50 protein-coding genes (2 of these 50 running past the window's edge) are annotated in these 57,671 nt (G+C 62.2%); 21 read left to right on the top strand and 29 right to left on the bottom strand.

Annotated features, from left to right (window positions below; translation table 11 throughout):
- The 7 genes from YH62_RS15005 to YH62_RS15035 all read right to left on the bottom strand — a co-directional run.
- Positions 1-554: the 5' portion of a decarboxylase gene (locus YH62_RS15005; protein ID WP_046794995.1), read on the bottom strand. It extends 667 nt beyond the left edge of the window; only the first 554 of its 1,221 coding nucleotides appear in the window; the start codon lies at positions 552-554; the stop codon falls past the left edge of the window.
- Complete coding sequence (locus tag YH62_RS15010) at positions 554-790, bottom strand: phosphopantetheine-binding protein (RefSeq protein ID WP_245282095.1); 237 nt, start codon at positions 788-790, stop codon at positions 554-556. The genes YH62_RS15005 and YH62_RS15010 overlap by 1 nt, the downstream gene beginning before the upstream one ends.
- Entirely contained in the window at positions 787-2,418 is a 1,632-nt protein-coding gene (locus YH62_RS15015) for an AMP-binding protein (protein ID WP_046794997.1), read from the bottom strand. Before YH62_RS15015 ends, YH62_RS15010 begins: the two co-directional genes overlap by 4 nt.
- A 29-nt stretch (positions 2,419-2,447) precedes the next feature.
- Positions 2,448-3,053, bottom strand: a complete 606-nt coding sequence (locus tag YH62_RS15020) for a serine acetyltransferase (protein ID WP_082118353.1) — start codon at positions 3,051-3,053, stop codon at positions 2,448-2,450.
- Positions 3,050-4,045 (bottom strand): glycosyltransferase family 61 protein, encoded by a 996-nt coding sequence (locus tag YH62_RS15025; RefSeq protein ID WP_052760417.1) that lies wholly within the window; start codon positions 4,043-4,045, stop codon positions 3,050-3,052. Before YH62_RS15025 ends, YH62_RS15020 begins: the two co-directional genes overlap by 4 nt.
- A gap of 189 nt (positions 4,046-4,234) precedes the next feature.
- On the bottom strand, positions 4,235-5,476 hold the full coding sequence (gene epsE, locus YH62_RS15030; protein ID WP_046794999.1) for an exopolysaccharide biosynthesis GT4 family glycosyltransferase EpsE: 1,242 nt from the start codon (positions 5,474-5,476) through the stop codon (positions 4,235-4,237).
- Positions 5,477-5,482: 6 nt separating this feature from the next.
- Positions 5,483-6,532, bottom strand: coding sequence for a hypothetical protein (locus YH62_RS15035; RefSeq protein ID WP_137326532.1), 1,050 nt, complete (start codon positions 6,530-6,532; stop codon positions 5,483-5,485).
- Between the two features lie 282 nt (positions 6,533-6,814).
- Here YH62_RS15035 and YH62_RS15040 point away from each other — a divergent pair, with 282 nt between their 5' ends.
- From YH62_RS15040 to YH62_RS15055, 4 genes are read left to right on the top strand one after another with little or no spacing between them, the layout of a single operon-like run.
- Positions 6,815-8,068, top strand: coding sequence for a polysaccharide biosynthesis/export family protein (locus YH62_RS15040; RefSeq protein ID WP_046795001.1), 1,254 nt, complete (start codon positions 6,815-6,817; stop codon positions 8,066-8,068).
- Between the two features lie 52 nt (positions 8,069-8,120).
- A complete protein-coding gene (locus YH62_RS15045; protein ID WP_046795002.1) occupies positions 8,121-9,602 on the top strand; it encodes a hypothetical protein in 1,482 nt (493 codons plus the stop codon).
- 53 nt (positions 9,603-9,655) lie between these two features.
- The gene (locus tag YH62_RS29110) at positions 9,656-10,453 is read left to right on the top strand and encodes a hypothetical protein (RefSeq protein WP_052760418.1); all 798 of its coding nucleotides are present in this window, start codon (positions 9,656-9,658) and stop codon (positions 10,451-10,453) included.
- Positions 10,453-11,442, top strand: coding sequence for a glycosyltransferase family 2 protein (locus YH62_RS15055; RefSeq protein ID WP_046795003.1), 990 nt, complete (start codon positions 10,453-10,455; stop codon positions 11,440-11,442). The genes YH62_RS29110 and YH62_RS15055 overlap by 1 nt, the downstream gene beginning before the upstream one ends.
- 6 nt (positions 11,443-11,448) lie before the next feature.
- Here YH62_RS15055 and YH62_RS15060 read toward each other — a convergent pair whose 3' ends face one another.
- The gene (locus YH62_RS15060) at positions 11,449-12,654 is read right to left on the bottom strand and encodes a glycosyltransferase (RefSeq protein ID WP_046795004.1); all 1,206 of its coding nucleotides are present in this window, start codon (positions 12,652-12,654) and stop codon (positions 11,449-11,451) included.
- A 207-nt stretch (positions 12,655-12,861) separates the two neighbouring features.
- Here YH62_RS15060 and YH62_RS15065 point away from each other — a divergent pair, with 207 nt between their 5' ends.
- Entirely contained in the window at positions 12,862-13,872 is a 1,011-nt protein-coding gene (locus YH62_RS15065) for a glycosyltransferase (RefSeq protein WP_046795005.1), read from the top strand.
- Between the two features lie 4 nt (positions 13,873-13,876).
- Here YH62_RS15065 and YH62_RS15070 read toward each other — a convergent pair whose 3' ends face one another.
- Genes YH62_RS15070 through YH62_RS15080 form a run of 3 tightly spaced genes read right to left on the bottom strand, consistent with a single transcriptional unit; the run spans position 13,877 to position 16,991 of the window.
- Positions 13,877-14,977, bottom strand: coding sequence for a hypothetical protein (locus YH62_RS15070; RefSeq protein WP_197082524.1), 1,101 nt, complete (start codon positions 14,975-14,977; stop codon positions 13,877-13,879).
- Between the two features lie 5 nt (positions 14,978-14,982).
- The gene (locus tag YH62_RS15075) at positions 14,983-15,423 is read right to left on the bottom strand and encodes a GtrA family protein (RefSeq protein ID WP_046795006.1); all 441 of its coding nucleotides are present in this window, start codon (positions 15,421-15,423) and stop codon (positions 14,983-14,985) included.
- Positions 15,420-16,991, bottom strand: coding sequence for an O-antigen ligase family protein (locus YH62_RS15080; RefSeq protein WP_170986274.1), 1,572 nt, complete (start codon positions 16,989-16,991; stop codon positions 15,420-15,422). The genes YH62_RS15075 and YH62_RS15080 overlap by 4 nt, the downstream gene beginning before the upstream one ends.
- Before the next feature lie 288 nt (positions 16,992-17,279).
- On the opposite strand from YH62_RS15080, the gene YH62_RS15085 reads away from it, so the two are divergent.
- Together YH62_RS15085 and YH62_RS15090 are read left to right on the top strand one after the other, a co-directional pair.
- On the top strand, positions 17,280-18,836 hold the full coding sequence (locus YH62_RS15085; RefSeq protein WP_082118355.1) for a hypothetical protein: 1,557 nt from the start codon (positions 17,280-17,282) through the stop codon (positions 18,834-18,836).
- A 135-nt stretch (positions 18,837-18,971) separates the two neighbouring features.
- Positions 18,972-20,003: a glycosyltransferase family 2 protein gene (locus tag YH62_RS15090; RefSeq protein ID WP_046795008.1), complete on the top strand. Its 1,032-nt coding sequence runs from the start codon at positions 18,972-18,974 to the stop codon at positions 20,001-20,003.
- A 3-nt stretch (positions 20,004-20,006) separates the two neighbouring features.
- Here the strand turns inward: YH62_RS15090 and YH62_RS15095 are convergent, their stop codons facing one another.
- Complete coding sequence (locus YH62_RS15095) at positions 20,007-21,203, bottom strand: glycosyltransferase family 87 protein (RefSeq protein ID WP_046795009.1); 1,197 nt, start codon at positions 21,201-21,203, stop codon at positions 20,007-20,009.
- A 271-nt stretch (positions 21,204-21,474) separates the two neighbouring features.
- Here YH62_RS15095 and YH62_RS15100 point away from each other — a divergent pair, with 271 nt between their 5' ends.
- Positions 21,475-22,713, top strand: a complete 1,239-nt coding sequence (locus tag YH62_RS15100) for a glycosyltransferase family 4 protein (protein ID WP_046795010.1) — start codon at positions 21,475-21,477, stop codon at positions 22,711-22,713.
- A 522-nt stretch (positions 22,714-23,235) separates the two neighbouring features.
- Positions 23,236-23,412: a hypothetical protein gene (locus YH62_RS15105; protein WP_156176949.1), complete on the top strand. Its 177-nt coding sequence runs from the start codon at positions 23,236-23,238 to the stop codon at positions 23,410-23,412.
- Between the two features lie 136 nt (positions 23,413-23,548).
- On the opposite strand, the gene YH62_RS15110 is transcribed toward YH62_RS15105, so the two are convergent.
- The 4 genes from YH62_RS15110 to YH62_RS15125 form a co-directional block, all read right to left on the bottom strand.
- A complete protein-coding gene (locus tag YH62_RS15110; protein WP_046795012.1) occupies positions 23,549-24,892 on the bottom strand; it encodes an HlyD family type I secretion periplasmic adaptor subunit in 1,344 nt (447 codons plus the stop codon).
- 16 nt (positions 24,893-24,908) lie between these two features.
- Positions 24,909-27,077, bottom strand: a complete 2,169-nt coding sequence (locus YH62_RS15115) for a type I secretion system permease/ATPase (RefSeq protein WP_046795013.1) — start codon at positions 27,075-27,077, stop codon at positions 24,909-24,911.
- Positions 27,078-27,088: 11 nt separating this feature from the next.
- Positions 27,089-29,086: a hypothetical protein gene (locus YH62_RS15120; protein ID WP_046795014.1), complete on the bottom strand. Its 1,998-nt coding sequence runs from the start codon at positions 29,084-29,086 to the stop codon at positions 27,089-27,091.
- 116 nt (positions 29,087-29,202) lie between these two features.
- The gene (locus tag YH62_RS15125) at positions 29,203-30,870 is read right to left on the bottom strand and encodes a hypothetical protein (RefSeq protein WP_046795015.1); all 1,668 of its coding nucleotides are present in this window, start codon (positions 30,868-30,870) and stop codon (positions 29,203-29,205) included.
- A gap of 628 nt (positions 30,871-31,498) precedes the next feature.
- Between YH62_RS15125 and YH62_RS15130 the strand changes: the two genes are divergently transcribed.
- From YH62_RS15130 to gabD, 3 genes are all read left to right on the top strand, one after another.
- On the top strand, positions 31,499-32,320 hold the full coding sequence (locus YH62_RS15130; protein ID WP_046795016.1) for a response regulator transcription factor: 822 nt from the start codon (positions 31,499-31,501) through the stop codon (positions 32,318-32,320).
- Complete coding sequence (locus YH62_RS15135; protein WP_046795017.1) at positions 32,262-32,795, top strand: hypothetical protein; 534 nt, start codon at positions 32,262-32,264, stop codon at positions 32,793-32,795. The genes YH62_RS15130 and YH62_RS15135 overlap by 59 nt, the downstream gene beginning before the upstream one ends.
- A gap of 164 nt (positions 32,796-32,959) precedes the next feature.
- Entirely contained in the window at positions 32,960-34,414 is a 1,455-nt protein-coding gene (gabD, locus tag YH62_RS15140) for an NADP-dependent succinate-semialdehyde dehydrogenase (RefSeq protein WP_046795125.1), read from the top strand.
- Here the strand turns inward: gabD and YH62_RS15145 are convergent.
- The 10 genes from YH62_RS15145 to YH62_RS15190 form a co-directional block, all read right to left on the bottom strand.
- Positions 34,411-35,739, bottom strand: a complete 1,329-nt coding sequence (locus tag YH62_RS15145; protein ID WP_046795126.1) for an MATE family efflux transporter — start codon at positions 35,737-35,739, stop codon at positions 34,411-34,413. The two genes, gabD and YH62_RS15145, sit on opposite strands and share 4 nt — an antisense overlap.
- A 24-nt stretch (positions 35,740-35,763) precedes the next feature.
- The gene (locus YH62_RS15150; protein ID WP_046795018.1) at positions 35,764-36,342 is read right to left on the bottom strand and encodes a peroxidase-related enzyme; all 579 of its coding nucleotides are present in this window, start codon (positions 36,340-36,342) and stop codon (positions 35,764-35,766) included.
- 1 nt (position 36,343) lies between these two features.
- A complete protein-coding gene (locus YH62_RS15155; protein ID WP_046795019.1) occupies positions 36,344-36,850 on the bottom strand; it encodes a CMD domain protein in 507 nt (168 codons plus the stop codon).
- Positions 36,851-36,863: 13 nt separating this feature from the next.
- Positions 36,864-37,454, bottom strand: a complete 591-nt coding sequence (locus tag YH62_RS15160) for a 2-hydroxychromene-2-carboxylate isomerase (protein WP_046795020.1) — start codon at positions 37,452-37,454, stop codon at positions 36,864-36,866.
- An 8-nt stretch (positions 37,455-37,462) separates the two neighbouring features.
- On the bottom strand, positions 37,463-38,938 hold the full coding sequence (locus YH62_RS15165; protein WP_046795127.1) for an NAD(P)/FAD-dependent oxidoreductase: 1,476 nt from the start codon (positions 38,936-38,938) through the stop codon (positions 37,463-37,465).
- A 69-nt stretch (positions 38,939-39,007) separates the two neighbouring features.
- The gene (locus YH62_RS15170; protein WP_046795021.1) at positions 39,008-40,078 is read right to left on the bottom strand and encodes an ABC transporter ATP-binding protein; all 1,071 of its coding nucleotides are present in this window, start codon (positions 40,076-40,078) and stop codon (positions 39,008-39,010) included.
- A 3-nt stretch (positions 40,079-40,081) separates the two neighbouring features.
- The gene (locus YH62_RS15175) at positions 40,082-40,873 is read right to left on the bottom strand and encodes an ABC transporter permease (protein WP_046795022.1); all 792 of its coding nucleotides are present in this window, start codon (positions 40,871-40,873) and stop codon (positions 40,082-40,084) included.
- A gap of 10 nt (positions 40,874-40,883) precedes the next feature.
- Entirely contained in the window at positions 40,884-41,864 is a 981-nt protein-coding gene (locus tag YH62_RS15180; RefSeq protein ID WP_046795023.1) for an ABC transporter permease, read from the bottom strand.
- Positions 41,865-41,947: 83 nt separating this feature from the next.
- On the bottom strand, positions 41,948-43,048 hold the full coding sequence (locus YH62_RS15185) for an extracellular solute-binding protein (RefSeq protein ID WP_052760419.1): 1,101 nt from the start codon (positions 43,046-43,048) through the stop codon (positions 41,948-41,950).
- Between the two features lie 60 nt (positions 43,049-43,108).
- A complete protein-coding gene (locus YH62_RS15190; RefSeq protein ID WP_046795024.1) occupies positions 43,109-43,849 on the bottom strand; it encodes an aspartate/glutamate racemase family protein in 741 nt (246 codons plus the stop codon).
- Positions 43,850-44,198: 349 nt separating this feature from the next.
- Here YH62_RS15190 and YH62_RS15195 point away from each other — a divergent pair, with 349 nt between their 5' ends.
- Together YH62_RS15195 and YH62_RS15200 are read left to right on the top strand one after the other, a co-directional pair.
- Complete coding sequence (locus tag YH62_RS15195; protein WP_046795025.1) at positions 44,199-44,660, top strand: Lrp/AsnC family transcriptional regulator; 462 nt, start codon at positions 44,199-44,201, stop codon at positions 44,658-44,660.
- Between the two features lie 43 nt (positions 44,661-44,703).
- Positions 44,704-45,777 (top strand): NAD/NADP-dependent octopine/nopaline dehydrogenase family protein, encoded by a 1,074-nt coding sequence (locus YH62_RS15200; RefSeq protein WP_046795026.1) that lies wholly within the window; start codon positions 44,704-44,706, stop codon positions 45,775-45,777.
- Positions 45,778-45,796: 19 nt separating this feature from the next.
- Here YH62_RS15200 and YH62_RS15205 read toward each other — a convergent pair whose 3' ends face one another.
- From YH62_RS15205 to YH62_RS15215, 3 genes are read right to left on the bottom strand one after another with little or no spacing between them, the layout of a single operon-like run.
- Positions 45,797-47,023: an amidohydrolase family protein gene (locus YH62_RS15205; protein WP_046795027.1), complete on the bottom strand. Its 1,227-nt coding sequence runs from the start codon at positions 47,021-47,023 to the stop codon at positions 45,797-45,799.
- A gap of 8 nt (positions 47,024-47,031) precedes the next feature.
- The gene (locus tag YH62_RS15210) at positions 47,032-48,615 is read right to left on the bottom strand and encodes a gamma-glutamyltransferase family protein (protein ID WP_245282096.1); all 1,584 of its coding nucleotides are present in this window, start codon (positions 48,613-48,615) and stop codon (positions 47,032-47,034) included.
- Between the two features lie 48 nt (positions 48,616-48,663).
- Complete coding sequence (locus tag YH62_RS15215) at positions 48,664-49,353, bottom strand: GntR family transcriptional regulator (protein WP_052760420.1); 690 nt, start codon at positions 49,351-49,353, stop codon at positions 48,664-48,666.
- 250 nt (positions 49,354-49,603) lie between these two features.
- Here YH62_RS15215 and YH62_RS15220 point away from each other — a divergent pair, with 250 nt between their 5' ends.
- The 7 genes from YH62_RS15220 to YH62_RS15250 form a co-directional block, all read left to right on the top strand.
- Positions 49,604-51,163 carry an ABC transporter substrate-binding protein gene (locus YH62_RS15220; RefSeq protein WP_046795029.1) on the top strand — a complete coding sequence of 520 codons (1,560 nt, stop codon included), beginning with the start codon at positions 49,604-49,606 and terminating at the stop codon, positions 51,161-51,163.
- 76 nt (positions 51,164-51,239) lie between these two features.
- Positions 51,240-52,205, top strand: a complete 966-nt coding sequence (locus YH62_RS15225; RefSeq protein ID WP_046795030.1) for an ABC transporter permease — start codon at positions 51,240-51,242, stop codon at positions 52,203-52,205.
- Between the two features lie 13 nt (positions 52,206-52,218).
- Complete coding sequence (locus YH62_RS15230) at positions 52,219-53,166, top strand: ABC transporter permease (RefSeq protein WP_046795031.1); 948 nt, start codon at positions 52,219-52,221, stop codon at positions 53,164-53,166.
- A gap of 9 nt (positions 53,167-53,175) precedes the next feature.
- A complete protein-coding gene (locus YH62_RS15235; RefSeq protein WP_046795032.1) occupies positions 53,176-54,369 on the top strand; it encodes an amidohydrolase family protein in 1,194 nt (397 codons plus the stop codon).
- On the top strand, positions 54,366-55,859 hold the full coding sequence (locus tag YH62_RS15240) for an amidohydrolase family protein (protein ID WP_046795033.1): 1,494 nt from the start codon (positions 54,366-54,368) through the stop codon (positions 55,857-55,859). Before YH62_RS15235 ends, YH62_RS15240 begins: the two co-directional genes overlap by 4 nt.
- Positions 55,856-56,836: an ABC transporter ATP-binding protein gene (locus tag YH62_RS15245; RefSeq protein WP_046795034.1), complete on the top strand. Its 981-nt coding sequence runs from the start codon at positions 55,856-55,858 to the stop codon at positions 56,834-56,836. The genes YH62_RS15240 and YH62_RS15245 overlap by 4 nt, the downstream gene beginning before the upstream one ends.
- Positions 56,833-57,671 carry the 5' portion of an ABC transporter ATP-binding protein gene (locus YH62_RS15250; protein ID WP_046795035.1) on the top strand. The gene runs 136 nt beyond the window's last position, so 839 of the gene's 975 nt are visible here — the first part of the coding sequence; its start codon is at positions 56,833-56,835; its stop codon lies off the right edge, out of view. The genes YH62_RS15245 and YH62_RS15250 overlap by 4 nt, the downstream gene beginning before the upstream one ends.

Raw genomic sequence — 57,671 nt, forward strand, 5'->3', positions numbered from 1 at the left:
GCAATCCGCAGGTTGGGAAGGGCGGCGATCCGAGGCATCTCCCTGGATACGTCCTCCCAATCTATGCCGAAGGGCGAGGGCCTGCCGGCCATCTGGTCGCCAAATCCCTTCGGAACCACTGGAGGTGCGATCCGGACAAGCACATCCTGCACATGCCCTGCGCTGCGCGCCGCCCCGTCGGCCAGATATGCCTCCCGAACCGATTCCAGAATCATTTCACCGATCCCGCCCTCGATCGCTTCATGGATTTCGAAATCGCGCTTCCCAGGTCCTGTAAAGCTGATCTGGCCCGGCTCCCAGCCGGCGGCGATCGCCGTCCTGAACTCGCCGATCGAGGATACATCAAGAAATTCGGCCTGACTTTTCATGAAAGCCAGCAGCGCCGGATTGGGATTGCTCTTTGCGGCAAAGCTCAGCGCGAACCGCCCCTCGAATGCCTCCCGCAGCAGCCTGGAGCGGCTTTCGATCGCTGAGGTGAAGTAGACATATGCGGGTGTCCCAAAGGACGCCGCCGCACTCTGGAGCCAGACATCGAGCGCAGAGGTGTGGTTCATCAGGCGACGGCTTCGGCAAAGCGAAGGATTCGGGCCGGCGTGTCGAAATTCTCGAGCGTCACGTCCTCCGCGTGGATTGCCGTGCCTGTGGTCTCCTCGATGAAGGCAAGCAGGTTCACCATCGAAACCGAATCGAGAAGGCCGGAGGAAAAAAGCTCGCTCTCGCTATCCGCATCGCCGATGCTGAGCGTATCCTTCAGGTACGCGATCAGCTTTCCATGGGTAAGCGCCATCATACATTCTCCCTGATTTCGCTATTTGCAGAACTGATCGATGCGCCGATGCCGAGCGGCCCGCCGCCGGATCGCATCCATTCGCGGCAGAGGCGAACCACGTCCGGCCGCGCGAGTTTTCCGCTCGATGTGCGCGGCATGCTTTCCCGCCAGACATGGAACCGGTGAGGCACCATGTAGGAAGGCATGGCGCGGCGGCAGTAGCGCAGCAGGGCCTCCTCGTCGAAGCTGCCGATGGGCATGGCGGCCACGTGGACGGCCTGCCCGAGGTCCTCGTGATCGACGCCGAACGCCACCGCCTCGGCGACCACGCCGCTGCGGCAGATGAGGTCCTCGATTTCGTCGGGGCTCACGCGGAAACCGCTCGTCTTGATCATCGCGTCGTTGCGGCCGACGAACCAGAGATCTCCATCGGCGTCGATCCTGACGATATCGCCGCTATAGACGACCGGCTCGTCTCCAATCAGGTTCCAGAGTTCCGGACAGGGCCTGATCTTCTGCTCCGTCACCTCCGGCCTGCCCCAGTAGCCGAGGCTCACCAGCGGTCCGCGATGCACGAGTTCACCCTGCTCGCCGGGATGGGCGATGCCCTCGCCAGGCTTGATCACATAGACTTCCGCACCGGGGATCGCCTGACCGATCGCTCCCATCTTGCGCCGGAACTTCTCTGGCGCGAGATAGGTCGATCGGAAGGCCTCGGTCAGCCCGTACATCAGATAGACGTCGACCTCCGGAAAGACGCGCGGAATCTGCTGCAGGATATTGAGCGATATCTTGCCGCCGGAATTGGTGATCCGCCTGAGATCGGGAAAATCCGTCGGTCTTTCCGCAAGCAAGCGCACGATCTGGCTCCAGAGCGGCGGCACTGCCGCAACGCCGGTGATCCGATGCCTCTGCATCGTCTGGATGATTTCGGCCGCCATGGAAACGGCCTGGTGAACCACGGTGCCGCCGACCAGCATCATGGTGGTGAGCTGGTTGAGGCCATAGTCGAAACTGTAGGGCAGCACGCTCAACAGCCGCTCGTCCTCGCGTAGCCCGAGATAGCGCGCCACCGAGCGGGCGCCCGCAACGATGTTGCGATGGGTGAGCATGACCCCCTTCGGCATTCCGGTGGAACCGGACGTGTAGATGATCATCGCAAGCTCGGTATCGAGCCGCGATATCTCGTCGCCGGCCAGTTCATGGGGCAGGTGATCCCAGGCGTCGAACATCGCTTCTGCCGGCAGATTGCCCTTGACGAGCACGCTCTCCACCGTGCCGGGAAGCCTTCGCACGACCAGCGCCTCGGCAGTCCGGGATTCGACGATCATCAGCCGCGCGCCGCAATCGTCGGCAACGTATTCGAGCTGCTCGATCGTCCACTGGGTGTTCACATTGACGATCACCGCGCCGACCTTGGCCACCGCGAACATGGCGGCGACTTCCGCGACGCTTTTGCGCAGATGCACGATCACCCGGTCGCCCGGCCGGATGTCGCGGCCCTGCAGGTAGCCCGCCAGCCGATCCACCTCCGACGCCAGCGCCGCATAGCTCACCGCGCGATGGCCATCGATAACCGCCGGCTTGCCGGGCCGCACGTCGATATTGTCGGCCAGAAGCTGATAGAAGCTTGTCGTCAGTGCGTTCATGAGCGGCTCCTCATCTGCATCGGCGGCTCTCAGGTATCCGTATCTGTCTTTCCGTCCCGGCTCAGGAATGGTCCGAGGCGGGGATAGATCTTCGCGGGCGACCCCACCACGACCGAATCCGAGGGAATGTCGGTGGTGACCGCCGTATTGGCGGCGATGCGGACCCGATCGCCGATCTGGATTTCGCCGAGAATGGTCGAGTTCACGCCGATGAAGACGTCGTCACCGATCGTCGGCGCACCCGCGGTCATGTTCGTCCCGATCGTGACATTGTGCATGATGCCGCATCGCTTTCCGATCACCGCGCCGGGATGGATGGATATCGACCCCTCCGCATGGATGATGTGGAACCCCTCGCCCAATGTCGCCTGTGCAGGAATCCAGACCCGCGTGATCGTCGAGACGATGGCGCTGACCGCGCCGTAGATTTTCCTGCAGACCTTGCGGACAAAGGAATTCCGGCGTTCCTCCCCCCAGCGGCCGAAGCGATAGACGAGAAGCGTAATGAAGCCCGCATTGAAAACCGTCCCGCCATGCCGCTCGTAATCCTTGCGGACTTGTGCCCGGAACGAGACCACCTTCTGCGGCTCGGCCGCGTTTGATTGGGAAGCGATGGTTAGAAGCCGCCAAATCATGCGTGCACCAGCTCCATTGTCCGCTCGATATCACTCCACTCGACACGGAAGTTCTTGCGATCTCCATCGCCCACGACGAAGGCGAAGCCCTGCCCCTGACGATCCGTGATGACCTTGAGGACAGAGACCACCCGGTCTGCCGGCTGGATCACGAAAAGGCTGGCATCCTGCGACATGACCGTCAGCGCATGAACCAGATGGCTGCCCTCGACGCCCGCGACAACGCTGGCGCCGGCGCAGGCATTGACGATATCGTCGACGGATGAGGCGAGCGGATCGATGATCCGGAAGCCGTGACGAGCGGCGAACTGCTCGGCGATCTCCGTCTCGTTCGACAATATGCGGTGATCGCCCTTGTCGCCCCTGAGAATGAATACGCCGGGATGACTGGAAGGTTTGGCCGAGGCGAGCAGCTTTTCCCTGATCTCGAGGGCACGCTTCTTCTTTCCTTCGTTCTGACCCTTGTCCCTGAAGAGGATGAGTTCGTCGAAGTGGATGTCGCCGACATAGATCGGCCTCAGGTCCAATTTCTGCGCATATTGCGGTTCATGGCCGCGCGTGATCGGCCGTGTCGTGACTGGCGTGCCGTATTCCTCCGCCAGTGAATAGGTCAGGCAATCGTCGGAAAGCCAGTTGCCGAACCAGCGATTGCCTATCCAGCTCTCGAAGAGCGCGCCGCTGGTGGTGTCCCTCGGGGAAGCGTAGACGGGCAGCTTACGGGCCCGCGGCCTCAGACTCTTGGAGGCGTTTCGCGCATAGAGCACGCCGTCGATCAGATCGACATCCTTGAGCCGATAGCCGATGGTCGCCTCCTGGGTGGTTTCGTATTTCCCCCGAAAGCCTTTCAGCACTTCGGCGACGGAACCGAATTCTGCGCCGCGGATGCGGTCGAGATGATGGGGCAGGAACTTGGCGGGAGGAATGAAACGCTTGGTGGCGGGTGCGATCGTCCAACGTTCCGAAGCAACCGCCTCGATATCCGGAAAGGGCATACCGGCGGCTTTTCTGAACGAATGCACGATGGGCCGAAACGAAATCAACTCACTGTCCCCGCTGCGTTTAACGGGCGCTATGAGCAGAAGCACGCCTCCCCTTTGTTCCACGCCCTCATGGAGATAATCGCATAGTTGCGGCGGCTTTCGCCGTAGCCATTGGGCGATCGGCCTACTCATTTCGATGTATCAGGCGGGTGTCGGCTCCTGTTGCCCCAGAAAACCGGCTATCGCCTGGGCGCTGATGCGGTGATGGAAGCTGGCGGCTATCTTGGCGCGCGAGGCCTGCCTCAGACGCCGCGAGAAATCCTCGTTTCCGAGTACCTCCTCTATCGCATCCGCCATTTCCTTCGGCTGCCGTGGCTGGACCAATATCGCATCCACCCTGTGGTCGATGAGTTCGCTATTTCCCCCCACGTCGGTCACGATCACCGGCAGCTCCATGGCCATGGCCTCCATGATGGCGACGGAAATACCCTCATCCAGGCTTGCGAGCGCGAAGATATGCGCATCATCGAGAGCCTGCCGAACCCGTGTTTCGGAAACCGCCCCAAGTAGTTCGACATTTTCCGTGAGGCGCTTGTCGCAGATCAGAGCCTCCAGCCTCTTGCGATAGCCGCGGCCGCCCTGCTCGTCCTCCCCGGCGATCTGCAGGCGGACGTCGATACCCCGCTCGCGCAGCATTTCCACGGTTTCGAGAAGGATGTCGTGACCCTTTACCGGATTGAGCCGGCCGCAGGTGAAGATCCGGCACGGCTCGCCCGGCTTCCAGGGCACATAAGGCCGGCTGCGGTGGATTTGATCGAGATCCACGCCCATGGGCGCGATCGCGATCCGGGAGGGCTTGGCGCCGTTCAGCCGCTCGCTGACAACGTCGAACAGCCGCCTGGAAATCACCGTCGCGAAGGCGGCGTTCCTCCATTTCTGCGGCTGATTGGGCCCATATCCCTCCAGCGTCGGCCCATGCAGCGTCAGGCTGTAAGGTATCCCCGAAAGCAACGATGCGAGCGCTGCGACATTGGCCGCGTCGGCGCAGGAATGCACATGGATATGCGTCCATTGCCCGCGGCGCGCGAGCCAGGCGAGCTTAGCGGCAGCCGGTATCATCGCCAGTGATCTCAAGCGGCCCGCCGGAGACCTGACTTCCGCGCTCGCAGCCGCAGCAAGGCTCCGGCCTATCCCTCTCGGCCCCGCCCGCACCAGCTCCCCGAGCGCGGCAAGCGTATCGCGCGGACGGAAGGGGAGGAGATAGCTGGTCTTCCCGCGTGCTTCTTCCGCCCAGGAATGCGAGGTCACAGCCTTCGGCGGATGCGAAGTGGAAACGAATTCCGCCTCTATGCCGAGTTCGGCCAGGGCCTGATGCTCCCGCCAGAGAAAGATATGGGTCTGTCCTGGAAACTCCGGTATGAAGAAACCGATCTTCTGGGTCATCGATGCTCACCCAAGACCGTTTCTGAACCGCCAGGCAAAGTGGATGGTGTTCTTCAGACGGTGAAGCTGCGCCATCAGACGACTGCGCTCGTCGGGACGCCGGATTTGCACCGTGTAGGACATGTATTGCAGCACGAAAGCAAGCGGTACCGGCTTGGCGCAATCCCCGGCATCGCTCGACGCTCGAGCCCGATAATTTCTCACAAACTCCGCCGCAAACGTCCGTAGCGCGGAAGCCTGAGTCGCATCGAACATCCGTGGCGGAGAAAGCTCGTCCATTCCGCGGCCGTAGATCGTCGCAAAACTGACCGCCGCCACATAATAAGCTCCGAGCGGTGTCAGATGAACCGTATCGGCAAAGATCGCATCCATGCGGGCCGCGCCATCCTGATCCTCGAAGCCGTTGAAGGCGGGATCGGACATGAGGCGTTCGACAAGTTCCGCCAGCGCCAGCGATGTCGGAATGAACCGCACCCGGTCCGGACGCCCGGCCGCCGCGATCTCGGCATTCACCCGCTCCACGACACAGCGCCAGACCGGCAGCGCTTGCCGCTCGTAATCGATCCAACCAACGGGGTCGCGCCTGTCCGTCAGACTGATCCATGGGGTGTAGAAATAACTGGTTCCGGCGGGATTGGCGGCGATGAAGTCACTGTGGAATCGGTAAAGCGCGCTCACCGTATCGTGCCATGCAAGCGAATCGAGAAGCCCATGCTGCTCCGTGATGATGAGCAGATCGTAGGGCCTGGTATCGAGACGGGGAAATTTTCCCGCCAAGCGCTGACCGATGGAAGAGCCGCTCGCGTGCTGCATCTTCCATGAAATGGGAATGCCGGCATTGCCTGCGATTTCGCTCAGGTAATCGGGGAAAGGACGATCCGTCAGGCTATGTCCCGAGATCAGCGCATGCCCCTTGTCGGAAGGCAGGAAGGGCTGCTGCAACCCGGAGGAAGGATGAACTTCGATAGTCTCCGATCCCAACATGGCCGCCCCGACGGCAATCGAGAAGATTGTCGAACTTGCACAGGCAATCGCGAACATTCTTGAAAAGCTCATTCTCCGCCGCTCCGGCCTTCGCGACGTATCGCAGGTTCACGTGCGTCTATGGGGCACATGGTTGTGCCGGCACTTCGATTTCACAAGCTTACGATTGGGCGGACCGCCCTACCCTAAAGGCGCGAGGATCACGTCCGGCCTCATCCATTCGGGCTATATCCAAAAGCCGAGGCGTACTCCTTTGTGCCTCGTTTCCAGTCGTCGGGCGCCGCCGTAATATTGGTCACCCTATCCCCGGAGGGATGGGCAGGGGTTCTGCAAATAACCATCTGGAGTGATTGAATGCGTGGGAGGACGAGTCTCGCGGGCCTGTTTCTTTGCCTGTCGTTCATCGGCGCTGCAGCGCAAACCACCTACCGCCTGCAGCCGGGCGATACGCTGCAGGTATGGATCGCGCAGGAGCCGGAACTCGGCCGCGAAATCGTCATCGCTCCGGATGGCTGGCTCTCCTTTCCGCTAGCCGGGCACCTGAAGGGGGCCGACCTCTCCCTGTCGGAACTGGAAGCCCAGCTTCTCGACCGGCTGAAACCCTATTTCAAGGACGTTCCGAACCTTACCATCATGCTGCGCCCGAACGCCCAGCATCAGTCGCTCATCTATGTTACCGGCGAGGTGGTCACGCCCGGCGAATATCCCCATCGCGCCGACATGACGGTTCTGCACGGCATCAGCGTCGCCGGCGGCGTCTATCGGACCGCTTTGCTCGCCGCCGACCAGGACAGGTCGGTAGTCGTGCAGCGCGAGGTGGAACACGCGGGCAAGCATCTGGAAGAGCTGAAAGCCCGCATACAGCGGCTGGAGGCGGAGCTTAAGGAAGCGACCACCCTCGGCACGCCCGAAGAGCTCGCGTCCAACCCCGCGCTGGCACAGGAACAGTCGCTCCTGAATTCCCGCCGCGAGGCGGTTTCCATGGAGGAGAGGGCTCAGCGCCAGGCCGAGGAGCTCACCGAAAGGAATGCCGCCGCCCTGCGCGAACAGGTCGATATGGTCTCGAAACGGGTGGATCTCGCCAAACGCCGCCTACAAAGCATCACCACACTGGTCGCGAAGGGCGGAGCGGAAAGCTCCCAGCAAATGGTGCAGGAAGGCGTGATCGCTGAACTCGAGGGGCAGGTCAGCCGTCTGATGTCGGAAATAGCGACGGCCGAGCGGGCGCGCCTTGCGGAAAACGCCCGTTACGAAAGCGCAAGACAGGGGCGTCACACCCAATTGCTCGTGGAGCTCAACGCCGCCAGGCGCGACTATGAGGAGACCGAGGCAAGGCTCTCCGACAGCACCCGCATCATGTCGATCTACGGAGAAAATGCGCTGGCCAACCAACAGAGGGCCCGGCGCGTGCTCTCCTACCGCATAGTCCGCTCGGTCGATGGCGAGATACGGGAACTGGATGCCACGGAGACCACACCTCTTATGCCGGGGGATCTGTTGCGCTTGTCCTACCACGATGTGGAGCCGGCCCCTGTCGCAAATGCCGCTCCCGCATCCCAGCCGGAAGATCCTCCACCCGCGCAATCCACCGAAACAGTGGCGCGATGAGGAAGGGTTTCATGGCCAAAGTGTTCAGCTGCCGACACGACGAGGCGAGAAAATGATCAACGAGCTGATCCGCAACATCATCTACTATTGCGAGGTTGCGCTCGCCAAACCCCTCTATGCCATCGTGCCGGTGCTGATCGCTCTTGTCGCCGGAGCGGGCATCATCCTGAGCATGCCCCGGAACTATCACTCGGAAGCCCTGCTGTTGATGGAGTTCCAGCAGATCCCGTCGACCCTGGTCTCTCCGACCGTCTCCAACGACCGGCTGCAGTTCATCGAACAGCGCGTGCTCTCCCGCAACAACCTCCTCGAACTGGCGGACAAATACGATCTTTTCCCCGGACTGAAGAACGCCCTGCCCAAGAACAATTTCGCAGGCATCGTGCGCAATCACATTACGCTTCAGATCGAGATGACGGATGGGGCCGACCAGATCGCGAGGAGCGCAACGGTGCGGGTCGGCTTCAAATACGGCGATCCGGCCCTGACTGCGCCGATCGTTTCGGACCTCGTGTCGCGGATCGTCGATGAAAACAAGCGCCTGCGCACCGCACGGGCTTCCGAAACGGCGACCTTTCTCAACCGGGAGATGGACGGATTGGCACGGCGTTTTCGCGAGCGCGAAGCCGCCTGGTCCGAGTATATCGAGGAAAACAAGGAAGCCCACCCCTCGCGGATGCCGACCATCCTGATCGAGCTCCAAGCGAAGGAGCAGGAGCTTGCAACCTTCGAGCGGACCGTCGTCGCCCTCAACGAGGAAATTCGTCTTCTGGAAGCGCAGCTCCGCATGGGTGTCGAGCAGGCGAGCGATGCGAACCGTCTCCACTCCCAGATCGCGACGCTGGAAGCCGATCTCGCCGCCAAATCGCTCGTCTATTCCGATGCCCATCCGCAAGTCCGCGCGATGAGACAACGCTTCGAAGAACTGCAATCCCGGATTGCCATCGCATCTCCGGTTGCCGCAACCGAGATGCCGACGGCCGAGGAGATCAAGAACCTGCCCGCGGAATTCATTCTGGTCGCCGAGCGCATCGCCAATATCAAGCCGCGCCAGGAGCAAACTGTAAACCAGCGAAATGAACTCGCCGGGCGGATCAACCGCTTGAGGGAAATCATCTCGCGTGCGCCGGAAGTCGAGGCGCAGATCCAGGCCAACGAAGCGGAAAAGCTTTCCCTGCAAAGAAGCATGGATGAGATGCAGGCCAAGCTCGACACCGCGCTTCTCGGCGAGCGGCTCGAGGAACGCCAGGCCATGCAGCAGATCGATATCGTCGAGCAGCCGGAGATCCCCACGGGCCCGTCCGGCCCGCGACGCCTCTATCTGGCGCTCGCCGTATGCGTCGCCGCCGGTGCTGCCGGCCTTGCGGGGATCTATGCCGCCCATCTTTTCGACGGTTCAATCCGTGGAACATTTGACCTTGCACAGGCCCTTGCAGGCCAGACGCTGGTGGTGATTCCGCGCTGGACCCCGGAGCGGCGCAGAGTAACGGCCTATTGGCGAACCCGCGGAAACGCCGGTCCGGCAGGAACCTAGCAGACTGACATGCCGTGAATGGAAGCCGCATAGATCGCAAAGGCACAGCATCCATGGAAATCATCAAGAACCTCTCGCCCAACAGCAGAATGGTGGACCGGCTGGACGATGCCGAGGTCGTCGAGTTCGACGCTCGGGCGGCGAATGTTGCGGTCAACGGGCACCACGTTTCGGAAGCAGGCTCCGCTGCCGAGGAGGTCGAACAGCTCTCCGCCGCGCTCCTTTACGCCAAGCGCATCATCGCGTTCGACAGCGACAGCTCGATGGCGCATGCTTACGACGCGCTGCGCAACCAATTGCTGAACGAGCCGGAAGACCGCGACATGCGGGTGATTTCGGTCATCGCGCCGACACGGGGCTGCGGCGCGACGGTGACGGCCGTCAATCTTGCCTTCAGCTTCGCCCGGGTGCCGGGAACGAGCGTACTGCTTGTGGACGCCAATGCACGAAGGCCGGCGGTCGGAGATGTTCTTGGACTGCCCGATGAACCGTTATTGGATGATCCGCTTGGCGGTTGGTTGACCTCGGTCGGTCTGCGCGGGGTGGATATCCACCTTCTGCGTGCCGCCTGGGGACCCGGCAAGATTCCGCTCGCGGCCGATCTTGCGCGAATGAGGGCGCAGGTGCGCTATGCCCGCCAGATATTGAAGCCGACGGTTACGCTGCTCGACCTGCCGCCGATGCTGAGTTCGGACGAGGCGGTTCCGTTCGTGGACGAGTCCGACACGGTCGTCTTCGTCCTGGCGGTCAATCGCTCGAAGCTTTCCGAACTGGAGATCTGCCGCAGTTATCTCAAGCCCGGCAAGGGAATGCAGGTCGTCCTCAACAAGACGAAGAGGCACGGTCTCTGATGTCTTCCGGCCCGGATGATCTTCTCGACGGCACCGGCTTCAAGCTGGCGATCGTCATCGTCAATTTCCGCACCGCCGATCTCGTCGTCGATTGTCTGGCGTCCCTGCATGTGCCGGGAACCATACCCTCGGAAACCCGCATCGTCGTTGTCGATGGAGCCTCCGGCGACGGCTCGGCCGAGCGCATCTCAGCAGCCATCAGCGAGAACGGTTGGGCCGACACCACAGGTCTTGCTCTCGATGTGAACGGCGGCTTTGCCTATGGCAACAACCGGGGCATCGAATATGCCAGGGCGAATTTCGGCAATCCGCGTTATGTCCTGCTGCTCAATCCCGATACGGTTGCCCGGCCGGGCAGTATTACCCGGCTGGTCGAGTTCATGGACGCCAATGGCGAGGCGGGCATAGCCGGCAGCCGCCTTGAGCACCCGGACGGCAAGGGGCAGGCCTGCGCCTTCCGCTTTCCCTCCATTGCCAATGAATTCGAAAGCGAAGCCAAGTTCGGCCCGATCACCCGCCTGCTCGATCGCTGGCGCATCGCTCCCGATATGCCGAAGGAAGCCAGCCGGATCGACTGGGTATCGGGCGCCTGCATGATCGTGCGCGCGGATGTGTTGAGAGAGGTCGGCTATCTCGACGAGGGATATTTCCTCTATTACGAGGAGCTCGATTTCTGCCTTCGCGCAGCCCGCGCCGGCTGGTCCTGCTGGCATGTCCCGGAGAGCCGGGTCGTGCATCTTGTCGGCCAGTCGACGGGCGTCACGCGGCACGATCGCCCTTCGAGACGACCGGTCTACTGGTTCGAATCCAGGCGCCGATACTACCTCAAGCACAAGGGCACGGTTTACGCGGTCCTTGCCGACCTCGCCTGGCTCGCTGGCCACCTGCTATGGCGCACCCGCCTGCTGATCGAGGGCGGCCACGGAAACGCGCCGCCGCATCTCCTGCAGGATTTCATCCGCCACGCCCGCCCCTTCCGCAGCACCTGAATCACTCTAGGCGGTACCGGCCTGCGCCATCAGGCTTTCCAGGAGTGCCGCCGACCTGTTGATATCGTGCCGCTCCAGCGTACGCCGGCGGCCTGCCTCGCCCTTTCGGAAGAGTTCGAAATCGCTCGCTGAAAGCGCCTGCCGCATTGCGTTTGCGAGCGCATCGAGATCGCCGGCGGGAACGAGCCAGCCATTGTCCGGCTGCACCAGCTCGGGAATGCCGGCGATATAGGTCGAGATCACCGGGCGCTTCAACGCCAGGCTCTCCATCAGCACGACCGGCAGCCCTTCCGCGAAACTCGGCAGCACCAGCGCCCTTGCCCGCAGGATCTCGCTTCGGACGGCTTCCTGTGCGAGCGTGCCCGTCAGGATCACACTGTCCTCAAGGCCGAGCCGGCCGGTCTCCCGTTCGATCTCCGCTCTCAGCGGCCCGTCGCCCACCAGAACCAGCTTGAAATGCAATCCTTCCGCCCGGAGCTTCGCGGCCGCCTGCAGCAGCAGGATATGTCCTTTCTGCTCCGATAGGCGCGCGATGCAGAGAAGCCTCGGCTCCATGCCATGGGCCTCCACGTCATCCTTCAGATAGCGCTCGTCGATCCCGCAGCGCACCACCTGCACCTTTCGCCAATCCTTGAGATCGGCCCAGCGCAGCAACTGGCTACGGCCGTAAGAGCTGACCGCCACGACGAAGGAGGAGGCGCAGATCTTTTCGCCGAGCGCCAGCTTTTCAGGCCGGTCGAATTCTTCCGGCCCATGCACCGTGAAGCTGAAACGGAGACCGCCGATCTGATGCGCCAATACAGCTACAGTCGTGGGATTGGTGCCGAAATGGACATGCAAATGCTCTATCCGGTCTTTTCGGCACCAGTCCGCCAGGATCATCCCTTCGTAGAAATAGGCGAGATGTCTGAAATACTGCCCGCGGGAGGCCCGCGCGAACCGGAACGCGCTGGCGAATGCCCGCACCGCCGAGGCGGGATTGGCTGAAAAGCTTCGCAGGACGCTTGCGAGCGCCAGCAAGGCGCGCACCTTCAGCAGGTGCCGCGTTTTCTCTCCCTCAAGAAGATCGTCGGGGTCCTTCAACTCGCCCCGGAAGGGTCGCACAGCATATCTTGCGATCTCATGCCCCCGCGCTTCGAGGGCTAAGATTTCCCGGCGTATGAAAGTATGGCTCGGCGCTGGATACTGGTTGGTGAAATACGCGATACGCATTTCGCAAGCGCCTTTTTCCTGTCCGCTCGCTGTGGCGGTCTCCTCCTTCGGGTATAGCAAAACAGGCCGCGAAGACTGAGCCGGACAAAAAGCGTAGGCGCCCCTCACCCCTTCCACCAAAGGGGTAGGTTTACACGCCACGAGCTAAATTTTAGAGACGGTATAGAGACTTATCCGAGAAGCGGCTGGCGCCGGAGGCGCGCCCGGATGGATACGGCAACCATAGCTCACCGTGATTTTCCCGCCCTGGGCGCCACGACCGGCGTGGTCGTCATCGGGCGGAACGAGGGCGAGCGTCTGATCCGCTGCCTCGATTCCCTTGCGCCATACCGCGATCGCACGGTTTACGTCGATTCCGGCTCCTGTGACGGCAGCATCGAGGCTGCCGCCGAACGCTGCGCCTTCGTCCTGCAGCTCGACTTGACCCGACCCTTCACGGCGGCCCGCGCCCGCAATGCCGGCTTCGACGCCCTGATGCAACGCTGGCCCGATACGGCTTTCGTACAGTTCGTCGACGGCGATTGCGAAGTCGATGGCCGCTGGATCGAAACCGCCGCAGCCTTCCTGATCGCGAGAAAGGATGTCGCCCTGGTTTTCGGGCGTCGTCGGGAGCGTCATCCGGAACGCACGATTTTCAACGCCATGTGCGATCAGGAATGGGAAGGCGTTCCGGGCGAAGTCCAGGAATGCGGCGGGGACATTCTGATCAGGGCCTCCGCCCTATGGGAGCTTGGCGGCTATTCGAACCACCTGATCGCCGGTGAGGAGCCGGAGCTTTGCATCCGCCTGCGCAAGAAGGCTTGGCGGATTTGGCGCCTGCCCGTGGAAATGACCCGCCATGATGCCGACATAACCCGCCTCGGCCAATGGTGGAAACGAAGCGTGCGCTGCGGACATGCCTACGCGGAAGTATCCCATCTGCATCGCGGCTCGCCATTCAGGATCTGGACGCGGAATGTCCGCCGCTCTGTCTTCTGGGGCGGCCTCCTGCCCTTGATCGCGCTTGCCAGCGCGATCGTTCAGCCCGCCGCTCTCGGGCTCCTTCTGGTCTACCCGCTTCAGATCGTCCGTTTGGCCCGCAGGTCTCCGGCCACCCCCGCCCGCTGGACCAATGCCATCTTCGCCGTGCTCGGCAAATTCGCCGAAATGCAGGGCATCGTCCGTTTCCATATCAACAGGCTCATCGGACGGCGGCAGGCGATCATCGAATACAAATGAGGGGTCAATGACCGGCCGGATAGGCGAGCGGCTTCCAGTTCGGGTCGGGCCAGACGAAGGGATTGCCGTCGGCCTCGGGCCGCGCATTCGCGAAGTAATCCCGGCAGCGCCCGACCTGGCCGCCTTCTCCCTTCATCGTCCAATAGCTTTCGCAGGCGTTTTTGGCGATTCCCTCGCGGCAATCCTCCATCGTCAGTCCGTTCAGATCGGTCTTGGCTTCGAATTCCCGCACATGGCTCCAGGCGATCGTCTGCAGTGCCTTGGCCGCCTCGGGACGCACCACGGGCGGCGCTTTCGCCCCCACCGGAGAGGCGTGATAGATGGAGGCATAGTGCACGGCCGCCATGAAATAGATGCCGAGATCGGTCAAGTGCACGTCGTCCCTGAATATCCGGTCGAGCCTCTGCTGCACCGTACCGGATATGCCCGGCACGTCTCCCTTCAGCGCATGTTCCACGAGTTCGACCATCGCGGTGCCGCCGGGCAGAACCGAAAGCCGGGCGGGACGCTCCTCTGCCTCCAGGGTGAGCTGCACCTTGCGGGCAACGCATTGGAAAACCAGCGAGGCATTCCTCTCATGCCTGATCCAGGGTTCGGGATCGGCCTTATCCACCCCCAGCCAGACGTGGTAATAGAGCGTGCGGGCCTTGGGATTGCCCTCCACCAACCGGTCATGGAAGCTCCTGAGATAGCCGACCGAATTCTCCCAGATCACGGTGCCTATCACCGAATGTCCCTCCGTCGCGACCAGCGTGTCGTAACGACGGCCCTGCGCCAGGCGCTTGGGATTTCGAAACTCTTCGACGACGTTCATCCCGTCGCCCTTGCGGTTCTTGCCATAGCTGTAGCCGGCCCAGCCTCCGTCACCCCAGGTGCGGACCCTCAGAGGCGAACCGATGACGATCTGCTGCTCCCAGCCGATCTCCTTTCCCAGGCTTCTTGCGATAAGCTCGATATATTCCGGCAGCGGATTGTCCATCAGGCTGTGGCCCGTATAGAGCACCTGGGCAGACTGCCGCTCCCCTTCCGTCGCCATGGATATCGAAGCGGTGGAAACCAGCACCGAGGCGGCAAGCGCAGCGCCGAATTTTGCAAGAATACGCATGTTCCTCACTCCTTTCGAATATCCGCGAACGCCCAGTATTTGTTAAGGACGAAAAGGATCGCCGGCACGCCAACCCCCATGATCGGCAGGGCGTAGGTGTAGGGGTAGGCAAGCATGTACACGAGGACGTGGACGGTGGCCGCATTCATGAGGAAACCCGTCAGCGAGACGGCGATGTAGCGCAGGAAGCGTCGCCGCCTTTGCAGCCGGTCCATGCTCTTCGAAGGGAAAGTCCAGCTCGATTGACCCGAAAACGAAACGATGAAGGCAGCAAGGAAGCCTGCCACATTTGCAAGCGACGGCTCGATATTTGCGAGATCGATTGCCAGGCTGAAAACGAGAAGATGCACGAAAGTCGCTGCAAGCCCGACCAGGCCGAAGCGCGAAAGCTGTCCGGCCAGCTTCTTGAGGTCCGGCATCGGCAATATCTGCTTCGCAGTGTTCATCGGCCGCCCACCACGCGCATTTTCTGCAAGCGTCCGGTCGGCTGCGCAATGGGAGGCGTCGGGCCGATCCCAACGGTCCGCATCCTGCCCGTGACCTTCTCCACGAATTCCCATTGGATGCCGAGGCCCAGCCGCACGAGCGCCGCGCCGATACCGGCAAGCGCCCAATAGATATGGGGAATGACCGATACGCTGCTGGTGGTCGCGATCGTGAAGAGCACCGCCAGCAAGAGGGCCAAATAGCCCTGATAGCTCACGAGATCCGTTTTGCTCCTGAGGAAGAGGCTCGCGGTCTTGGCTGCGATCATCCCGAAGACAAGCAGGAAGAGGACGAGGCCGATCAAGCCGTATTGCAGGGCCACCTGCAGATAGGAGTTCACGACATCGACGATGCCCTGGCCCTGGATCATTCTCAGCATCTCCGGCTCTCCCAGGAAGGTCTCCGAACCGAGCAACGGATAACGGCCGATGACGATCATCGAGTTTTCGAAGAGCTGCGAGCGATAGGTCTCGCTGCCGCGGTCGGCGGAACCGACGAACGGAAGCAGGTTGATGAAGCGATCGATGAACGTCGGATGCAGGGCTGCCACGGCGAGCAGCACGGGAAGGCCCCCGAAAAGCAACCGGAGCGATCTTCGCAGATTGGTAAGGAGCAGCACCACTGCGCAGAATGCGAAGCCGAGCCACGGACCGCGCGATACGCTGGACAACAGCCCGCCCATCATGAGGGCGAGCGCCGCATAGCGCCACAGGCCGATGGCCTGCCGCGTCCGAAGTGCCAGCAGGCAGCCTCCTCCCGCCATGCAAAGGAAGCCGAAGGCGATGGATTCAACGGAAGTCGTCGCCGCGCGCAACAGCCCGTCACGGAAAAGATACGCGGTGAGCAGGAAGACATCCCACTCCTGCAGCACCACATAATAGACCCGCCAGCTTCTCCAGATCTCGAACATGCCGACCGCCGCAAGCGGCATGGTCGCAACCGCGAAGGCGAGGAGCGCCTGGTTCACCTCCTGGGCCGACCGCAGGGCGCGGCTGAAAACGAAATAGGGAAGCAGGATGTCGAGGAAATAGCCCGGCACGACCCGCAGGATGGAGTTGAAGTCTCCGAGCCGTAGCGAAAGCAGGCAAACGAAGCCGAAGAAGGCCAGGATCGCCGCATCGGTGCCGCGGAGCTCGCGGTTTTCCCGGTTCCGCCAGAGATCGACGGCAATGGGCAGGAGGATCAGCAGCGCGAGCAGCCGTGGCGGATTGAGGTCGATGATCCTGTTGAAGATCGGCGGAATTCCCATCCCCACAGCGACGCACGGCGCCGCAAACATCAGGACGAGATAAAGAAGAACCGGCCGCTTGGAATAGCGAAGTATGTAAATGCTCATCAGGATGAGCACGAAGGCGAAGTCCAGAAAGCTCCTCGACAGGAAGGTCGCGCAAGTGGTCGCGAACCAGCAGTTCCGCCATAGCCGGAACTCGTCCTCGTCGATGAGCGGAACGGCGATCCTCCTGGCGATGTAGAACGCAGGAATGCTGACGATCAGAACATAGGTGAGTGCTCGAAGATATTCAGGCATCTGGAGGCTCACGCTCGGCGTAGCGGCGGGATGGCGGGGCTTCCCGCTCGCAATCATCCTGTTCCATATCCGCCCTCGGAAAGTTTCATGCGCACAGTTCCGACGCCAGCGTATAGGCGGGCTCCCGCCGCCACAGCCTGCCCAAAGGAGGTAACGTCTACTTCGACCTGCCTATGGCACCCCCTTTTGGAGTGATTGTTTTCTTCACCCCGCTGACCTTCGATTCCGGACGATGCCGCGCGGCATAAAGGCCGCGGCACCTTTCAGCGAAAACCTGCGGGAGCAGTCATGGGGACCGGAAAGACAAAACTGGCCGTGAACCGCCGCACGCTTTTGCAGCTCCTGTCGAGCGCGGCGGTCGCGCCCTTGTTGGGCGCGAGTTCCGACCACACGACGGCGGACGACCTGCCTCCCGGTCGCCTGGGGCTCAATCTCAGCGGCATGAGCTATTGGGCGACGGAACAGGTCTTTTCCAACCTCGCCCATAATGCGGCTCGCTGGCGGGTCCAGATCGAAGGAGCCCCCTTCACCTGGGACACCCCCCTTCCCCCGATGACGCCGGAGGGCTATCCGAAGGAGGTTCCGAAGGGAGCGGTGCTGGACAGTTTCCTGATCTTTACCGAGCACCGCAGGAACCTTCCCGTCGAGCTTTCCGTCCACTACGACGGCAAGGGCCGGATCGGCTATGTGGGCGGCGCCGAACTGGAGACTCGCGCACCGGGACGCGACGATGTCCGCAATCTTCGCAAGTCCGATCCCTTCACGGCCCGCATCCTGGAAACCGATCCGGCCGATCCCATCCGCAACATTCGCGTCCACGAACGCGGAAAGATGCCCGAGAGCAACTTTCGGGAGCCGTTCCTGAAACGCCTCGAAGGCATGGCAGCACTTCGCTTCATGGACTGGATGGGAACCAACAACTCGGCGGTCCGCACCTGGAAGGACCAGCCGAGGGTCGGCCAGTTCGGCCGTTCCGATCTTGGCGTGCCGCACGAATACATGATCGAGCTTTGCAACCTGGTGAAGATCGATCCCTGGTTCAACATGCCTCATCTGGCCGATGACGATTACGTCCGCCGCTTCGCGCTTGCGGTGAAGGATGGCCTCGATCCGGACCTCAAGGTGAATGTGGAATATTCCAACGAGGTCTGGAACATGATTTTCGGCCAGGCCGATTATGCTGGCAAGCAGGGGCTGGCGCTCGGCTTCTCGGATAACGGCTACGAAGCGCAGCTTCGCTACTACGCTCATCGCACGAGCGAAATCCTTGCCATCTGGGAAGACGTCTTCGGCACCCAGAAGGAGCGGATCGTCGGCATCTACGCCGCCCAGTCCGTCAACGACTGGACCAGCACCACCATCCTCTCCTGGAAGGGGGTGAAGGAACATGCCGATGTCCTCGCCATCGCACCCTACTTCGGCGGCGGACTTGGGTCGCCCGAACGCGCGGAGGAGGTTTCGACATGGTCGCTCGACCGGCTGTTTCTGGAACTCGAGCGCGAGATCGCGACGGAGAACAGGAGGGCCATTCTGTCCCAGGCGGTGGTCGCCGGGGAATATGGCGTCAAGCTCTATGCCTATGAGGGCGGCCAGCACCTCGTCGGACATGGCGGCGCGGAAAACAATGAAAAGCTCGCCGACCTCTTCATCACCGCAAACCGCGATCCGCGCATGGGGGAACTCTATCTCCGCCATCTGAAGACCTGGTGGGCCTCCGGAGGCGATCTCTATGCGGTCTTCTCGTCCATGGGAGAACCCAGCAAATGGGGAAGCTGGGGGCTTCTGGAAATCGAGGGTGCCGACCATCCGAAATGGCAGGCGATCCAGCACCTCATCAAGGGATGAGCACCCTTCTCCAATCGGCGTAGGGCACGCCTTGTCCTCCACCGCTTGGCATAGTCCTTATCCGAATGGGCAGGTCGGCAGACGGCGGGGCGGAGCCCTAGAGTCGAACACTCAGAAAAGGCCGGGTGCGCTCCCATGACGAATGTGATTGCAGGCGAAAAACCGTTCTCGACCATCAGCCTGATCGTTCCCGTCCATAACGAGGAGGCGGCAGTCGGGCCTTTCATTGAGGCCGTGCGCACCACGCTGGATCCGCTCTCGCGCCACGGCGTGTTCTTCGATTTCATCTTCATCAACGACGGAAGCCGCGACCGCACCCTGGAATGCCTGATGGAGGCGCAGGTGAGCGAACCGCGCATCCGCATCATCGATCTTTCACGCAATTTCGGAAAAGAGGCGGCGATGACGGCCGGCCTCGATGCCTGCGAGAGCGACGCCGCGATCCCCATCGATTGCGACCTGCAGGACCCTCCGCAGGTCATCCCCCTACTCGTCGAAAAGTGGCGGGAAGGCTATGAGGTCGTGCTCGCCAAGCGTGCCGACCGGTCGAGCGACGGGTTTCTGAAGCATTGGACGGCGTCCATGTTCTACCGGCTGCACAACCTGATCGCCTCGCAGCCCATCCCTGCGGATGTGGGAGATTTCCGCCTCATGGACCGCCAGGTGATCGAGGCGCTCAAGGCGCTCCCCGAGCGCCGGCGCTTCATGAAGGGCCTGTTTGCCTGGGTAGGCTTCAGGACGGCAACGGTCGAATATGTGCGCGAGGCTCGGGTCGCCGGCAGGTCCAAGTTCTCTGGCTGGCGGCTCTGGAATTTCGCGCTTGAGGGCATCACGTCCTTCTCGACGCTGCCGCTCGAGATCTGGACCTATATCGGCGCCGGCATTTCCGGCGTGTCCTTCCTCTACGGCGTCTTCACTATCGCCAAGACCCTGCTCTTCGGCGTGGATGTCCCCGGTTATGCCTCGCTGTTGGTCAGCATGCTCTTCCTCGGGGGAATCCAGATCCTGGGGATCGGCATCCTCGGTCAGTATCTCGGCCGCGTCTATTCGGAGATCAAGCAGCGGCCGATCTACATCGTTAGGCGCAGGATCGAGGCCACCACCACGCCCAGCCTCAAGCCGGTTGCCATGGGGCGCAAGCCACGCCGCTACGCTTCCCTTTCATGAAATTTACTCTGCCGGAACAGAGGATTGCGCCCGTCTGAAGACCGCAGCCTCGCTGGCCCGATTGCTCCAGATGATGATGGCGATGCAGATCGCGACAAGCACGAGCGTCCGCGAATGGACGAGCAGCGGAAAATCGATATCGCGAAGCAGCCTCTGCGGGATGAAAAAGAGGACCGCCATCGCGGAATAGAAGCCGAACCTGGCGAAACTGCCGCTTTCCAGCACCATCAGCAATCCGTAGCTCCACAGCAGGATGACCGCCACATAGTCATAGTCATGGGCATAGAGGAAGGTGAACGAAAGCACGAGCAGAGCGTGGATCGTCGTCGTTCGGTTCAGATAGCGTCGATATCCGTAGAGAAGGCCAAGACCCGCCAGGCATGAGATCACCATCAGCATACGGCTGGGTGTAAAACCATGCGCCACCAGCAGGCTTTCGAGCCCCACCACGAAGGGTGATCCCGGCGCGTTGATAGCGACGCTCGAATATCCCCCGAGTGAGGTGAGCCAGCTTTCGAAGGGTACGAGAGGACCGAACATGAATGCGCCAGGCACGATCATCAGCGCGGCGAGCAAACCGCCGACCACCAGCACGCCGATATTGAGCGACAGGATGAGCCACAAGACATAAAGGATGGACAGCTGCGGCTTGAGGGTCGCGATCCCGAGCAGGAGGCCCGAGACGAACCAGCGGCCATTCCGCAGAAAGTGCCAGGATAGAAGCAGCGCGGCGGTAACCGGCAGGGTCATCTGTCCCTGATAGAGGCTGGTGGCCGTATAGGGATTGCCGATGATGAGAGCCAGCGCCAGCGCCTGGGCGATCGTCATGTTCCTGAAGCTGTCTATATGCAGGAACCAGATATTGGCGAGATAACAAAGGATCGCGATCGAAATCAGGCTGATGGCGATATGAAGCCAGAGCGCGGCGGACTGCGGAAGGAAATTATAGGCGGCGATGACCGAAAGCGAGTGCGGCGGATAGGAATAGGGCTGCGGCGAATTCATCAACGCCAGCCAGGGATCAGCCCCGTCCATAAAGAGCGTCCCGCTGCGATAGAAGACGAGGAAGTCGTCGCCGATCGGGGCGGCCTTCAGCATTCCCTCTATTCCGATCGCGTAAAGCATCGCGAACGCGATCGCGAGGATGCCTGCGGAGACGAAGCCGTTGGAAACGAACGGGATGCGAGCCACCTTCATCATGAGCCCTCGCCGACGGAAGCACGACGGATGCCGTTCGGCATCCCTATCGTTTGATAGCGGCGGAAAGGGATCACGACGAGTGCTTCAATAAGCGTAGCCTAAGCCTTATGGCGGGCTTGCGGCTCTGCGCAACACGCATACTTCCAAGAGATGACCCCTGGTGATGTTCCTGAAACCGGGCAGACTTCGATATGATCGAGACGATGGGTGGAGCGCCGCCGTCATCGAACTTCCGCGGACATGTTCGGGCACGATAGTTCAGGGGATCCGTATGAATGACAATCTCTCCGATTTTGTCGTGATACCGGAGAACGCTCCGCTGCGCTTCCGGTCGCGGCTGGGCTTGATGCCCAGCGAAACGCCCCGCGTGGCCTTCATCGCAGGGCCTGGCGACGTCGCCGGAACGTTCGATCATTGGATCGAGGGGCGCTTCGACCCGCGCACGCCCGTGGTCGCCTATTCGACGATGTTCTACACGCTGATCGAGAAGCTGCAGTCCATGGCGCTCATCATCTCGGAACCGGAAGGTCTGCCGAAGCATCGCGACCCTCGCTTCCGTTTCGTGAGGATCCCGCGCGATCGGCCGAACGGCAGCTTTTCCTATCGCAAGGCGAGCCTCGTCTTCAGCCGGAATGTGGCCCGTGAATTGAAGAAATTCGAGCCTCACGTCGTCCTGCTCGGTGTCGACACCCCCTGGTGGTTGATGCGCTCCATTCCCAAGAGCACGCGCGTCGTACTGACGGCGCACAACAATTTCTGGCCGATGGGGCTCAAGTCGGACAGTCTCAAGGATCGGTTGAAGCGGCGGATGACGAGCATGTCGATGCAGCGCGTCTGCTCCGGCGTCTGCACCTCCGAGGAAACCAGACGGCAGGTCACGGAACTCCGGCCCGGCGCCGGAACCGGCCTCTATTCGGAAGTACCGCAGGTCCTTTCGAAATTCCTGAGGGTTCCGCGCCGGCCGGAGCAATTGACCCGCATCCTGTTTCTCGGCCGTCTTCAGGAGGAGAAGGGGGTTTTCGATCTTCTGGCCGCCTTTGAAGCCGTGGCGTTTCGAAACCCCGGCCTGACCCTGGCTTTCGCGGGCACCGGAGAGGTCGAGGACGAATTGCGCAGGCGCATGGCATTATCCCCGCACCGGAGTCGGATCAGCATGCTGGGACAGCTTAGCGCGGAAGACGTGCACCGGGAGCTCGAGCGCACGGATCTCCTCGTCTGCCCGACCCGAAGCACGTTTCCCGAAGGGCTGGCGCTCGTGGTGGTCGAAGCGGCTGTGCACGGCGTTCCTGCGATCTTGAGTTCGGTCGTGCCCGCGAAGGAACTCGTCGCCGAGGCCTGCGTGGAGTTTCCCGCAAACGATGCGCAAGCTCTGACCTCGGCGCTGGCCTCGCTGGCGAACGACACCGAAAAACTGCACGAGCTGCAGGACATGCTCGCCAAGGGCCGGCAGAAGTTCTTCGATCGCTCGCTTTCCTGGGGCAGCCAGCTCTACAACGCTTTCGTGGCGTGACGCCGCGCACGAAAAAGGCCGGTCACCGAAGCGGCAACCGGCCGTTTCACCCCGCCGAAACCCAAGGCGTTCTGCTCAAGTCCGCCGGTTAAGCCTAGCACAACCTCGCAGCCCTGGAATTGCAAACCGGCAACACCCGCACCGCAATTTCCTGGCGGGAGCCCGCGGGGCATAGACCATTCGATTGAATTGACTTTGGGATGCAACCAAAAGAAAATTACCCTGCCAAAACAGTCCAATTGAAGGCTCGAACGGGAAAAACGGTCGGGCCTTCATCTTTTTGGTGTAAATGACGTCGGCCTTGCCGCGTGATATCATTTGCCGGAGACCTTATGGTCTCACGTTCAGAACGTACTGTCCTTTGGCACCTCCGGCGAAATGGGAGGTGAGGTGCCATTCCCATAAGGACAGATCGCATAGCATATGGGCCATCGGCCTTTCTCCATCGCATGCGCATTTGTCTTTTTGGACACTCTATTTCGGAGCAGCATCAAAATGCTCCACCTGACGGAGGAGGACAAAATGCACGCCAATCTCCTGAAAAGGATGACGTTCCATTGCGCCGGCTGCCATCACGCCGTGGCTATCCACGATGATGAGCTTCTGGACAGCGAAGATATTCTCTGGTGCTTCCGATGCGGAGCAAGGCTGGGATCCTATACGAGCATCAAGGAACAGCAGAGGCCGGCCAAGAACTGAGCGATTCCGCGCGATGGAGATAGCCAGGGTGAGGAGGCCCCGGCATTTCCCGCTCGTCGGGCCGTGGCTGTTCAAGTCGTCCCCGTGCATGCAACCTGCGGACAGCCGCAGGTCACTTCCTTTTTTCTTATGCCCGTCAGCGTTCGGCGAACGCCCGCGACATGCTGTCGGTGATCGGCTTCACGAGATAGCTGAAGAAGGTTCTCTCGGCCGTCTGGATCATCACCTCGGCCGGCATGCCCGGCTGGGGCGTGAAACCCCTCACCCTGGCGAGCTCCTGCGACGAGACGTTGATGCGGGCGATGTAGACATCATGGTTGTTGGCAGGGTTCGCCTTGCTGTCTTCCAGCGCATCGGCGGAGACATAGATGACGTCGCCGTAGATCACGGGGGTCGTGCGCTGGTTCAGCGCCACCAGACGTATGCTCGACGTCTGCCCGATCTTCACGCTGTCGATCTCGTTGCGGGGAACCTTCGCCTCGATGATCAGCGGCACTCCCGCCGGCAGGATTTCCATGATCCCCTTCCCGCTTTCGATGACGCCGCCGGTGGTGTGATAATAGGTCCGCACGACAGTGCCGGAAACCGGCGCCACGATCGTGGCACGCCGCAACACGTCGTCCGCTTCGCGGAACTGCTCGCGTACGGCATCCCGCTCGCCCTGAATGGACTGCAGCCTGTCGAGTGCCTCTTCCCGGTAGGTATCTTCGGCGCGCGCGATTTCCTGCTGCTCCTTCAGCAATTGCGCACCGGTTTCGGCGACCTCGGCTTCGAGGCGGCCTATCTGCCCTTCGGCATCGGCGATCGCTCTCTGGAGTGCCTTGACCTCGGTTGCCCGCAGCAGGCCTTTGGTCAAGAGAACGCGTTTGGTTTCATACTCATCCTTCAGGAGCGCAAGTTGACGGAGAACCGCTTCCTTCTGCCTGCTATAGCCTTCGCTGCGGAATTCCAGCGCCTTGATATTCTGCCGCAACAGGGAAAGTTCGGTGGCGAGCTTGAGGCGCTGGGCCTTGAAGTTGAGCTGTTGTGTCAGCACCAGCGAAGAGACATCCTGGTCGTCTTTCAGGTCGCCTAGGAAATCCGGAAGCGTCATCGTATCGGCAGCCTCCGATTGTGCGGCGAGCCGGGCAGCCGTCGCCTCCAGCCTTACGCGCCGCAGGAAAAGCTCCTGCTTCTTGGCCTTCGCCGCCGTCTCGTCGAGCAGTACGAGCGGCTGGTTCTCGACCACCTGGTCGCCCTCCTTCACGAGCAGTTCCTTGATGATGCCGCCTTCGAAATGCTGAACGACCTTGTTGCGGCCGGTCGCGACGAAACTGCCCTGCGCGATCACCGCGGCCGCGAGCGGCGCGGTCGCTGCCCATGTTCCGAACCCGCCGAAAGCGACCGCCACCAGCACGACCCCCGCGGTCGTGTGTTTCCAGATCGAACGCGGAACCTCGGAATACCACTCGATGTCGTGGAGCTTCGGACCTTCAGGCATCTTCACCTCCCACTCCCTATTGTAGCTGATGGCCGAAAGAGCCGTTCTCGATGCTGATACCGCGCGCCTCGATCGCCTTCAAAACCTCCATGCGCATGCCGAACAGCGCGACCGTGCCGTTCACGACGAGGAGGATCTTGTCGACCGTATTCAGGAGTGCCGGCCGCTGGGTGATGGTGGCGACCGTGATCCGGTTCTCCTTGGCATGCTGGAGCGCACGCAGGAGCGCCGCATCGCCCGCACCGTCGAGGTTCGAATTCGGCTCGTCCAGCACCACCATGCGCGGGTCGCCGAAAAAAGCTCTCGCCAACGCGATCCGCTGCTTCTGGCCGCCGGAGAGCGGCGAGCCATCCGTCGCCACCACGGTCTCGTATCCGTGCGGAAGATTGGCGATCATCTCGTGAACGTCGGCGAGCATCGCGGCCCGATAGATCTGCTCGTCGGTGGCATCCTGCCGCATGCGGGCGATGTTCGCCTTGATCGTTCCGGGGAAGAGCTGCACATCCTGCGGCAGGTAGCCGATGTTTTCGCCGAACTGCCGCTGGTCCCAATTACGCAGGTCCATCAGGTCCAGCCGCACATTGCCCGAAGTGGGCAGGATCGAGCCGACGAGCATCTTTCCGAGAGTCGTCTTGCCCGCTCCCGAATTGCCGATGATGGCGAGCGAATCCCCCGGTTGCAGCGAGAAGGAAATGCCGTTGAGCACCACGCGCTTGGTTCCCTGCGGCACGTAAAGCAGCCTCTCGACATCGAGGCGACCCTCCGGTTTCGGCAGGTTCAGCCGCTCGAAATTGAGGGGCGATGACTTCAGGAGCGCCGTGATGCGGCCATAGGCGGCGCGCGACTGGCTGTATTGGTTCCAGCCCTCGATGGCGCCTTCGATCGGCGCAAGCGCGCGGCCGGCGATGATGGACGCGGCGATCACCATGCCGCCGGTAAGTTCGCCCTCGATCGAAAGATACGCGCCCCAGCCCAGCATGGCGATCTGGGTGACGAGCCGGCAGGCCTTCGAAATGGATGCGATGGTGATGTTGCGGTCCTGAGCGACGACCTGCGACCTCAGCGATGAGGCCGTGTCCCTTCCCCAGATCTGCACGGTCTCGGGGATCATCGCCAGCGCGTTGATGATCTGCGAATTTCGCGACATGGATTCGAGATGAAGATTGGCCTTCACCTGGGCCGTATTGGCTTCCGCGAAGGGCTCGGCCGTCATGCGCTGGTTGACGAGCGTGAAGGCGAGCAGCAGAAGCGCCGTCAGGACGACGATATATCCCAGATGGGGATGGATCAGGAAAACGGCGAGCACGAAAACCGGCGCGATCGGCGCATCCAGGAAGGACAGCAGGGTTCGCGAGACCAGGAAGGAGCGAACCTGCTGCAGGTCCCCGAGGATCTGGTACTCCTTCCCGTTGCTCTGCAGCGAGGCGCGGGCGGCAGCGCTTAGGATGGGAGCTCCGAGCTGCGCGGCGACCTCCACCGCCGTCCGCATCAGGATGCAGCGCCTCAGCGCGTCGAACGCGGCTTGCAGGATGACCGCCGCCACGATGATGATCGTCAGCATGACCAGCGTGTCGAGCGAGCGGCTCGTCAGCACCCGGTCGGATATCTGGAACAGATAGACGGGGATCGCCAGCACGAGGACATTGCTTGCAACCGTGAACAGCATCACGAACGCCAGGTTCGTCCGCACGGCATCTATGCCGGCCTTGAGGCTTGCGGAAAAGTCCACCGGCTCGAGCCGCTTGTGGAACTTGCCGCCGCCTCCGCCCGATCCGGGTCCGCCACCGGCGGCGGGCGACTTTCCGGGAGGATTGCTCTCGGTCCTGAGCGGCCCCGTATCGCCCTCTATCGTGACCATGCCTTCGGCGCCTTTGGCCTCGGCGGGCTGTCCGCCGGCCGGTTTCGGCCGAACCTCGATCTCGGGCTCGACAACCCGTTCGCTCGCAGGCATAGGCAGGATATCGGCTATCTGGGAATTTTCAGGTGACCGCGCCGTATTCGGTTGTGGGCTCTTGGGTTCCAATCGGGATATCGTTGCTGAACTGGTGGCGGTATCGGATGACAGTTTCAGACATTCTTCCACAGCGCGCTCCAGCTTTTCATAGATGTCCTCGCTTTCAGCCTTGGGACCCGGTTGTGAATTCGGGATTGAGGGCGCTTCGGCCCGTTTTGAAATCTCCGACATGCTTCCCCCCATCATCCGAGCACATGCTGCAGTCCGTCGTTCTGGTAATGACTGTCGTGTTCGGGCGCCGGGAGGCCTTGCGCATCGGTCTCGGCGGTCAGCATGGAGTCGTCCAGGAAAACCACCGCTTCATTGACGAGTTCATTGGGATCGCGGGCGGCGAGTTCCGGATCGCTCGAAATCAGCTCCGCCTGAATGAGCGTTTCCTGGGAGTACTGCTCCCCGCCCACATAGGTCTTGCCCATGGAATCAAGATCGAGGATCGCCGCAGTGTTGACGAGCGTATTGTCGCCCGTCGAAACCGACCAGGACGCATCCGGATGAGGATTGACCGCGTTCATCGCGAGCGCGATCTGGTCGTCGTCCCCCACGATCGTGGTCTGGCGGATATACTGGATGTTGAGCAGGTCTCCGCTGATATAGAGCACCCGCAATCCTTCCATTCCCCCAAACGCGGGATCGGTGAGCACGCCGTTGGGAAGGCTGTTCCTGCCGGCGGCTATCCCGTTTGCCGCATCGAGATAGGCGGAAGGAAGCGCGTCGAACCGGTCCGCTCCGCCGATATTGTAGATGTAGGCCTGGTTCCACAGGAGGTTCCCCGCGCCGGAGAAGGCTCCCTCCCCCGTCGTCTCGAAGCCCGAGACCGCTCCGACGACATCATTGTCGAACAGCAGGTTGAACTGATGAATGATATTGGCATCATATACCGAACCGCCGACGATGATCAGATCGTAGGAGAGCCCGAGCTCGTAGAGCGAGACGTGGTTCGTGCTCGTGTTATCGCCGGCGATGACGCTTGTCGTCACGCCTGACGACGACAGGATGCCGATATCGTTGTCGGATACGAAGATATATTGCTCGAGCCAGTTGGCGATCATCAGATCGCCCTGGATCTCAGTGATCGCCCAGGCACTGGGGAAGCCGCCGGTGACCGGTTGAGCGCCGGTGTCCTCCGACGAATCCATGCGTTCGAAGGTCGCGATGTTGAAGATCTCGTTGGCTCCGGCGCTGTTCGTCCAGCTCTCGATCGCGGAGGTGATTGCGTCCGTATCCCAGATCGCATTGGTCTGGATGATGGCGTTGATCTCGAAATGGTCGCCGAGAACCGCGGTGACGGTCGCGGCGGTCCAGAGGTTCTGCATCACCGCGTTGTTGACCACGGTATTGCCGCCGGCGACGACCTCCACCGAGACGTCGATGGTGACTGTTCCATCGGCATGCACGACGACATTGGGCGCGGGGCCGTCGTCGGTATCGTCGTCGCCTTCTTCTTCGTCGTCGAAGGAGTGGTAATCGGAAAGTTTGGGCGCCTCGGTCACCAGCTCGCCGTTGACATAGATGCCTTCGATGGTCGCCGCCTGATGAACGAAGACTTCCATCGGGCTTTCCGCGCTGGCCGTCCAGTTCTTCAATTGCGAGGCTATGGTCTCGATGAGCTCGATCAGTTCATCGCCGGAACCCGGCATTTCAGGGTCGCCGATCGGCGATAGGGACAGAATATCCTCCGCCGCCTCGAGCAGATCGGTATCGTTCACCGGTTCCGGATTGAAGGCCAGGCCGCTGCCGCCGACATTGAAATAGTCGTCATCGGAAAGGCCTGCCGCCTGCACCATATAGTTCGCGACCGATCCCGGCGGATCGATCTCCAGCGTGACCGACATGCTGCGCGGACCGGCCGGACCGAGATCCCTCGGCAGGTCCATGCCGGGATATTCGCTCGGGCCATCCACGACGGGGATCGGCGGATGCTGGATATGCGACAGAAACGCCGGATGCGTGATGGGCTTCACATAAGCGGGCGCCTTGTAGCTGACGCCGGGATCGAAGCCGAGAAACTCGAAAGGCGCTTCGAAGTTGGAATCGAAGACCGGCTCGACGCGCAGGTGATGCTGCGGCACGTGATAGGTGAAATCGGTATAGGCCTCGCGAAGGCGCACGTCTTCGATGGTTGTATGAAACAGACCGATGAAGTGGGAGATTTCCTCGGTGATCTTGTCCATCGTCGTCATGACTGGAGCCTTTCGACTGCCGTCTTTCAATGATTTCCGGGAACAGATGGACTGCGCAGGCTGGCTGCGCAGTCCGGGAGGTTATGATTTGTCGCTAATCACGACGAAGACGAGCGTTACACGGTACCATCGTCGTCTTCACCAACCGTGGTGCTGGTAAGGTCGCCGCCCACGATCGTCATGTCGATGGCGTTCTGCTGCAGGTTCGCGCCAAGCACGATTTCCTGGTTGAACGCGCTCGTTTCGACGAATGCATCGGCAGAGGCGCTGCTTGTCCCGGTGACGTAACCGTCGTCGCCGTTGTTGGAACCCCAGGTCCCGCCTGCGCCGCCGGCGCCGCCAAAACCTGTTGTCGCTATGCCACCAGCTCCACCGGCTCCGCCGGCTCCACCGAAGGCCCAGCCGCCCATACCGTCGCCGCCGGTACCATCGGCCCATGCCCCGCTCAGTGCATTGCCGCCGTTGCCGCCGCCAGCCCAAGCGTCACCTCCATATGCGTCTCCGGTCGTTGCATCGCCGCTCATCGCGGCTCCGCCGATACCTGACCCACCGGCACCACCGGCGCCGCCCGTGCCAGAACCAGTGCCAGCACCGGAGCCCGTGCCTGTGCCAGAGCCGGTGGCATCGCCCCCGCCGCCCCCACCCCCGGCCCCCGGGGCCCCCCCGCCAGCCCCGCCATTACCTCCTGCGGGATCGCCGGCATCGCCACCGGTATTGCTGCCGCCGTCACCACCGGTGCCGCCGTCTCCAGCAACCGCAACGATCGGATTGACGAAGCCCAGATTGAGGCCTGTCAGGTTCGTTGCATCGCCACCGTCAGCATCGCCGCCGCGGCCGGCATCGGTTGCATCGCCGCCGTAGGAATCACCGGCGTCGCCACCATCACCACCGCTACCTGCGCTATTGCTGCCGCCGGCTGCACCGGCGCCGCCAGCTGCCAGGCCGGCACCAAGCCCGAGGCCGAGACCAAGGCCGAGGCCTACGCCATGGCCGCCTTCACCACCGCGAGCACCTGTGCCGCTGCCGCCGGTCGCACCGCCGGAGCTTGCACCGCCGCTAAAGCCGGAGCCGCCTACCGCTGTACCACCGGCCCCGGCACCACCAAGTGCGGTGGACGCCGCAGTGCCACCGGTACCGTCACCGCCGGCTGCGAAGCCGCCGAGGGCGCCACCGCCTTCGCCGCCGTCACCGCCATTGGCATCGGCATGGCCGCCGCCGCCGCCACCGCCGCCGCCGGCATCGATGCCGTCGGAAGCAACCGCGACACCGCCTTGCGGATCGGAGTCCTGGGTGAATCCGCCGGTATTATCGACGGTGGCATTCGTGAGGGTGTCGTTGTCCTGAATGTTGGCAACCTGGCTGAAGACATTGCCCACGTCGTTGCCGCCGCCGGTCAATGCGCCGTTCAGGATGTCTGCCATTTGGATATTGAACACGCCATCGACCGAACCGCCTTCATACACATCGATGTCAGCGAAATCGTCATCTGTCGGAAGATAGTCTTCCATGCTCACGCCGACATCGACCGTCACATCGACCGTGGTTTCGTTGACGTTCTTGTTGAAGTTGGCGTTCAGATTGCCATTCAAATTACCGTTGAGGTTGCCGTTTCCGTTGCCATTCAGGTTACCGTTGTAATTGTCGGACTCGCTGCTCTGGCTCTGTTCCTGGCTCTGCTCCTCGCTCTGCTGCTGCTGTTGTTGTTCGCGTTGCTGCTGTTGCTGCTGCTGTTCCTGACTGTCGTCATCGAGAAACGTGTCAAATGGGTTGCGTCTGTCTACCATGACTGTGTCCTCTGTCTCGCCGCGACAGCGTGACCGCCATTCATCTTCTTGGGGTCTTTGCCTGCGGCTGTTGAAGTGGAATCAGGTCTGCTTTGGCATCGGGGCGCGCGTCTACGCGACCGTTCGCCGGTCTCTTCTTGCGATGTCTGATTTTTTTCTATTCCTCCCTGCATATCCGAGAGGGCTGAAAGCTCGGTGGTCAGCACGCGATACGCTGGTTCCTGACCATACCCGACGCAGTGCCGCGTTCGACCGCGACCCGTCCCGGAACGGAGGCATACTGTGGCCTCATTGGCTATCAGTTTTAAGGTGATAGTTAGAGCTAGCGCGACCTGGTGAAGCAATCTCGCGCATAGGCAGATGGTCTAGACAGCGCCCCAGCAAGAAGAAGTAGTCAAAATCGGCGAGCCTTCTCCCAAAGTATGCTCCGATCTACATCGAAGCAGGAAAAGCGGCTCCCAGTCACTCTTTGTTCCGCATTTTCCGACTCTGAGACAGGTTTAGTCCATTGTTCCATAGCTCTTTTGGTCTATTCCCACGGGCCGGGCCTTGGATTACGTTTCTCTAATAAAAGAGGTCAGCAGCGCTGCGCGGATTGGCTTCGTGGAGATAGGGAGGGGCTTAAACCATGCAGATTCCGCAAGACGTCCTGCAAAATCTCAATGCGGATCTTGCTACCGCCGCCTTGAGAAAAATGAATTCTTTCCGCACTTTGCTCTTCATCTGTACGCCGGGTACGATCTCGAACGCGATGGCGGCCGCCATTGAAAGCGAGTTCCCCTGGCTCTCCGTCCGGACCGTTCCGGACTTGAGCCTCGCCTTGGCGGAGTTCGAAAACCCTGTACAACTCGTGCTCGCCGATATCGATTTCGCGCGTCCGCTCAAGGATCACTGGTCGACCTTCGCTGAGCGCCATCCCACCGCCTCACTCGCGCTCGTCGGGATGGATGACGTGGCGATAACCGAGGATCGGCTGGCGGCGATCGATCCCCAGATCGTTCGCGGCATCCTTCCCCTCTCGGTCAATCTCGACGTCTTTCTTTCCGTCCTGCGCATTATCCTGAAAGGCGGCACCTACTTCCCCTCGATCGGCTATCGTCCGTCCGTCGCGACCGCGTGGGACCGGAGCGAGGGCCGGCCCGGGCGGGAGCATATGCTGTCGGAGGGCGAAACGCCTTCCCTTCGCTCGATCGACAAGCTGACGAAACGCGAGAACGAAATCCTCGCCAGGATTGCCATGGGCAATCAGAACAAGATCATCGCCGCCGCGCTCGGGCTTTCCGAGCACACCGTCAAGATCCACATTCACAACATCATCACCAAGCTCGGTGTGCATAACAGGACCGAAGTCGTCGCCCTCTATTTCGAGCACAAGCGCAAGGAAGCCCTCGATGCACGCAACCAGAACCCTGGCCAGGACAGTCGATCGACCTCGGGCGACGATAACTAGGTTCCGGGACGTCCTGCTCCTTCTCGGGCAACTGAACTATACCTGGACGAATACCGAGAGCCTGCTGATCCATATGATCGCCGGCCTTGTCGGAGTGGACAAGGAAACCGCGATCGTCATCTTCCTGACGCTAAACACCACGCGCGCCCGCATCGATCTCGTCGAGCGGCTCACCAAGATGCAGAAGACCCCGCCGGCCTGCCGGGTCGAGGTTCTCGAAGCGACCCGCCGTCTTTCGGAGGAAGCCAAACTCCGAAACAAGTATAATCACTGCATCTATTCTTTCGATCCCGACAGCGGTCTCGGCCTTACCCAATCCATGCGGATCTTCGAAAGCAAGGACGAGATCAAGTACGGAAAGATCGAGAAGCTCGACGAGCAGGAGATCGGCCGCATCAGGGAAAGCATTACCTCGCTCGCCGGGATCAACCGCATGTTCTGGGATATCACGGAGCGTTACGGCTTTCCGAAATAGCCTGCTCTCCTGTCGGAGCCACGGTCCGGTCTGATCTCGAAGCCGGAAAAATGCCGGACACGGTCTTCCTCATTTCCGAAAAGACGTCAGATATAATCCGGCACGCCGTTCTCGGGCGGCGCGCGATATCTGCGCTTGAAGCGGAAACAAGGAGGATACCCGCCATGAAGCTGAAAGAACCATCGCTCTTCCGTCAGGCAGCCCTCGTCGGCGGCGATTGGATCGAGGCGGCAGCGGACAGCGCCATCGCGGTGAACAACCCCGCCACCGGCGAGATCATCGGCCGAGTGCCGAAGCTCGGCGTGAAGGAGACCAGGGAGGCGATCGAGGCCGCGCGGCTTGCGCAGAAAGGCTGGGCCGCCCGCACAGCCAAGGAGCGCTCCGTAATCCTGCGCAAGTGGTTCGACCTGATGATCGAAAACAAGGAGGACCTCGGCAAGATCCTCACACTCGAGCAAGGAAAACCTCTGGCGGAGGCGACCGGCGAGATCGTCTATGGCGCAAGCTTTATCGAATGGTTCGCGGAGGAAGCACGCCGCGTCTATGGCGACATCGTTCCCGGCCACCAGCCCGACAAGCGCATCATGGTGATGAAGCAGCCGATCGGCGTCGTCGCGGCGATCACGCCCTGGAATTTCCCGAACGCCATGATCACCCGCAAGGCCGGTCCCGCTTTCGCGGCCGGCTGCGCCATGGTGTTGAAGCCGGCGTCTCAGACACCGTTTTCCGCCATCGCCATCGCCGTGCTTGCCGAGCGGGCCGGCCTGCCAAAGGGCCTCTTCAGCGTGCTGACCGGTTCGGCATCCGAGATCGGCGGCGAGATGACCGCCAATCCGACGGTACGCAAACTTACCTTCACCGGTTCCACCGAAATCGGCGCGCAGCTCTACAAGCAGAGCGCGCCCACCATCAAGAAGCTCGGCCTGGAACTCGGCGGCAATGCGCCCTTCATCGTCTTCGACGATGCCGATCTCGAGGCCGCCGTCGAGGGCGCGCTGATCGCCAAGTTCCGCAACAACGGCCAGACCTGCGTCTGCGCCAACCGCATCTATGTCCAGGATGGGGTCTATGAGGAGTTTTCGCAGAAGCTTGCCGCGGCTGCCGGAAAGCTGAAGACCGGCGATGGCTTCGACGAGGGCGTGATCCTCGGCCCGCTGATCGACAAGGCGGCGCTGGAGAAGGTCGAGGAGCATGTGGCCGACGCCACCGGCAAGGGAGCCCGCGTCGTCATCGGCGGCAAGCGGCACTCGCTCGGCGGCACCTTCTTCGAGCCGACCGTCCTGGCCGATGTCACAAGCGAGATGATCGTCGCTCGCGAAGAGACCTTCGGACCAGTCGCCCCGCTCTTCCGCTTCAAGGACGAGGCGGATGTCATCGAACAAGCCAACGACACCGAGTTCGGCCTTGCCTCCTATTTCTACGCCAAGGACCTTGCCCGCGTCTTCCGGGTGGCCGAGGCGCTGGAATATGGCATGGTCGGCGTCAATACGGGGCTGATCTCCACGGCCGAAGCGCCCTTTGGCGGCGTCAAGCTCTCCGGCCTCGGACGTGAGGGGTCGAGATACGGCATCGAGGAATTCCTCGAGATCAAATATGTCTGTCTCGGCGGCATTGCTTAGACGGGGACCGTCTCCGGAAGAGTGCGCTGAACCAGCCGAGGCAGCATCCAGCGGAACGCGATGCTGCGCGCGCTCTGGAAGAGGATCAGCGAAATCCAGAGCCCATGATTGCCGAAGAGCGGCTGCAGGATCGCCCAGGCCGCGAAATAGAGGGCGAGCGACAGCAGCATGAGATTGCGCATCTCGCGCGACCACGTCGCGCCGATATAGATGCCGTCCATCTGGAAAGCGACGACGCCGAAAAGGGGCAGGAGCGCTGCATAGGGAAGGAAGGTCAGCGAAAGCGCCGTGATCGTCGCGTTCGGCGAGGCAAGCCCGATCACCCACGAGCCGCTGAGCAGGAAGGAGAAGGAAACGACTGCTCCGAAGACGAAACCCCATAGCGTCGTCAGCCGCACCATCCGGTCGAAGGCCGGCCGGTAGCGCGCCCCGACCGCGCGCCCCGCAAGCTGCTCCGCGGCGGTGGCTATACCGTCCAGGAAGGCGACGCCGAAGAAATAGAAACGCAGCAGGATGGTGTTCGCGGCAAGTATCTCGATGCCCAGCATCCCGCTCTGCCGGGTGAAGAATGAGAGCCCGATCAGAAGCGAAAAGGAGCGGATCATCATGTCGCCATTGACGGCAAAGAGCCGCTTCACGCTTTGGAGGTCCGGCAGCTCCCAGGAATGGCGGTCGGTCCTGAGCACGATGAGCCACAATCCGGCGAGCGCCGTCACCGCTTCCGCAACCAGGCCTGCGAGCGCCACGCCGGCCACGCCCCAGCCGAGGCCGAGCACCCACCAGAAGCTCAAGACGAGGTTGAGGCCGTTCAGCAGCGTCTGCAGGAGCATCGCCGTCAGCGCCTCGCCGCGGCCTATGATCCAGCCGAAGATGACGAAATTGAAGAGCACGAAAGGTGCCGACCAGACCCGCCAGCCGAAATAGGTTCGGGCAGCTTCCGCGACCGCGCCCTCGGCCCCGAGGACTGCAAGTCCGCCAACCCCGATGGGCACGTGCAGGAGAAGGATGAGAAAACCCGAAACGATTGCGATCAGCAGGCCGCCGAGCAGCATGCGCTGCTCGAAACGCCGGTCGCCGGCGCCGAGCGCCTGCGCCGTGAAGCCGGTGGTCGCGCCGCGCAGGAAGTTGAAGGAGATGAAAAGCACGTCGAATATGACCGCGGCGAGCGCCACGCCGCCGATCAGCGCCTCGTCTCCCAGCTGCCCGATAACGCCCGTCGCAACGAGGCTGACGAGCGGCGTCGAGATATGCGCCACCATCATCGGAATGGCGATGCGCAGCACCTCCCGATGGGTGACGTCGAAGGACCGCGCCGGGTCCGACATGCTATGGGCGGCTTCCCCGGACAATCAGGTCTTCCGGAGTGGTTCGCCGAGCGTATGCATCAGCCGGTTCGCCCATCCGAAGATCGCGATCGAATGGATGAGATCGAGGATTTCGAGATCGCTGAGGCCCACTTCGCGAAGATGATAGAACTGGTAGACGCCGACATTGTCCGGATGGGCGGTGAGATCGACGCCGAAATTGAACAGCGCCTGGTCATAGGCTTCAAGATCGGCATCGAGGCCGTTCTTGTAGATCTCGTCCACCACCTCCGGCCGTTTCTCGAGCTGGATGAAGCGGTTGGCATGCACCGAGGCGCAATAGATACAATGGTTGACGAAGGAGGCCGCCAGCGCGCCGAGCTCGCGGCCGCCGCGCGAAAGCCCGCCTTCGCTGTACATGATATCGTTGAAGAGCGGCGTGCGCTCGGCAAGCGTCTCGGCCTCCTGCGCCAGCACCAGCACATAGGCCGAAACCTTGGTGTTCGAGGGCGTCACCTTGAGCGCGTCGAGCTGTTCGGGCGTCGCCTTTTCAAGCTCGACCGGCTTCACATAGGGGTTCCATTCGAGCGGCTCGAGCGTGAATTCGTGCACGACGTCAGACATGTCAGTTGTCCCTCAGCATCTTCAGGCCGGCCACCACCAGCACCTGGTAATTCACGAAAGCAATCAAACCCGCAAGCGCCACGATGTCCCGGTCGTCCAGCCCGGCGGCAGAAAGCGCCTCGATATTGCCGCGCGTCGCCTGCTTGGGAGTAAGCGTTACGAGATCGACATGGCGCAGGATCGCGGCAAGGCGGCTTTCTCCATCGGCCGGCATCCAGGCTGGATCGACGATCGACACTATCTCGTCCGCACCGCCTTCCTTGGCGATCAGCTCGCGGTAATGGGACGCGAGTTCCGTTGATTTCCAGAGGCCCGCCATGCGGGCGGCGAGTGCGGCACGCTCGGCATAGGAGAAATTGCGCGCCTCTTTCGGTCGGAGCGCGGCCTCGTAGCTCGCCTGCGTCAACTGCTTGAGCTTCGCCCGCTCGTTACGAAGCGCGGCAAGCGGCGAGGAAGGGTCAAGGCCGAGGACATGGTCGATCACGTCCGTCGTCGGTGCAGTCGTCATGAAAAAGGTCCTTTCAATCTGCCGACAGGGCTTCGTCGAGGAAACTCAGGCGATCCTGGCCCCAGTAGAGCACGTCCTTGTAGATCCAGGTCGGCGTGCCGAAAACGCCGCGGCGGCGGGCCTCCTCATGGCTGTCGAGCCAGGCCTGCATTATCTCCGGCTCATCCTCCATCGCCTGCAGCTTGGACCCGTCCAGACCGAGGCGGTTCGCGACTTCGATGCGCACGTCCGGCAGCGTCACGTCCTTCTCCTCGCTCCACAGCGCATGGAGAAGCGCATGGCTGAGTTCGAGCGCCGGCAGGCCGAGCCGGTCGGCTGCGATCACCATACGCGCCGCGAATTCGTTGTTGGTGGGGTAGTATTTCGGCTTCAACACCAGCGGCATATTCAGCCGCTTGCGCCAGCGGTCGAGTTCCACAGCGTGATAATCCTGGCGCGGCTGCGGACGCGAGCGCAGCGGCACGCCGCCGTTTTCCGGCACGATGCGCGTCGGGCGCACCACGACGTCGAGATCGTGCTTCTCGATCAGCGCCTTGAACTGCGGCCAGCCGAGATAGGCCCAGGGCGAACTGAGCGCGTGGTAGTAATAAACGGTCTTGCGCATGGCGTTCCTCAGGCGGTCTTCTGTTCGGGTTGCTCGGGCAGGTCGGCATCGGCATCCACCCATTCCGATCCGTCGAGCTCCGGCTTCTCGTAGTCGAGAAGCGCCTGCCAGTGGTGGTGGATATCACGGATGAAGAGATGAGCGGCCACGCCGCGGGCAAGCCATTGAGCACCCTCGCTGATCGCCGGAATGTCGCCGCTCACCTTGCCGAGGCTCATCGTGGCGCCGTAGTTGAAGCAATGGATATCCTTCAGCCACGGAGCCGTTCCCTTCTCCTTCTCGGTAAACGAGAAATCGTCCTCCAGCCACGGAAAGCGGCCGAGGCTCGGGTTTTCCTCGCCGGGCAGCGGAGTGATGCGGTCCTCCCAGCAGGCGATCTTGTCCCGATAAGGCGAAAGTTCGCTGCGTGCGAGCGGATCGACGGTGAAGCCCGTACCGAGGATGACGAAATCGGCGTGAAAGACGCGTCCGTTCGTCGTCGTGATGACCACCTCGCCGCCTTCCTCGCGCATGGACTGGATGCCGCAATCGAAATGGAAGTAGGCGTTCGGGTGCCGGCTGACGCGTAGCGTCGAATTATGAGGTGCCGGCGTCTGCTGCTTGGTGGAATAGTCCATGATCCGCCAGCGCCATTCCGGCGAAATCTCCGGGAAACCAGCCGTCACCCCGTAGGAGCCGATGCCCATCAGCTTGTTGATGGTCGGCATCTTCTTGCGGCGGGCAAGCAGCCGCACCTCGCCGGCACCATTCTCCAGTGCTTCGGCGGCATTGTCGACTGCCGAGGCTCCGACGCCGATCACCACCACGCGCTTGCCCTTAAGCGCCTCGAAATCGATCTCGTCGGAAGAATGCGCCCAGGACTTGTGCCTCCGCATTCCCTTGACGAAATCCGGAATATCGGCCGCGCCGAGCCCGTCACGGCCGGTCGCCATCACCAGCTTGCGGGTCAGGATCGAGGGGACGGCGCCGCCAGCCACCTCGAGCTCCAGCAAGCCGTCATCGCGCGGAACGATCCGGGTCACATGCGTGTCGTTCTCGACGGGGATCGACAGCACCCCGCGGTACCAGTCCAGATAATCCATCCACATCGGCCGCGGGATGCGGAAAAGCTCCTCCCAGGCGGGCACGCCGTAAAGCGCCGTGTACCAGGCGCGGAAGGTGAGCGAAGCCATGCCGTGCGCCGGACCGAGCAGGTTCTTCGGCGAACGGAGCGTTTCCATCCGCGCATAGGTCTTCCAGGGACCTTCCTTGCCGCGGGCGGCGCGATCGACGATGCGCAGGTTGCGGATGCCGACCCGGTTGAGCGCGAACCAGGCCACCAGGCCGCACATGCCCCCGCCGATGATGACCACATCGCTGACCGGCTTGCCATCGACCTCGGGCAGTACCGGCGACCAGTTTGCCGGCGGATAGTTCAGGTAATCCAGGTCCTGCTTCACGCGGGCATTGAGCTCTGCAAGCCTCGGATCATCGAGAATGGTCATCATCCAGTCCTGTCGTTCAAGGCCGATCGCCCGGCAGCCGAGCAGCCAGTCATCATCATTTGTTCAGCTTCAGTCGGCGAGCGCGACGGCGTCTTCCTCGCGCCAGCCGATCCACACCCGGTCGTCCGTGATCCGCGACAATGCCACCGGATCGAGCTGCGCCGCGATCACCTGGCCATTCGGAAGCTCGATCGTCAGTGAGGTGTGGTCGCCCTTGAAGAGACGCTGGGTAATCCGCCCCTCGAAGGCGAGCTTCTCCGCGGGCTTCGCTGCAAAGACGGATACGGCCTCGGGCCTAAGCGCCACAGCGACACGGCTGCCGGCCTGAAGGTCCTGACCGTTCAAGCCCGCATGAACGACGCTGCCGTTCCATTCGATCGCGGCGAGACCACCTTTGGTTCCCTTGAGCGTCCCTTCGATGAAATTGCTCTCGCCGATGAAGTTCGCCACGAAGCGGCTGCGCGGCCGCGAATAGAGCGTGTGGGGATCGCCCATCTGCTCGATCCGGCCGCTGTTCATCACCACGATCACGTCGGACATGGTGAGCGCTTCCTCCTGATCGTGGGTGACGAAGATGAAGGTCTTTCCGGTCGTCCGCTGAATGGATTTCAGCTCCACCTGCATCTGCTGGCGCAGCTTGGCATCGAGCGCGCTCAAGGGCTCGTCGAGAAGCAATACGTTGGGGTTGGGCGCAAGCGCCCGCATCAGCGCCACGCGCTGGCGCTGTCCGCCCGAAAGCTGGGCCGGCATACGGTCGGCGAATTCCTGCAGCCGCACGAGCGAAAGAAGCTCCATGGTGCGCTTGTGGATGGCCTCCGACGCAAGCCCCTTCAGCTCCAGGCCGAAAGCCACGTTGCGGCGCACGCTCAAATGCGGAAAGAGGGCATAATCCTGGAAGACGATGTTGACGTTGCGCTTGTTGGGCGGCAGCCGGCTGATTTCCTTGCCGTCCAGATAGATCTCGCCGGAAGTTGGCGTCTCGAAGCCGCCGAGCATGCGGAGCGTGGTGGACTTGCCGCAGCCCGACGGGCCGAGCAGCGTCACGAACTGGCCGGGCTCGATCGAAAGGTCGAGACTGTCGACCGCGATCGAAGAGCCGTAATGTTTGTTGACGTTGCGGAATTGAACTACGGGCTGCATCGGTCAGGTCCTCGAACGGCGGGTGAAGTGCTCGGCATAAAGGCCGACGGCTGCGGTCACGATCAGCACCAGCGTCGCCATGGCATTGATCTCGGGAGACATGCCGCCCTGCACCTTGGCGAAGATCAGCATGGGGAGCGTGGGCTGATAGCCGCCCAGGAAGAAGGTGCGAACGAAATCGTCGATACTGGTCAGCACGCAGAAGATCATGCCGCCGACAAGCGCGGGCGCCAGGAAGGGAATGGTGATCCGGATGAAGGCTATGAAGCTATCGGCGCCAAGATCGCGCGCCGCGTCTATGAGATTGTTCGGCATCGACCGCAGCCGCGTCAGCACCATGATCACCACGAAGGGAACCGCATGCACGGTATGACCCAGGATGATCGCGCCCGTTCCGGTCGGAATGTCGAGCACGCGAATGAAGATGCGCATCGAGATCGCGTTGATGAGGCCCGGCACAACGGCGGGAAGGCAGGCGAGCGCGAAGATCGCAGCACGCCCCCATATGCCCTCCGCCGAGATCAGAAGCGCGATCCATACCCCCATGATGGTGGCGAAGATCGTCGTCATCAGCGCGATGAAGATCGAATAGCCGGACGCCTCCAGGAACTGCTTGTCCTGCACCACCTTGGCATACCAGCCGAGCGTCCAGTCGCCGATCGGAAAGGCGATGAAATTGGCGTCCTTGAAGCTCATCGCCGTCATCAGCGTAAGCGGCAGGAGAAGATAGATGACGAAGACCCAGTAGGAGGCCTGGAGCGCGGTCTTCGGTGCATCGGAGAAATAATGGCGCATGGTCTTCTCCTCACATCAGCCGGACCGAGCGCCCGCCGGCGACCCGCATGAAAAGGCCTACGGTCGAAAGCGAAACGACCAGCATCAGGATGGAGAAGGCCGCACCTTCCGGCCATTTGTCGCTCGAACCGTGGAAGAGGCTGGCGATGATTTCCGGAAAGATCACCGAGTTCGGGCCGCCGAGCAGCAGCGGCGCGGCGAACACCCCGATCGAGGTCAGGTAGACCAGGCTGCAGCCGGATACGATCCCGTCCTTGGAAAGCGGCAGGATGACGCGGCGGAACCTCTGGAACGGCCCCGCCCCGAGATCGGCCGCGGCATCAATAAGCTGCGGTGGTATCTTCTCGATCGCCGAATAGAGCGGCAGAAGCATGTAGAGCGCGATCAGGTAGATCACCCCGAAGCCAAGCGAAAAGTAGTTGTAGAGGAGCGGTATGGGCCGGTCGATGAAGCCGATCTCCCGCAACAGCACGTTCACCGCGCCGCGATTGGCAAGCAGCATGATGACCGAAAACGTGCGGATGATTTCTCCGGCCCAGAAAGGGATGAGCAGCAGGAGCAGTGCCCGGGTCCGGTTCTGCGGCTTGATGATCTTGGCGACGTAATAGGCGACCGGATAGGTGACAACCAGCGCGGCCACCGTCACCACCGCCGCAAAGATCAGACTGCGCACGAAAGGCAGGAAATAGAGCGGCTCCTGGAAGAACAGCCGGTAATTGTCGAGCGTATAGACGGGGCCTTCCGCCGCCGGCGGATAGTTGTCGAGTAAGCTGATGCGGGCCATCTGGTAGATCGGGCCGACATGAAGCACGACGATCCATGTGAGCGGCACGGCGAGCAGCAGGATGAGCCTCGCCCGGGTGCTGTTGGCGATCAGGCCGACCGTGGCCGAATAAAGCCCCGAGTTGGTGATCTTCCCTATCCAACCGGCATAAGCCGGCCCGGCGCGGGGCGCCGAGGTTCCTGTCTCGGTCATGCTGCTATCGACCATTTCATCTGTTCCCGGACTTCTCTTTTATCGGCCGGCCTTCATGGAAGGCCAGCCTGTTTGGTGCGATCGGGGCGAGTTGCCGGTCAGGCGGCTTTGATTTCCGCGGTGGCCTTGTCGATCATGTCGTTCTTCATGTCGCGGTTGACCGAGCTGAAGAACTGCACCCGCTGCATCTGCTCGTCCGGCAGGACGTTGGCGGCCCGCTCACGCTCGTCCAGCACCTTGTCGACGCCCGCGAAAGCCGAGGCGAAGCCGGACTGGCGGGTCATCGCGGCGCCGATCTCCGGTGAGGAGAGGATCGCATCGAGGAAGGTATAGGCCGCATCCGCGTTCGGCGCATTGTTGACGACGTTGAAGGAGTAGAGGAACCCGTAGGTGCCCTCCTTCGGAACCGAAAGCTCGATCGGATGGCCATCCATGATGAGCTTCGCCGCCGGACCGGACCATGCCTGCGCCACATAGATGTCCTCGTTGACGAACATCTGCTGCACTTCTGAGCCCGCGTCATAATATTTGCGGACCTTGTCCTTGTGCTGGATCAGGTAGTCGCGGGCCTTGTTGGTCGCCGCCTGCGCGACGTCCGGCTTGTCTCCGTAGGTCACGTAGTCGCCGTCGTCGCCCAGATAGCGCATGGTGATCGAAAGGAAATCGGAAATGATATACGAGGTGAGGCCCTTGTATTCCTCTTCGAACATGATGCTCCAGCTATCGCTGGCCTTGGTATAGTCCGTGTTGCGCACCAGGCCCTCGAAGCCGGCGAGCAGCGGCACGCCATAGGTGGAGCCGTCGATGGTGAGCTGCGGCGCGCCGGTATAGGCGGGAGCGAGATTGCCCCAGTTCTTCAGCCGTCCGGTATCGAGCTTCGCCAGAAGATTGGACTTGATGAACTGCGAGACGCGGTGACCCGTGACGGTCACGATATCGGTCGAGGGCGAGGCGCCCTCGGCCGAAAGCAGGTTGTACTGCTTGCCCTGGTCGTCCGTCAGGCGCACGCGCACTTCGATGCCCGTATCCTTCTGGAATTGGTCGATGAATTCCTGCGGAACGAACTTGTCGTAGGTCGTGATGTTGACGACCTTGCCTTGCGCGAAAGCCGGGCGAATGACCGCCGGCGCGGCCAGCATGCCGGTACCGGCGGCGAGAAGCTTGAGGGTGGAACGGCGGGTTTGCCTGAAGTCTTTCATGTCACTCACCTTTTTTCTCCTGTCCGGGTTCTTGACGGCATGCAGACTTCACACCCCCAGCTAGTGTAACGGCGCTGCCAGCCCCATTTCTCCCTTGGCCGAACGGATCGGCTCAAGCGAAATCCCCACTGCCGCATCCGCGTGCAGGAGGGTGGAATCGAATGTCGGGATGTCGAAATCCGCGGCGCTCACCAGAAGGCCGATCTCGGTGCAGCCCAGGATGACGCTGTCGGCGCCGGCGGCCTTCCCCTTTGCGACGATCTCCTTGTAGCGCCGGTGCGACGTATCCTTCACCACGCCGCAGCACAGCTCCCCGAATATGATATCGTGCACATCCTGGCGGTCGTCGGCATCGGGTATCATGACCTCGAGGCCGAAATTCTCTTCCATGCGCTTGCGGTAGAAGTCCTGCTCCATCGTATAGCGGGTGGCGAGCAGCAGCGGACGGCGGCATCCCGCATCGGCGATCGCTTCACCGGTCACATCGGCAATGTGGATCAACGGCACCCCGACGGAAGCCTGCACCTCGTCCGCCAGCAGATGCATCGTGTTGGTGCAGATCAGGATCATATCCGCGCCCGCCTGCTCGAGTTCTTTCGCCACCTTGCTCAATTCACCGGCTGCCTGCTCCCAAGCCCCTAATTTTTGAAGGGTTACGATATCGTGAAAATTCACGGAACGCAGCACCACATCCGCAGAATTTAGACCGCCCAATGCTTCTCGTACCTGCTCGTTGACCCTGCGGTAATAGACGGCGGTGCTTTCCCAGCTCATGCCGCCGATCAGGCCTATCCTTTTCATTTTCCATCCCTTTGATTTGTTGTCTTGGTCCTGGGACGATATCCAACAAACACGGAAGGCTGGTTGCTTTTTTCACCCCGTAATGGGATTATTTTGTAAGATCATCCTGATTCCAATGGATAGACGAGGATGTTTATACAAATCAGGAGGAATGTTTAAATCATAATCACAAAGCCTGAAAATTGGGCCGGCCTCCTGGGGTGAGCTGAGAAATCGAAAGCGCCTTCCGCCGGGGTTATAACCGCCGAAGCGGCCCGGAAGCCAAGAAGCCATCTTCATACGACAGCCGCGAACTGAAAAAATTCACCTACGAAACCGCAAGAATTGAAAATCTGTCCCGGAGGCGAGCATGTTCGACCACATCGACCGAAAGATCATCGAGATACTCCAGCAGAACGCCGAAAAATCGGTGGTCGAGATCGCCGACGAGGTCGGACTTTCCCACACGCCCTGCTGGCGCCGCATCAAGCGCATGGAGGACATGGGCCTGATCCGCAGCCGTGTTGCGCTGATCGACCGCCGCATGGCGAACGTCCCCATGACCATCTTCATCTCCGTGAAGGTGCCACGGCACACCACTACCTGGCTCGATACATTCCGCAAGGAGATCCGCGACATTCCGGAAATCCTGGAGGCCTACCGCCTGACCGGCGAGACGGATTACCTGCTGCGCACAGTCGTTCCCAATATCGACGTCTACGACCAGGTCTATAAGAATCTCATCAGCCGGGTGGAGTTTTCCGACCTCAGTTCCTCGATCGCCATGGAGGAAATGAAGTTTACAACCGCCTTGCCGACGAAATACATGTAAAGCCTCCCGCCCAGCCGCCCCTCGAGCAGACGAAGGAACACCCATGCGCGTCAGCATTCTCGGAGCCGGAGCTATAGCCTTCGGTGTCGCCGCCTATCTCGCCAGGAACGGCCATGATCCGATGCTCTGGTCCCCTTCGGGCAAGCGCACCCGCGCATTGGCCGAGGGCGAAGCCCTGGTGGCGAAGGGCGCGGTGGAATTCTCCGGCAAGGTCCGCGTTGCGAGAGATTGCGCCGAAGCCGTCAGGGACAGTGAAGTCGTCATCATTGCCATGCCCGCCAACGGTCATCGCGCGGCTTTCGATGCGGCAATCCCCCATCTGCGGCCCGGCCAGCCGGTCATCATCTCCTCGCATAGCTCCTTCGGCGCGCTCTACCTCTCGAAAGGGCTTGCGGCGCGCGGCGTGCGTCTGCCGATTTCCGTCTGGGGCACAACCGTGCTGACCGGACGTCAGCAGGGCGAAACGGCTGTGAACGTCAACACGGTGCGCCAGAAGATCGACGTCGCCACCCTGCCCAAGTCCGAGATCGATGCCGGCCATGCGCTCTGCACGGAGCTTTTCGGCGACCGGTTCGTCAAGCGTGACGGGCTGCTGGCAATCGCGCTCAGCAATTTGAACCCGCAGAACCATCTCGGCATCGCCCTCCTCAACCTCACCCGCATGGAAAAGGGCGAGAACTGGGGCCAGGGCGACAACATCACCCCGACCGTCGGCCGGGTGATCGAGGCGCTGGATGAAGAACGATTAGCGATCGCCAAGAGCTTCGGCCTTTCGGTCCGCACGGTCCGGGAGCATTTTTCGCTCTCCTTCCACGTGCCGATCGGCACCGTCTCCGAGATGAACCAGCAGATGCACGCGGCGGGCCGCGGCGGTTTCGGCCCCTCCACGGTCGACAGCCGGTATATCTTCGAGGATGTCCCCTTCGGCCTCGTGCCCACCTCCCTGCTCGGCCGGCTGAGTGGTCATCCCGCTATCCTGCATGAAGCCGGAACGGCTCTGCTTTCCGCCGCAACCGGCAGAGATCTCGCCGCCGAAAACGATCTTCTCCCGCATCTCGGCCTCGAAAAGCTTTCCATCGGCGAACTCGAAACATTGTGCGCCAACGGCTATTGGTAGCGCTCCGGAGAGGCGCGCATCAGCTCTCCAGGATGCGTGCCTTGGGTCGAACGAACGTCTTTCGGCCAGCCTTCCATCCGGCGAGCGTAGCGGCCGAGGAACGGACGGCGCTTAGGGGATCGGCCGCATCGAGAACGACGATATCGGCCGGGCCGCCGATCCTGAGGCCGTATTGAGCACGCATTATGGCTGCGGCCTGTCCGCTAACCATCTGGAAGACGTGGTCGATATCAGCGTCGCGCGATAGCTGCATCACATTGGCGTAAAGATTGGCCATCCTTGCCAGCGACGCGTCGCCGAAGGGCGTGAACGGGTTCAGCACATTGTTGGTGGCGATCGCCGTTCTGACACCATCCGCCGACAGAAGATGGGCCGGCGCGATCCCACGCGGGATGTTCGAGACGTGGCCGTGGCCCATCAGGAAAAGGTCGGTCGCCGGCAGGACGGTGAGCGCGATCCCGGCCTCCGCGATCTTCCGTCCGACCGCGGACCGGTCCGCCGGCCCGAGGGCGGAGAGGTTGGTGACGTGACCGATGGTGACGCGACCGCCATAGCCATTCGCCCGTGTCGCCTCGATGACGGCTGGCAGGTCTGTCCTTGCGGGATCGAGATGAAAATCGAGGTGGAAATCCACGTCGACGTCATGCCTTTTCGCCAGCGCGAATATCCTGCGGACATGTTCTTCCGGACGGTGATCGGTATAGGGGCATCCCCCGATCAGATCGGCGCCGGCACGTAGCGCCTCGTCGAGCATATCTTCCGTTTCAGGCTCCTGCGTCAGCCCCTCCTGGGCGAAGGCGCAGATCTCGATGTCGATCGCGAACGCATACCGCTCGCGAACCCGTTTGATGGCCTCGAAGGATCGCATGCCGGCGCGGGGATCGATCTCGACAAAGGTCCGCATGCGGTTGGTGCCGTGAACGATGGCCTGGCGGACCAGGGCCGAGGCCCGTTCATAAACGTCTTCTTCGGAGAAACCGGCCTTGGCCCTGGCCGTTTCGCGCACCGCCTCCTCCAGCGTGCCTTCGCAAATCGAGCAGCGTTCAAGAATACAGGCCTTGTCGAGATGGATGTGGCTGTCGACGAAACCCGCGAAAGCGAATTTCCCGTCGACATCCTCTTCCTCCACGGCGTGGCAGCGGATTTCCGGCCGCATTTCGACGATGAGCCCGTCGCGGATCGCGATGTCGATCACCTCCGATCGCTGCGATATGCATGCATTGCGAAGAACGAGATCGGCCCGCATGTCCTGCCTCAAACTCCGATCGCGCAGCCGTCGCTGCGGGGGTCGTGCGCGCCGTCGATCCATCCGTCTTCGCCAATCCGGATGACGCCGGCCTGCCCCGCCAGCGCGCTCAGCGCCGGGAGAGCGACCGTCTCGTGTCCGCGCCGGGAAAGGGCGTTCAGAACCTCCGCGCCGGCGGTCTCCTCGATCTTGAGATTGTCCCTTGTGTCGGAAAACGTCCGGCCGAGCAGGAATCTCGGCGCGGAAAGCGCTGCGAGCGGATCGAAACCGTGATCGATCAATCTGCTGAGCAGCACGGTCAGCGTTTGCGGCTGCCCGTCGGCCCCTTGCGTTCCATAGAGGAGGCAGGGCTTTCCGTCGCGCAGGCCCATGCCGGGATTGAGCGTGTAGAACGGCCGCTTGCCGGGGGCGAGCACGTTCGGACTGGCGGGATCGGTGCTGAAGGCCGCTCCGCGGTTTTGCCACAGGATGCCGGTGTCATCGAGCAGGACGCCGCTGCCCCAATCGTAATAGGTGCTTTGCAGGACACTCGCGGAGCGGCCGTTTCCATCGACCGCGGCGAGATAGACCGTATCGCCGTTCCGGAATGGGGCCGGCCATGGCAACGCCGCCTTCCGGTCGATCGCTCCGGCCTTGCGGGAAAGAACCGTGTCGGCGAGCCAGGCAGCGCAGTCCTGCGCGACATGGTCCGGATCGGCGATGCGTCCGCGCTCGAGAAACGCCTGTTTCACGGCCTCGACGCAAAGGTGATAGAAATCCGCGGATGCCGGGTCCACGTCCTGCATGGCGAAGTGCGACAGGATGCCCATGATGGAGAGCGTCGTTACCCCCTGAGACGGCGGCGGTGGTGCCAGAAGCTCCAGATCCCTGTATGTCAGGGACAGGGGAGCGACGATTTTTGCGGACGTCTTCTCCAGGTCACGCCTGCGGATGGGACTACCCGCCGCCTCCAGACCCGCTGCAATGCGGCCGGCGACCTCTCCCTCGTAGAATTCGCGATGGCCGTGCGTCGCAAGCCGCTCCAGGACGGACGCGAGCTGCGGTTGCCGCTGGATGCCTTCGGTCGCGAAGAAAGTCGAGACATTCGACCAGCCGCCGATTTCGCCCTTTCGGAACTCGTGCCAATATCTCTGCGACCGGCTGACCGGAAAGCCAGCGGCGGCGAGTTCGATCGCGTCCTCGAGAAGGCTCGAAAGGTTCTCCGTTCCGCCCCAATGCGCATGCGAATACCGCAGGGCCTCGCCCCAGCTGTCGACAAGCGCGGCGGTCGTCAGTGCCGACAGGGGGCCGCGCGCGGGGATGGTTTCGAGCTTCGGCAAATTCTCTGCCGCCTGCCCTATGCCCATGATCGCGTCGCGCCTGCCGGCGCGGTCCGCCACGAGCCAGATGGCGTCGCCGCCCAGACCGCAGAAATGCGGATAAAGAACCGTCAGCGCGGCACCTGCGGCAATCACCGCCTCGATCGCGGTGCCGCCGCGGCGCAGAACCTTCGCGCCTGCCTCGCTTGCGGCGTGATGCGGCGTGGTGACCATGCCGTGCCGGGACCGGGCTGCGGCTTGCGCCGTCTGCTGCGTGAAAATCCGTTCCGGCATCGTCATCCCCTCGGCCATCGCATGCTTTCCCGGTTTTTTCCGTCGCTGCTACTCGGAAGCCGACATGTAACGGCTGAGGATTTCGCTGATATCGGGACCGTCGTCCTTGTCGTCCACCTTGGCCCGATCCTCAACCGCGTGGAGGTGATGATCCATGATGCGGGTCGCCGCATCCGCATCGAGGTTTTTCAAGGCCTCGATAAGCTGGATATGCTCGTCGATCCCGCATTCCGCCGAATGCGGGCGCCCGAACCGGGCAAGGATCAGCGACGAGCGCGAAACCACCTGGCTGATGAAATCGATGAGCAGTTTCGAGCCGGTCAGTTCGGCGAGCAGAATATGAAATTCGCCCGCGAGGCGAATGGAGCGAGGCGAAGAGGCCTGCAGCGCCCGCTCCTCCTCCCGCACATGGCTGATCAGCGCATCGATGCCGTCCTTCGGCATGCGTTTGCAAAGCCGCTCGATCACCTCTCGCTCCAGGCAGCGGCGAAGGGCGAAGACCTCCTCCGCCTCCTCCAGCGTCGGCATGGCGACTGCGGCGCCGCGGTTCGGCTTGATCTCCACGAGGCCGTCGGAGGAGAGCCGCACCAGGGCGTTGCGTGCGCTTGTCCGGCTGACGCTGAACGTGTCGCCGATCGAATCTTCCGGCAGCTTGGTGCCGGGCTTCAGCGCCTGCTCGAGAATGGCGCGACGGAGCGAAGCGTAGATCGCGTCGCTTCTGGTCAGGTTCGTGGACATCGCTTTCGGCTTCCCGTTCGAATGCATTTTCCACGGCATATTGCATAAATTTTGTACCTTATCTACCCATTTATATTGCATCCAATTTTCTGTTGAAATTGCATACGAGATAATCTACGTTCCGCCTAAGCCGCAGAGAACGGCACTTCCAAGGCTCACGAAACGGCTTATGGGCCGCCCGATGAGAACCTCGCATGCAATTCGTCGCAGGAATGTTCTGCTGAATTGGATACAATAAAAGGGGACCAAGATGATCAAAACGAAGAGATTATTGGCGACAGGCATTGCCCTGTTCGCACTATCCATGCCGGCCGCAGCCGGCACCCTGAAATGGGGAGCCTCACGCGACATCAGCTCGCTCGATCCCTATTCCTATGGTGACAGCTTTGCGCTCGGCGTACTCAACCACGCCTATGAAGGGCTGGTGCGTTACGACCGCAACTTGAAGATCGAGCCGGCGCTCGCCGCCTCCTGGGAAATCGTTTCGCCAACCACCTGGCGGTTCAAGCTGCGCGAGGGCGTGAAATTCCACAACGGCGCCGATTTCACCGCCGAGGACGTCCAGGCCTCGCTCCTGCGCGCCAGCGATCCGAAATCGCCGCTGCGCGGCAACATTCCCTCCTACAAGGGATCGCGCGTCATCGATGCTCACACGATCGAAATCGATGTCGCGACCAATTATCCGCTGCTGCTGAACGATCTCACCACCATCTACGTCTTCGACGCGGGCTGGCTGAAGGACAACAATGCCGAAGCCCCGACCGACGTCGGCTCGGGCGTCGAAGGTTATGCCACCTATCACGAGAACGGAACGGGTCCATTCAAGGTCGAAAGCCGCCAGCCGGATGCCAAGACCGTGTTCGTGAAGTTCGACGGCTGGTGGGATAAGCCGCAACACAATATCGACCGGATCGAGCTGACGCCGATCGCCTCCAGCGCGACCCGCGTGGCAGCACTTCTATCCGGCGATATCGACTTTACCGACCAGGCGCCGGTGCAGGACCTGCCGCGGCTTGAAGCTGCCTCGTCACAGGTCAAGCTTCTCGAAGGCACCGATCTTCGCACCGTGATGATCGGCTTCAGCCAGCGCGACCAGCTTCTCTCGGGCGCACCGAACCCGATGAAGGACGTGCGCGTGCGCCAGGCGATGCAGCTCGCGATCGATCTCGACCTCATCCAGAAGCGCGTCATGCGCGGCAAGTCCCGCAATGCCGGCGCGCTCGTCGCACCGCAGATCCCGGGCTATGACGCAGCGCTGGACGAGCCGGTGAAAGCGGACCCCGAAAAGGCCAAGGCGCTTCTGAAGGAAGCCGGCGCGGAAGGCTTCGAATTCGAGTTCAACTGCGCGGACAGCCTCGTCAACGAAGAACAGATCTGTCAGGCGGTCGCCTCCATGTGGTCCCGTGTCGGCCTGAAGCCGAAGCTCGACCAGGGCACCCGCGCCGTGCAGACCCCGAAACGTTCCGCCGGCAAGGTCGATGTCTACACGCTCGGCTGGGCGACGCTGCCGATGCTCGACACTTACAGCCTCACCTCGCAGGTGCTGCACACCAAGGAAGGCTCGTTCGGCATCTTCAACTGGGGCGGCTGGTCCGACAAGGAGTTCGACGAGGTGACCAAGGCCTCCGCCGTCGAGCTCGATCAGACGAAGCGTCTTGCGATAGAAGCCCAGTCGCTGAAGATCGCCAAGGAGCACGCCCTGATGATCCCGCTGCACCAGCAGCCGCTCGCCTGGGCGACCAATGCGAAGATCGCGGATTTCCCGCTCTTCTCGGATAACCTTCCCCGCTTATGGCTGGTGAAGATGTAAATCCGAAGATCCCCGCCGTGCAACGCTTGCGGCGGGGATCGCCTCCTCCTTCTGTTCGGATAAAGGACCGCGCGCCATGCTCGCCTTCCTCATCAAGCGGATCGGCAATGCCGTTCTCGTGATGCTGACGGTCGCCTTTCTTGCATTCCTCATCTTCCGCTTCCTGGGCGACCCGGTCGAGATGATGGTCAATGAAAGCGCGACCCAGGTCGAACGCGACGAATTGCGGGCGCGCCTCGGCCTCAATGACGGCTTCCTCGTTCAATATGCCCGCTTCGTCACCAATGCCGCACAGGGCGAATTCGGCCTCTCCTGGCGCAACCAGCAATCCGTGATCGGCCTGATCGCCGAGCGTTTCCCGGCGACCTTCGAACTGGTCCTTATCGCGACCTTCCTGTCGCTCGCAATCGGCATACCACTCGGCGTGTTCACCGCGATCGGCCGCGGGCGCTGGTGGGCGGAAGGCTTGCAGTTCAGCTCGATCGTCGGTGTCTCGCTACCGAGCTTCCTCGTCGGCATCCTGCTGATCCTCATCTTTTCGGTCACGCTCGGCTGGCTACCCGGTTACGGCCGCGGCGATGTCGTGCGCGTCGGCTGGTGGTCGACGGGATTGCTGACACCTTCCGGGCGGGCGGCCGTTGTGCTGCCGGCGCTTTCGCTCTCGCTCTTCCAGATCACGCTCGTCATGCGGCTGGTGCGCGCCGAAATGCTGGAAACGCTGCGCACCGATTTCATCAAGTTCGCCCGTGCCCGCGGCGTCAGAAGACGGGCGCTGTGGTTCCGCCATGCGCTCAAGAACTGTCTGATGCCCGTGGTCACCCTCACCGCCATGCAGGTCGGCAATCTGATCGCCTTCGCGCTCGTCACGGAGACCGTCTTCCAGTGGCCAGGCATGGGCATGCTCTTCATGCAGGCGGTGACCTTCGTCGATATCCCGGTCATGGCGGCCTATCTCTGCATAGTATCCTTCATCTTCGTCACGCTGAACACGCTGGTCGATATCGCCTATGCGGTCATCGATCCGCGCCTGCGCAACGCCTGACCGGGAGGCTCTCATGACCGCCATCGAACCCGTCAAGTCTTCCGCCCCGCCCTCGCGCCTCTCGCGCGTGTTCCAATCCGATCTGTGGTGGAGCTTCAAGCAGCATCCTTCCGCGATCGCCGCCGCCATCCTGCTTGCGGTGCTGATCGGCACGGCCTTCTTCGCGCCATGGATCACGGTGCAGAACCCTTACGATCTCGCCTCGCTGGATCTGCTCAACGCTGAGATCCCGCCCGTCTGGATGGAGGGCGGGCAATGGCCGTTCCTCCTCGGCACCGACGTGCAGGGGCGTGATCTGCTTTCGGCGATCCTCTACGGTTCGCGCGCCTCGATCGTCATCGGCGCCGCCTCGGTCGCCGTGTCACTGATCGTCGGCTCGGTGGTTGGTCTCGTGGCCGGCTATTACGGCAAATGGGCGGATGGCCTCCTGATGCGCGCCGGCGACGTGCTGCTTTCCATGCCGACCATGCTGATCGCCATCCTCGTCTCGGCGCTCGCCCGGCAGATGCTACCGCCTTACCTGCGCGAAGTCGGCGCCTCGGGCGTCATCGTCTTCGCCATCTCCCTGTCGGCATGGGTGCAATATGCGCGCACCGTACGTGCCCAGACCATGGTGGAGCGCAATAAGGAATATGTGCAGGCCGCCCGGCTGATCCGCGTCTCGAAATGGCGGATCATGCTGAAACACATCCTTCCCAACACCACCACGCCGCTCCTGGTCACGGCCACGCTGAACTTCGGCCTCGGCATCCTGATCGAGGCGACACTTTCTTTTCTCGGTGTCGGCATGCCGCCTGAACAGCCGTCGCTCGGCACACTGATCCGCATCGGCAACCAGTATCTTTTCTCCGGCCTGTGGTGGATCGTGCTCTTTCCGGGCCTGCAGCTCTGCCTGCTCGTCGTCTCCATCAACGTGCTCGGCGACTGGCTGCGCGACGCCCTCAACCCCAAACTGCGCTGAGGCATATCCATGAGCGATCTTCTGATTACCAACGCAAGGCCCATGGGCGGTGCATCCGCCGATATCCTGATCAAGGGTGGCCGCATCGCCGCCATTGGACAAGGGCTCGGCGCGGAAAATATTGCGGTTGAGGATGCGGGTGGCCGTATCGCAATCCCCGGCCTGGTCGATGCCCATACCCATCTCGACAAGTCGCTCCTCGGCTATCCGTGGTACGTGAACGAGGTCGGCCCGCGGCTGATCGATAAGATCGACAACGAGCGCAAAGTGAAGCGCGAATACGGGCTCGACGCGCATGTCCAGTCCATGCGCCAGTCGCTGCAATCGGTCAGCTACGGGACGACGCTGATCCGCAGCCACGTGGATATCGATACCGACCAGGGCCTGATCGCTCTGGAAGGCGTGATGGAGACGCGCCGGCAGCTTGAAGGCGTGGTCGAGATCGAGATCGTCGCCTTTCCGCAATCCGGGCTGATGCGACGGCCGGGCACAGCGGAGCTTTTGGACAGAGCGACGGCCATGGGCGCCGATCTCGTCGGCGGCCTCGACCCCTGCGGTATGGACCGAGACCCCAAGGCCCATCTCGACACGATTTTCGCGCTCGCCGAGAAACACGGAAAAGGCATCGATATTCATCTCCATGAAGGCGGCGAGCTTGGAGCCTTCTCGATGGAGATGATCTTCGAACGCATCCGGGCTCTCGACATGCGGGGCAAGGTCGCTGTCAGCCACGCCTTCTGTCTGGGCGATCCAGACTGGAATATGACGCAGGCGCTGATCGACACCTGCGCAGAACTCGATGTCCCGATTCTCACGACCGCGCCGCCCTCGCGGGAAGTGCCGTCGCTCAAACGGCTGCGGTCGGCGGGCGTCCGCTTCGGAGCGGGTGTCGACGGCTTCCGTGACACCTGGGGACCCTATGGCAACGGCGACATGCTGGAGCGCGCCATGCTGCTCGGGATGAAGAACAACCTGCGCCGCGACGACGAACTGCTGCTGGCTCTCGATGTCTGCACCACCGGCGGAGCCAAGGCCATGGACCGGGAAGATCACGCACTCACCGTCGGCGGACGCGGTGATGTCGTGCTCGTCGAGGGCGAAACCGTCGGCGAGGCGATCGTCACGCATCAACCGCGCAATCTGGTGGTAACGGCCGGAAACGTCGTCGCGCGCGACGGCAAGAGCCTGAGGGCACGCCCATGAACTGGTCGGCTCTTCCCCTCGGCAAACGGCCGCCCGGTCGCTGGGCGCTCAAGGCCCGCTTCGTCATTGCCGATCTTCCCGAAGGCCGGCGCCTCATCCCGGATGGCGAAGTGGTGATCGAGAACGATCGCATCGTCTGGGTCGGCCGCCGCTTCGAAGGTGAGCTTTCCGCCCGTTACGACATGGGTGAGGCTCTCATCGGCCCCGGCTTCGTGGATCTCGACGCGCTCTCCGATCTCGACACGACCGTGCTCGGCATGGACAACCAGCCCGGCTGGAGGAAAGGCCGCGTCTGGCCGACGGATTATGCGGCGCGCGCTTACGAGATGTACTCGCCGGAGGAGCTCGCCTTTCAGAAGCGCTATGCCTTCGCGCAACTCCTCCTGAACGGCATCACCTCGGCCCTTCCCATCGCCTCGCTCTTCTATCGTGCCTGGGGCGAGACGGTGGCGGAGTTCGAAGCCGCCGCCGTCGCGGCCGAAGATCTCGGCCTGCGCGTCTGGCTCGGTCCCGCTTATCGCAGCGGCGGCGTGATCCTCGACGCGACGGGTGCCATGCAGCCGGTGTTCGATGAGGAGCGCGGACTTGCCGAACTCGCCGATGCGGCGGCCTTAGCCCGGCGCATCCATGGCGCCGCCGGCGGCCTGATCTCCGGCATGTTCGCGCCGGACAGGGTGGAGACATGCACCGAAACGCTGCTGCGCCACACATTCGACACCGCGAACGATCTCGATATGCCGGTACGCCTACATATGGCGCAGGGCGAGATGGAATTGCAGACGGTCCGTCGTCTGCACGGCGTCACAGCGCCGGAATGGCTCGACCGTCTCGGCCTTCTTTCCCCGCGCCTGATCGCGCCGCATGCGACTGTCGCCATCGATGACGATCTCGCCCGTTATGCGGCGAGCGGCGTGACCATCGCCCATTGCCCGCTCGTCTCGGCCCGTCACGGCTCCTCGCTGAAATCATTTTCCAGGGTAAAGTCGATGGGCATCCGCATCGGCATGGGCACCGACACCGCGCCGCCCGACATGGTGCTGAACATGGCCGTCGGCGTGATGGCGAACCGCATCGCCGAAGGCCGCGGTGATACCGGATCGGCCGCCGAATTCTACGACGCGGCGACCATCGCCGGCGCGGACGCCCTCAATCGCCCTGACCTCGGACGCATTGCGCCGGGTTCGAAGGCCGATATCGCCGTCTTCGACATGGCGGACCGTATGATCGCCCCGCGCATCGACCCGGTCCAAACCCTCGTCTACGGCGCGACCGGCCGCGTCACGCGCGCCACGATCGTCGACGGCCGGCTCTCCATGCGTGATGGGCAGGTGGCCGGCATCGATCTTGCCGCAGCCCGAGGCCAAGCCCAGGCGCAGTTCGATGGACTTGTCGCGCGATATCCGGAACGCACGTTCGGGCATCCGCCCGTCGAAGAGATTTTCCCGCCGAGCTATCCGCTCGGCCAGACCTCGAGCGAGGTGTCACAATGAACAGTCAGACCCCGGCCCTTGAGGTCAAAGGCCTGTCCGTCGAGTTTCCGACCCGCAAAGGTGTTTTGACGGCCCTTTCGGATGTGTCGCTGACCGTCGAGCGCGGCGAGATTCTCGGCGTCGTCGGTGAATCCGGCGCGGGCAAATCGATGACCGGCATGGCCGTGCTCGGCCTGCTCGAACCGCCGGGCCGCATCGCCGCCGGCGAGATCCGCATCGGCGGCCAGCGCACCGACAATCTGAGCGACGCGGAAATGGAAACCGTGCGCGGCCGCATGGTCGGCGCGATCTTCCAGGATCCGTTGACCTCGCTCAATCCACTCTTCTCCGTCGGCCAGCAGCTCACCGAAACGATCCGGCTGCATTCCGATCGGAACCGGGCTGAGGCGCGTGCCCATGCGATCGGCCTTCTGAAACAGGTCGGCATTCCAGGCGCGGACGAGCGCATAGACCACTATCCGCACCAGTTTTCCGGCGGCATGCGGCAGCGCGTGGTCATCGCGCTGGCGCTCGCCGGCAATCCCCAGCTGATCATCGCCGACGAGCCGACGACGGCGCTCGACGTCTCTATCCAGGCGCAGATCACCACGCTCCTGCGCACCCTTTGCCGCGAACATGGCGCCGGCGTCATGCTCGTCACCCACGACATGGGCGTCATCGCAGAGACCGCGGACCGGGTGGCCGTCATGTATGCCGGCCGCGTCATCGAGGTCGGCTTGGTCGAGGAGGTGCTGAACAAGCCGAAGCATCCCTATACGCGGGGCCTCATGGGCTCGATCCCGGCGCTCGGCGCACGCGTCGAGCGCCTCACCCAGATCGACGGCGCCATGCCGCGGCTCAACGCCATCCCGCCCGGCTGCGCCTTCAATCCGCGCTGTTCGGAGGCCGGCGCGCGCTGTCGCGAGGTGCGCCCGGCACTGGTGGCGAATGCCCGTGGCAGCGTCGCCTGCCTGGTTCACGATGGAGGTGTCGCATGAGAAGCCCTGACAATGCGCTGGAAGTGGATCAACTGACACGCGTCTTCGACGTGTCCGCCCCTTGGCTGAACCGGGTGATCGACCGCAAGCCGAAACGCTACCTGCGCGCCGTGCAGGACGTCACCTTCACCGTCCGGAAGGGCAAATGCCTGGCGCTCGTCGGCGAATCCGGCTGCGGCAAGTCCACCGTGGCGCGCCTGGTGACCGGTCTCTATGCGCCGAGCGAGGGCGCCATCCTTTTCGCACCGGCCCAAAAGGGTGCAAACAGCGGCAAGCCTATGGAAGCGCAGATGATCTTCCAGGACCCGCATGCGAGCCTCAATCCGCGCTGGCGCGTCGGCGACATCATAGCCGAGCCGATCCGCGAATTCGGCCTTCGTGACGGCAACGAGGCGATCGCCGCGCGTGTCGCCGAACTGCTGCGAACCGTCGGCCTCTCGCCGGACGATGCCGGACGTTACCCGCACGAGTTCTCCGGCGGCCAGCGGCAGCGCATCTCGATCGCGAGGGCTCTGGCAAGCGAGCCGGAATTCCTCGTCTGCGACGAACCGACATCCGCGCTCGACGTCTCGGTCCAGGCGCAGATTCTCAACCTGATGCGCAAATTGCAGGACGAGCTCGGCCTTACCTACCTCTTCATCAGCCACAATCTGGCGGTCGTCCGGCACATGGCCGACCGTATCGCCGTCATGTATCTCGGCCGGATCGTCGAGGAGGCGGAGACCGAGGCGCTCTTCGCCGATCCGCAGCATCCCTATACGCAGCTCCTGCTGCAGACGATCCCAGACGTCGCCTCCCCCAACCGCAACCGGGAGCTCATGGGCGGCGAGCCGCC

This window comes from Rhizobium sp. LC145, assembly GCF_001005825.1.
Lineage (GTDB): Bacteria > Pseudomonadota > Alphaproteobacteria > Rhizobiales > Rhizobiaceae > Neorhizobium.

Bases quoted from the DNA above. Each gene is read 5' to 3' on its own strand.
- YH62_RS15215 (WP_052760420.1), bottom strand. From the start codon at position 49,353: ATGTCCACGAACCTGACCAGAAGCGACGCGATCTACGCTTCGCTCCGT.
- YH62_RS15045 (WP_046795002.1), top strand. From the start codon at position 8,121: ATGATCAACGAGCTGATCCGCAACATCATCTACTATTGCGAGGTTGCG.
- YH62_RS15080 (WP_170986274.1), bottom strand. From the start codon at position 16,991: ATGCCTGAATATCTTCGAGCACTCACCTATGTTCTGATCGTCAGCATT.
- YH62_RS15165 (WP_046795127.1), bottom strand. From the start codon at position 38,938: ATGACCATTCTCGATGATCCGAGGCTTGCAGAGCTCAATGCCCGCGTG.
- YH62_RS15055 (WP_046795003.1), top strand. From the start codon at position 10,453: ATGTCTTCCGGCCCGGATGATCTTCTCGACGGCACCGGCTTCAAGCTG.
- YH62_RS15170 (WP_046795021.1), bottom strand. From the start codon at position 40,078: ATGCAGCCCGTAGTTCAATTCCGCAACGTCAACAAACATTACGGCTCT.
- YH62_RS15130 (WP_046795016.1), top strand. From the start codon at position 31,499: ATGCAGATTCCGCAAGACGTCCTGCAAAATCTCAATGCGGATCTTGCT.
- YH62_RS15020 (WP_082118353.1), bottom strand. From the start codon at position 3,053: ATGATTTGGCGGCTTCTAACCATCGCTTCCCAATCAAACGCGGCCGAG.
- YH62_RS15150 (WP_046795018.1), bottom strand. From the start codon at position 36,342: ATGTCTGACGTCGTGCACGAATTCACGCTCGAGCCGCTCGAATGGAAC.
- YH62_RS15235 (WP_046795032.1), top strand. From the start codon at position 53,176: ATGAGCGATCTTCTGATTACCAACGCAAGGCCCATGGGCGGTGCATCC.
- YH62_RS15135 (WP_046795017.1), top strand. From the start codon at position 32,262: ATGCACGCAACCAGAACCCTGGCCAGGACAGTCGATCGACCTCGGGCG.
- YH62_RS15100 (WP_046795010.1), top strand. From the start codon at position 21,475: ATGAATGACAATCTCTCCGATTTTGTCGTGATACCGGAGAACGCTCCG.
- epsE (WP_046794999.1), bottom strand. From the start codon at position 5,476: ATGACCCAGAAGATCGGTTTCTTCATACCGGAGTTTCCAGGACAGACC.
- YH62_RS15110 (WP_046795012.1), bottom strand. From the start codon at position 24,892: ATGCCTGAAGGTCCGAAGCTCCACGACATCGAGTGGTATTCCGAGGTT.
- YH62_RS15210 (WP_245282096.1), bottom strand. From the start codon at position 48,615: ATGCCGGAACGGATTTTCACGCAGCAGACGGCGCAAGCCGCAGCCCGG.
- gabD (WP_046795125.1), top strand. From the start codon at position 32,960: ATGAAGCTGAAAGAACCATCGCTCTTCCGTCAGGCAGCCCTCGTCGGC.
- YH62_RS15185 (WP_052760419.1), bottom strand. From the start codon at position 43,048: ATGAAAGACTTCAGGCAAACCCGCCGTTCCACCCTCAAGCTTCTCGCC.
- YH62_RS15175 (WP_046795022.1), bottom strand. From the start codon at position 40,873: ATGCGCCATTATTTCTCCGATGCACCGAAGACCGCGCTCCAGGCCTCC.
- YH62_RS15190 (WP_046795024.1), bottom strand. From the start codon at position 43,849: ATGAAAAGGATAGGCCTGATCGGCGGCATGAGCTGGGAAAGCACCGCC.
- YH62_RS15245 (WP_046795034.1), top strand. From the start codon at position 55,856: ATGAACAGTCAGACCCCGGCCCTTGAGGTCAAAGGCCTGTCCGTCGAG.
- YH62_RS15070 (WP_197082524.1), bottom strand. From the start codon at position 14,977: ATGCGTATTCTTGCAAAATTCGGCGCTGCGCTTGCCGCCTCGGTGCTG.
- YH62_RS15145 (WP_046795126.1), bottom strand. From the start codon at position 35,739: ATGTCGGACCCGGCGCGGTCCTTCGACGTCACCCATCGGGAGGTGCTG.
- YH62_RS15230 (WP_046795031.1), top strand. From the start codon at position 52,219: ATGACCGCCATCGAACCCGTCAAGTCTTCCGCCCCGCCCTCGCGCCTC.
- YH62_RS15115 (WP_046795013.1), bottom strand. From the start codon at position 27,077: ATGTCGGAGATTTCAAAACGGGCCGAAGCGCCCTCAATCCCGAATTCA.
- YH62_RS15010 (WP_245282095.1), bottom strand. From the start codon at position 790: ATGATGGCGCTTACCCATGGAAAGCTGATCGCGTACCTGAAGGATACG.
- YH62_RS15160 (WP_046795020.1), bottom strand. From the start codon at position 37,454: ATGCGCAAGACCGTTTATTACTACCACGCGCTCAGTTCGCCCTGGGCC.
- YH62_RS15075 (WP_046795006.1), bottom strand. From the start codon at position 15,423: ATGAACACTGCGAAGCAGATATTGCCGATGCCGGACCTCAAGAAGCTG.
- YH62_RS15120 (WP_046795014.1), bottom strand. From the start codon at position 29,086: ATGACGACGATGGACAAGATCACCGAGGAAATCTCCCACTTCATCGGT.
- YH62_RS15090 (WP_046795008.1), top strand. From the start codon at position 18,972: ATGACGAATGTGATTGCAGGCGAAAAACCGTTCTCGACCATCAGCCTG.
- YH62_RS15155 (WP_046795019.1), bottom strand. From the start codon at position 36,850: ATGACGACTGCACCGACGACGGACGTGATCGACCATGTCCTCGGCCTT.
- YH62_RS15035 (WP_137326532.1), bottom strand. From the start codon at position 6,532: ATGAGCTTTTCAAGAATGTTCGCGATTGCCTGTGCAAGTTCGACAATC.
- YH62_RS15040 (WP_046795001.1), top strand. From the start codon at position 6,815: ATGCGTGGGAGGACGAGTCTCGCGGGCCTGTTTCTTTGCCTGTCGTTC.
- YH62_RS15240 (WP_046795033.1), top strand. From the start codon at position 54,366: ATGAACTGGTCGGCTCTTCCCCTCGGCAAACGGCCGCCCGGTCGCTGG.
- YH62_RS15180 (WP_046795023.1), bottom strand. From the start codon at position 41,864: ATGGTCGATAGCAGCATGACCGAGACAGGAACCTCGGCGCCCCGCGCC.
- YH62_RS15205 (WP_046795027.1), bottom strand. From the start codon at position 47,023: ATGCGGGCCGATCTCGTTCTTCGCAATGCATGCATATCGCAGCGATCG.
- YH62_RS15085 (WP_082118355.1), top strand. From the start codon at position 17,280: ATGGGGACCGGAAAGACAAAACTGGCCGTGAACCGCCGCACGCTTTTG.
- YH62_RS15095 (WP_046795009.1), bottom strand. From the start codon at position 21,203: ATGATGAAGGTGGCTCGCATCCCGTTCGTTTCCAACGGCTTCGTCTCC.
- YH62_RS15060 (WP_046795004.1), bottom strand. From the start codon at position 12,654: ATGCGTATCGCGTATTTCACCAACCAGTATCCAGCGCCGAGCCATACT.
- YH62_RS15025 (WP_052760417.1), bottom strand. From the start codon at position 4,045: ATGCCCTTTCCGGATATCGAGGCGGTTGCTTCGGAACGTTGGACGATC.
- YH62_RS15105 (WP_156176949.1), top strand. From the start codon at position 23,236: ATGCACGCCAATCTCCTGAAAAGGATGACGTTCCATTGCGCCGGCTGC.
- YH62_RS15200 (WP_046795026.1), top strand. From the start codon at position 44,704: ATGCGCGTCAGCATTCTCGGAGCCGGAGCTATAGCCTTCGGTGTCGCC.
- YH62_RS15225 (WP_046795030.1), top strand. From the start codon at position 51,240: ATGCTCGCCTTCCTCATCAAGCGGATCGGCAATGCCGTTCTCGTGATG.
- YH62_RS29110 (WP_052760418.1), top strand. From the start codon at position 9,656: ATGGAAATCATCAAGAACCTCTCGCCCAACAGCAGAATGGTGGACCGG.
- YH62_RS15220 (WP_046795029.1), top strand. From the start codon at position 49,604: ATGATCAAAACGAAGAGATTATTGGCGACAGGCATTGCCCTGTTCGCA.
- YH62_RS15065 (WP_046795005.1), top strand. From the start codon at position 12,862: ATGGATACGGCAACCATAGCTCACCGTGATTTTCCCGCCCTGGGCGCC.
- YH62_RS15195 (WP_046795025.1), top strand. From the start codon at position 44,199: ATGTTCGACCACATCGACCGAAAGATCATCGAGATACTCCAGCAGAAC.
- YH62_RS15125 (WP_046795015.1), bottom strand. From the start codon at position 30,870: ATGGTAGACAGACGCAACCCATTTGACACGTTTCTCGATGACGACAGT.
- YH62_RS15015 (WP_046794997.1), bottom strand. From the start codon at position 2,418: ATGAACGCACTGACGACAAGCTTCTATCAGCTTCTGGCCGACAATATC.